The organism is Colwellia sp. E150_009, from assembly GCF_053543955.1.
In genome coordinates this window covers 1-57,671 of record NZ_JBHFOM010000025.1, presented here as the reverse complement: position 1 = coordinate 57,671, position 57,671 = coordinate 1, and the positions used below count along the sequence as shown (strand labels likewise).

The window sequence follows — 57,671 nt, the reverse complement described above, 5'->3', positions numbered from 1 at the left end:
CAATATGACGAATTAACACCTGCTTGCTCTGCTAAAATTAACGATAACTTGGCAAACTCACAAATACATGTTTTTAAAGAATCTTCCCATATGCCATTTTATGAACAACCAAGTTTATATTTTAGTGCCTTAACAAAATTTCTGAAACGCGTAGCAAATTGATAATAGCAAGAGCATCACCATTATGGTCACTGCTCTTTGGCCTACTTATGGAACATAGGCCAAATTTAACATGCTTATATTTCGTCAATCACGTTTCCGTCAATATACTGACTAAAAACCTCAATAGCTTTGCTGCAAATAACATTACCATCGTGAGCCGCACCAGGGACTACTTCCATATCGACGTTTAATCCATGCTTGGTAAAGTTTTCAAATAGTGACTTACATCGTTCAACGCGAGTGGCACCTGCGATATTTGCATCTTCCATCCAATATTTATCACCAGGAGCGTGTGTTATTTCATGAGTACTTAGATCTTCTTCACCAACCAGCAATTGTATTCTTGGTATTTTAAGTGACTCAATATTAAATACCATATCAAATTTTTCTTCTATATTTCGTAAACCAACCCACCAATCCTTGTCAGTGTCAATCAGTGTTACTGAGCCAGGCGAAGCAATAATTAAATAGGAGATTTTATCTGGGTGAAGATAAAAAAAGCGGTGTGCAAAATGAGCGCCTCCAGAAAAACCAAACATAAAATAGTTGTCTATTTTAAGGTGTAGTCTATCACTTATTTCATCAATCATGGCTAACAGCACTTGATCGTATTGTACTTTATCCGTCATAAAATATTTGTAGCTATCTCTGTCTTCACTATCTGTAATACCACAAGGAAATAATGGTGACAATAAAATGTAACCATAACGGTCGGCAAAAGAAATAAAGCGGTCTCTTATTAATTGGTTATTTCGGCCAGATCCATGAATCACTACCAGTAATTTATTACGCATGTTATTGGTGTGTGCAATATGGGCAGGTACATAAGTAGTATACGAAAAACGTTGGTCATATTGACAAGAAAAGTCGGCAGATTTTCCTATGTCATAAGGTGATATTAATTTATTGCTCATTCAATCTCTCCCAGAGTTAATTTTAAGCATTGTTATATTTAATTTTATAATGGTAGCCAATATACGCAATTATACTTGTATTTACGAATAGATTTACAAAATAAATAGGTTTTATTTTATTTTTAATCTTCTTTAAAGGTGGTTTAATGATGTTTTGTTTTTGTATTATGTAGATATGTTGCTGTTTTTTATATTAATTATTTATTTTTCTGTGGGTTTTATATACATGTTGATAATTAAGCTCAAATTGGCTACTATTAATGTGGTTAAAATAATGTGGTTAAAAATTATTATTAAAAATAAAACATTAAGGTGGATATATAAAATGAATATATATAAAACAATATCAGCTATCGTTGGTTTAACCTTTGCTGGGACTAGTACTTATGCTCAAGAGAGAGGGGTAAGCGAAGATGTAACCGTAAAGGAAAAAGAAACTGAAGTTATCAGAGTGACCTCTTCTAGACTGGCGTCAACATTATCTACAATGCCTGGTTCAGTAACAGTTGTTGATCAAGAAGAACTTCAAAAGCAGTTAGCTGTTACTAGTGATTTAGGCGCAATACTAGGTCAAATGGTTCCAGGAATGGGAACTTCTTCAGCTTCACCGTCAAATGTTGAAACGTCATTGCGTGGAAGAAAGCCCGTATTCTTTATAGATGGTGTTCCTATTACACCAACTTTAAATGAAGTTGGTAGGGAAATGAGAATGATTGACCCTGGCGCAATAGAAAGGATTGAAGTCGTTAGAGGATCTTCCGCTTTATATGGCAACAGTGCTGGTGCAGGCTTTATTAATTATATTACAGGAGCAGGACAGAAGGGAGCTACAGAAATTGCTGTTGAGATAGGCTCCCAATTTTCTGTCAGTGAGTTTGGTGATGGACAAAGACCATCTGTAAGATTATCTGCTACAGGTGGAGATGATGAAATTGACTATCGTACAGTCGTTTTTTATGAAGAAATAGGGGGCTTTTTTGATTCAGACGGAGATCGCATTGCACCAATTCCAAATGGTTTTAGTGGTTTAGCTGATTCTAAAATTTATAGTCTATATGGAAAGATCGGTATAGACATGGAAGAAGGACGCATTGAATTTAGTGCCAATACTTACAATCAGAAACAAGATACAAAATATACTCTTGAAAATGGTGATGTTTCAGAAGGCATAAAAGCAACAGCAGTACTCAAAGGCGATGATGCTTTTGAGGAAGCAGATCAGTTCCATGAAAATTCGGTATTCAACTTAAGTTATAGTCATCCTGATTTTTTAGGTAGTAGGCTAAACAGTCAGTTATATTATCAAAACTCAAAAAGTGTTTTTGATTATTCAGCTACAAAATTTCCTAAAGCAGAAAAGACATCAGGGCAATCTGATACAACTTCAGATAAGTTAGGAGTAAGAATTGATTTACGTACCCAATTACCGCAGCTAAATAATGGCGCCGAATTATTATGGGGAATAGACATATTAAAAGATAAAACTCGTGCTGATTTAGTTGATGGTCGTACATATGCACCACCTCAAGAGTTAAATAGTCAGGCGATTTTTGCTCAATTATTATTTGAACCGATTGAAAATTTAAACCTGACTATTGGCGTTAGACATGAGCGTTCTCAATTGGAATTAAAGGATTTTACATCCTTGTTAACATATGCCGAATCATCAATTGTAAAAGATGATGAAGGAAATATTACTTATGCTGAGCTGTCAAATGTTACAGGGGGAACACTTGACTACGATGCCACACCAATAAATATTGGGGTGACGTATGATTTGTCTTCAGATTTTAATGTCTTTGCTGGTTTTTCCCAAGGTTTTCAAATTACAGGGGTAGGTCGAGAATTACGCAGCTGGCCAGAACATGTCAATGTAGAGATATTAAACCCCGATCCTAATTTAATTGATAGCTATGAAATTGGCGCTAGAAAAAGTTGGGACTCTTTATCTGGTACATTTTCAGTATTCTATACTGATTCTTCAAACGGATTATCATATCGAGCTGATCCCACTAATCCTGATGCTGCTATAGTTGATAGAGCGGGAGATAAAGTCTATGGCTTTGAGCTAACATTTGATGCTGATTTAACAGAGAATTTATCTTTTGGTGGCACGTATGCATGGCTTGAAGGTAAAGCTGATAAAAATGGTGATGGTAGTTTTGATGATTATTTACAAAACCGTCGTATTCCACCACAAATGTTAAGTATATTTTTAGAATACGATAATGGAGGCGATTGGATAACACATTTACAAGGCTTATATTCAGGAAATCGTGACAGGTTTCCTGATAGTACAGCTTTTTGGGAAGGTAATATTAATAGTTTTACAACAGTTGATTTAAGTGTAAGTGGGAAAGTAGGACCTGGCACTCTGATTATTGGCTTAAGTAATATGTTAAATGAAGATTACTACACGCACGTTTCTGAATCAGCTCAACAAGATAGCCGATACTCAAAAGCTCCTGGAGCAACAGCTTCAATTCGTTATGAATTTAAGTTTTAGCAAAAAGTAATGATTAGATTCAGGGGAGCTAACCTGAATCTAATCAAGTCAAATACTTGAGGAGATCAAATGAGTATTAGAAAAATTATTTTATCTATGCACCGTTGGATGGGATTGATTTTGGGCATTTGGTTACTGCTACAAGTATTGACTGGTGCTGTTTTAAACTTTGAGGATAACATTATTTCAGATATTCCAAGTGGTGATTTAGTTAGATTAGATGAGAAACCTGTAGGTAGCATTCTTGCAATATTGGAAAGAGACTTCTCTGAGCATCAACTCCTCAGAATAGAGTATCCGCCAGTAGGTAAGTCTAGTTTTATTGTCAGAACACAACACAACACTAGTAAAAAGGAACATTATAATAAATACCTACCTTCATCTGATCAATTTATTGAGTTTGATTTATTTGAATATGCAACTATTTGGCTATTTAAGTTTCATGAAGAGTTACTTATTAAAAAAACTGGTCATTATATTGTCGGTTTATTAGGATTAGCATTGTTTTTGTGGGTTCTATCTGGTCTTTATCTTTGGTGGCCTTCGGGTAAAAAAAGAGCATTAAATATTTCTTGGCAAGGCTCTTATCGAATGCAGCTGTATGATTTACATCGTGTTATCGGGGTATTAGTTTCAATATTTTTGTTGATAATTTCCATAACAGGTATAGGTATGTCGTATCGAACGAAGCTACTTGAAGTGTTTGATAGTGCAAAAGCAATACCTGCAGCATCAATGAAAGAGCAGAGCTTGTTAAGCTGTGTACAACACAATGAAATCGATATCACTATTAATTGTCTCGCTAAAACAGCGGGTATTTCATCAGTAAAAGACATTCGCTTTAATGCTCACCAAGAGCAAATACAAATATTGCTTTATGCGAGTGATCATTCAAGAAGTCTTGCCGTTGATACGGTTGTTTTTTCAGCAAAAGAGGCTGAGAAAAACAGGGTGAATTTAGCAATAGAAGAAAATATTTCTGAAACCGTTTTAAATTGGATGTACCCATTACACACAGCAAAAGTAATGGGTACCTTTGGTAAGTTTATTATGTTTATCGTTAGCCTAATGACAAGTTTACTTATTGTTATAGGATGGTTAATTTGGTGGGATAAAAAAAGAGGACAAAAGCATGAAACTAAAATTCGCACATAGATATTTATTAGCGACAGTATTATTCAATGTAAGTTTTTTGATGTCATTAACTGTAAATGCTAATGAGTATGACAGCGAATATTTTAATTCGATAGAGCATCAACAATTAATGGAAGCTTCTGAGAAAGAATCTGATTTACTTATTTATTCAAATATTGCTGAATACAATTGGTCTAAAATCTTAGATGCTTTCAGTGCTAAATACCCATGGATGAGAGTGAACATTCAAACATTGGATATGGGGCCATCAGCGGTATTTGAACGTTATTATGCTGAACGTTCTGTGAATCAAAAAACGGCTGATCTCATTGTTACTGGTTCTCCTGACTCTTGGCTGAGATTTGTTAAAAAAGATGGTTTATTACCATATCAATCACCTTTGGCGGCAGAGTATCCGCAATGGAGTAAACCCAAAAAAGGGCTATATACCTTTTCTACTGATCCAATGATCATGATTTATAATAAAATATTATTACCTGAAAATGAAAGGCCTGCTAGCTTAGTTGACTTGATGTCTTGGTCAAGTAATCCAAAGCGAGTGAATAAAATTGCTACATACAATGCAGATAGCCATGCGTTTGGTCATGCAATTCATTGGTTTACAAATAAATTTTTTAAAGAAAAAAATAAAGATAATGTTTTGTACGAAACGCTTGGCAGTATAAGTCGTTTAGAAAATGGTGGTGCAATCATGGTAGATAAAGTGATAACTGGTGAGTACTTAGCGTGTTATTTTGTTTCTGGCATTACGGTGTTACCTAAAATGAAACAAAGAGGTAGAAATAAAATTTTAGGTTGGAATTTAATTAAAGATGGGACGCCTGTATTTTTAAGAGGAATGGGGGTGACTCAGCAAGCAAGGAATCCAGCCACTGCAAAGCTAATGCTTAATTATTTACTCACTCATGATGGGCAGGTCTCGGTTGGTAAAGGTGGGTTAACTCCCTACCGAGAAAGTGTTACTTCTGCAGAAGTACCGTATTTTACTTACACTGATATCGCTAATGAAATAGGTGAAGAAAATATAATACGTGTGCATTATGACTCTAGCGATGAAAGTGAAAAAGAAGCTTTTATAGATAGTTGGAAGCAAGACTACCGCATCAAAAATTAATAGAAACATAGGCTTATTTTTATGGGTAAATATATCAACTAGCCAATGTGACTTTCGAGCATAAAACTAACGAACTCATAACTCGCAATACTACTGTGGGTGATTGATCAATTTTAAATTAAAAACAAAGTTAATGCTATCTCGGTATCTATAGGGGTGGTTGCTACTTAATTAAGATATTGAAATTATGAAGATTATGAAATTTACGAATTCTTTAAATTATTTATCAACTAACTTAACTAGGGGGTAAAAATGAATGTATCAACAGATAATATAAATTCAGATAATCGTACAAAATTAAATCGAGCGGTATATATACAAAGTGGTGTAGCCATTTTGGCATTCATTTTAGTTATTGCGCCTTTGTCTCCAATCCTATTTCAATCATTTTTAGGTAATCCTATTTATGAAGAAATCAAAATTTTTACCTTTGCAAATTTTGAAAAGCTTTTAACCAATGCGAAGTTTTATAGTGCAATGTCAAATTCAGTTATTTTGGCATTAGGTACTACCTTCATTGCCTTGGTCATTGGTATAAGCACCGCTGTTTTACTAGGCCGAACAAATTTACCTATGCGTCGCTCTTTAGGAGAGGTTGTTTTGCTACCTATGTATGTATCTCACTTGGTACTAGCATTTGGTTGGTTTGTTATGTACGGCCCGTCTGGATACATCACGTTATTAGTCAAAGACTGGTTTGATGTGCAGGCTTGGGATCTATATACATTACTGGGCATGTCAGTGGTCGCTGGCGCCGCGCAAGCGCCTATGATTCACCTGTTATGTTCAAGCTCTGCAGCCGCCGCAGATGCTTCATTAGAAGATGCGGCAAGAGCCTCAGGCGCAGGGCCATTTACAGTGTTATGGCGAGTCACTATTCCTTTACTTCGACCAGCTATTATCTATAGTGGCACCTTGACATTTATCGGTTCATTAGAAATGTTATCAGTGCCGTTGATCTTCGGTTCGCCTGTAGGGCTCGATTTCTTTACCACCTTTTTATATATAGAAGGTTTGGGCAAGGCTGTACCTGATTACGGAATGATAGGTGCTGCTGCAGTATTATTGCTTGCACTAATCACTGTCTTGATAGCACTGCAAGGCTTATTATTAAGGAAAAGTGGTCGCTTTGTTTCTATTAAGGGGAAGGCTACACGAAGAAAGCTTTTTGATTTAGGGCCTTATCGTTGGCCTATAGCAATAGGGATATCAGCCTACTTTTTCTTTACTTTAATTGTTGTATTAGGTGGTGTGGTTTTACGAGCATTTACCTCATTTCTCACTCCTTTATTATCACCAGTGGAAACACTAACCTTCGATAATTTTGCACTAATTTTTGAGTACGATGCCTATACAAGATCTATCACCAACAGTTTGTTTATTGCTGGAGTCGGGGCTGCGATTGCCGTTGTAGTCGTTACATTAATTACGGTTGTAGTGCACCGATCACGATTTAAATTTAGAAAGCCATTAGAATTTATAGCACTTTATCCTAGAGCTGTACCAGGTATTGTTGCGGGCTTAGGTTTCTTTTGGGGCATGATGATATTCCCAATCTTAAGTCCATTATATGGCACGGTTTGGATCCTTATTTTAGCCTTTACAATGAGAACTATTCCAACAGCCTTTGGAGCTATTTCTCCTATGCTTTTACAGATAGGAAAAGATTTGGATCAAAGTGCAAGAAGTGTTGGAGCTGATTGGTGGACAACGACAAAAACTATTATTATCCCATTGTTAAAGCCTGCAATTTTTGGCGCTTATGTATTGTTGTTTCTATCTTTTTTAAAAGAGTATGCTTCCGCTGCATTTTTATTTTCGCCAGGAAGCGAAATCATAGGTACAACAATGTTGTCTTTTTGGGCTAATGGTGATTCAGGTCCGGTAGCTGCGCTTGCCGTTATACAAATAGCGATCACAATAGTGTTTGTTGCTATAGCCAAAAAATTTTTAGGAGTAAAGGTATATGAATAAGTTAGAAATTAATGATTTTTGTAAAGAGTTTAATGGTTCGCTAGTTGTTGATGATGTAAATATTACTGTTGAAGATGGTGAGTTTTTAACATTGCTTGGTCCATCAGGTTGTGGGAAATCAACAACTTTATTTGCGATTGCCGGATTAGATAAACCAACGTCGGGTAGTATTAGTTTAGGAGATACTATTTTTTCTGATGCAAATACAGATGTATTTGTTGAACCTGAAAATAGGAACTGTGGCCTAGTTTTTCAATCATATGCTTTGTGGCCACACATGACAGTCTGGCAAAACCTTTCTTTTCCTTTAGATATTAGAAAAATATCTAAAAGTGAAAAAGAGCGCCGAATTAATGAGGCTATTTCACTTGTTGAGCTTAATGGGTTAGAACAGCGTTATCCTCATGAATTATCTGGTGGTCAGCAACAGCGGGTTTCACTCGCGCGGACATTGGTTTATGAACCCAAGCTATTATTACTCGATGAACCGCTTTCTAATCTTGATGCAAAATTAAGAATACGGGCGAGAAAATGGCTTAAAGAGTTACAAACAAGGTTAGCGCTTACAACGGTTTACGTTACTCACGATCAAGCGGAAGCATTATCGTTGAGTGATCGAATTGCTATCATGGATAAAGGTAAATTAGTTCAACTTGATACACCTGCTAATATTTATCGCAAGCCTGCGAATGCATTTGTCGCTGATTTTATTGGTAACAGTAATTTTATTCCAGGTAAAGTTATTCAAGTTGATGTGGGTAGTTGCCAAGTTGATATAGGTAATACCATTATTAAATCCTCAATTGATAATCAATCTAAAATAGGGGATGAGGTGGTAGTTGCTGTTCGTCCAGAGTGTATTTTACCGATCAATGAACGTCAATCACCGACGACAAATATTATGGAAGGTAAGATCACATCCCGTGAGTATTTGGGATCTAAATTTCAATATTTTATTGATCTGGCCAATGGCGAATGCATCCGAATGGAATCTGAGCTTGATATCGCGAGGAATGAAGTTCAAATCACATTTGATGAAATTGACGCTATAGCATTTGCTGTTTGAGGTAATGATGAACTCTTTAAAAGTTGCATGTTTGCAAACCAATACTGGCCCAGATAGAAAAACTAACCTTGAGATGATTGAAAGCTTGATGCTAGAAGCTAGCATCAAAAAGTCTCAATTGGTCGCCTTACCTGAAGCATGTGATTTTTTACATGAAGACGCTGAAGTGATGAAGAACTATGCCAGCCCTGTTAACAATCACTTGGCATTAAAGCATATTTGCAAGTTGTCAAAAAAATTCAATTATTGGACACTTATTGGTTCATTAACCGTGCGCCAAGATAAAGGAAAGTTGGCAAACCGCTCGTTCTTGATTTCTCCTCAAGGGGAGGTTGTTGCTTGGTATAATAAAATACACATGTTTGATGCTAATATACCAGGCAGTGAAGATGCAAAAGAATCAGATATTTATTTACCAGGTAATAAGTTAGTCGTTGCTGAAACCCCTTGGGGTGAACTGGGCATGAGTATTTGCTACGATGTAAGATTTCCTCATCTTTATCGAGCATTAGCGCACCGTGGAGCCAATTTATTATCTGTACCTGCTGCGTTTGCAGAAATAACAGGTCAAGCTCATTGGCATACCCTGTTAAAAGCTCGAGCAATTGAAAATGCCTGCTTTGTTATTGCACCAGCGCAAACGGGTCATCATTATCAAAACAGATATAGTTATGGGCATTCACTGATTATTGACCCTTGGGGAGAGGTATTAGCAGATGGTGGTGTCGACGTTGGAATCATTATGGCTGATTTAGATCTAGATAAAATCAGTAAAGCGAAAGCGATAATTAATAGCATTGCTCATGATCGAGCATTTGCCTAACGAACGAAAATAGTAAAATAAATCGAGTTGTTGTTGAGGTAACAAGGAGGCGACAACTCGCTCATTTCTAATATGAAATATCCTTTTCTTATACACTCTTTAACCATTTTGACGTGAAGTAGTGTCACCAAGATATTACTGAGTAGCGTTCTTCCAAGATGTAATAGGTTTCAATTGTGAGCGATAGCAAAAGCAAGCCGATAAAGCTGAGTGCTTTAGCGACTTGTACAAGTTATTGACTAGCCACGTTTGTTGAGGAAAGCATTTAATCCAGCAGTAAGTATGGCCTGTTCGTGGGTAAACACCAATAAATAGGCGCCAATATTGTGTGCAAATTCTTGTTCTTGAGTACTCCAAGCTGGCATTATCCACGGCTTATTCGCATTTTTTGCGGCTAAGGCTATCTGTTTTATCATTTTTTTATCTATTTCATCAAAGGTATAAGCACCTCTTCCTTGAGAAAGCGACAAATCTGTAGGACCAATAAATATTCCATCAACAGTATCAAGTGCTAAAATCTTATCTACGTCTTGAAATGCTTCAGCGGTTTCTATCATGGGATAACAACGAGTGTCACTATTTTGATTTTGAAAATATTGGCTATCGGCATTGCCAAATTGTAATGTTCTACCGCCTGCACAACTTCGGTCTCCTAAAGGCGCAAATTTAGCGTAAGAACAGGATTTTTTTGCATGCTCCAAGCCGCCTATGTGCGGTATTATTACCGAGTTTACGCCAATGTCTAACATTTGCTGTATTGCCGACATTTCGGTAGATAAAACTTTAGCGTGAACAGTCAATCCCATTGATTTTGCTGTCAAGATGAAGCGATCAGCGCTAGTAATATCAAAAATACCGTGCTCAATATCAATCACTATATCAGTTATGTTGTTGTGATATACCGCTTCGAGTAAACCAATATTAGGGGTAGAGAACCATACAGCATGTTCATTTAAGGTATACATAAATTTCCTTTTTTTAAGGTAAATAACATTTCAAAATGATTTTAAAAATATAACTTTAAATTGTCAATTAAATTGGCTACTATTATGTTGTCAACATTACTTCTGAGTGAAAGCTTAATGGTTATGACGCAGCATTGATTAAACAGCCAGTAAAAGGTGGACCCTATGAGATCGATAACCAATACGTTTTATGATTTAACAGTTAGCACTATTGTGAAAGAAACTACGGAATCGGTTACTGCCTTTTTCAGACTTCCTAAGTTGTTAGTGAATGATTTTAAATGGCAACCGGGACAATACGTTAAAGTTGAGATTTGCCTAAACGGTGTTACTTATCTTCGAAATTATTCAATATCAGCACCTAAAAATGCTAATGAGCTAAGCATTACAATAAAACGATTACCTGGTGGGCTAGTATCGACTTATTTGACTACGCAATTGAAGCTTGGTGATGTTATTCGAATGACTTGTCCAATCGGAAACTTTACTCTAACACCTAAAAGTAATAATGCTAAAAGCTATGTCTTTGTTTGTGCGGGAAGCGGCATAACGCCTGTCTTTAGTATGATTAGCAGTGTTTTGGCAGAGGAAGAGAGTAGCTGTGTTTATTTGCTGTATGGAAACCGCAATGCCAAATCGAGCATATTTAGGAAAGCATTATTACACTTACAACAGAAATATAATGATAAAATTGTTGTCTGTCATTGTTACTCGACCCCAACTTGGTTCGGTATTTTTTCTACTGGACGTAAGGGCAGAATTAATGCCGAAACGATAAAGCATTTCTTAACGATGAATGCTGTTGCCCTCCAAAGTGCTGAATATTATGTTTGTGGGCCTGGAAGCTTTATTCCCATGGTCAAAACAACACTTAATTTGTTAGATATTAAAGAGTGTAATATTCATGTCGAAACCTTTGGTGCGAAAGAAAAATTATTAATATCACAAAAAAAACATGAAGTGGTTAAATTAACCGTGCAACTTACGGGAAAAACACATCAGGTAGTGACTAATGAAAGTGAGTACCTTCTGTCGTCTTTAAAAAGAAGTAGCATTAGCGCACCTTATTCTTGTGAAAATGGTACTTGCGGTACGTGTAAATGCCAACTTCTGGCCGGAGAAGTGGAGATGGAAGAAAACTATTACTTAACTCAGCAAGAGGTTCAGCAAGGTTTTATTTTAGCTTGTCAATCAATACCTAAAACTGATGAAGTCGCTATTAGTTTTCCTGATTAAGAAATAAGGGAAGAGCGAAATTTTTTAGGACAGCATTTATTTTAAAAAGGTAATTATGAATAATAATTTCGATTTCGATTTAAAATCACTACAAGTTTTCATTCATACGGTTGATTTAGGAAACATGACTGCTTCTGCAGAAACGCTAGGAACTACTCAGTCGGCAATTTCTCAAAATTTATCGAATTTAGAGCAATCATTAAATATTAAATTACTTGATCGTAGTGTTAGACCCTTAACAGTAACAACTGCAGGGCGCTATTTCTATGACAATGCGTTAAAAACTATTGCTCAAGCACGAAAAACTAATCGCGATATCAAGAGCTATAATTTTGTTGACCTGCAACACGTTAATGTCGCTATGGTTGACTCTTTAGCCATAGCCATAGGGCCTGCACTTATATCTGTATTGAAGAAACAGACATTGGCCTGGAAAATAAACACTGGCTTGTCACATTTACATGATGAGGCTTTATTATCGAGAAAAGTGGATATGTTGCTCTCTGATAATGCCATGGAGGAACATCATCATTTAAAGCGCCAAAGGGTGTTGCGAGAGCCGTTTATTTTAGTGCTCCCTAAAGACAATACTTGTATTAATAGATCACTTCAAGAGCAATTAACAAGGTTAGATTTTATTCGTTATACTGAAGATTCTCTGATAGGCATTAAGATTGAACGGTACTTAAAACGAACATCAATAATTCCAAAAATAACCATGCGATTTGATAATACATTTGCCATTTTATCTGCGGTAACGTTAGGGTTAGGTTGGACAATATCTACACCACTGTGCCTTTTTAATAATGGTATAGATCTAAGTAAACTGACTTGTTTTTCTTTGTATGAAGAGCCGCTTTATCGTAATTTGACTTTGGTTTGCAAAGAAAATAATCAATGGAAATTACCCACTATTGTGGCTGAGAGTTGTAAACAGGCGCTAAAAAAAGACTTTGCAGTTTATATTGATAATCACTTTCCTTGGCTAAAAAAAGAGATAAAAATTGGCTAGTTTAGGTGCAATAAAATCCCCTCAAGTCATTTAATTATTTCAGATTTAATCAATGAATTTTTAAAAGTCATCAGTCAACTATTAGCTGAGCTAATGACATTGAGATAAGTAAAAATGATTGTCATTGAAGTGTAAATTTTATGGTTTTAATATCTAATTAAATATTTTGTTGATATTTAATTAACCAACATAGTTAGGCAATTATTAATTATTGAAGTTTTATGTCTAGCTCAAAAAATTAAAAGGTGCAGTATGATAGCTCCAAGAGAAGTGAATTCCATTGACGATGCGATAAAAATCGTCGAAGAACGAGGGTTAAGTCATGTCAAAGTTGGCTTATTTGATATCGACGGGATCATGCGCGGTAAGTACATGAGTAAAGAGAAATTTATTTCTTCATTGCACTCTGGTTTTGCCTTTTGTGATGTTGTGCTTGGTTGGGATTCAAATGACCAATTATACGACAATGTTACCTATACCGGTTGGCATTCTGGTTATCCCGATGCACCAGTGCGAATAATTCCTGAAACTTGTCGTTCATTGCCCTTCGAAGGGGACATGTTGTTATTTATTGCTGAGTTTACTGACAAGCCGGCGGCACTATGCCCAAGAGGAACGTTAAATCGAATAATTGAACGAGCTAAAAATATGGGGCTAATTGCTAATGCAGCTTTTGAATATGAATTTTTTATGTTTAATGAAACGCCTGAGTCGGTACGTGAAAAATCATTTAAAAATTTATCGCCTATCTCCCCTGGTTCTTTTGGTTACTCGATGATCAGAAACTCAGTCTATGCTGATCTGTATCATCAAATTATGGCATTAAGCCAAGCAATGGATTTTCCTATTGAAGCGTTACATAACGAAACTGGACCTGGTGTATTAGAAGCCGCGATAGCACATGACACCGCTTTAAATTCTGCCGATAAAGCGGCTTTATTTAAAACCTTCATCAAAGTCTGGGCGCAGCGTAATCAAATGATGGCTACGTTTATGGCTAAGTGGTCAAGCGATTTACCAGGGCAAAGTGGTCATATTCATATTTCGCTGCAAGATACTCAAGGTAATTCTGTTTTTTTTGACGAGTCCAAGCAGCATAATATGAGTGATACTCAACGACATTTTCTTGCGGGTCAACAAAAATTTATGCCTGAATTTTTGGCTATGATCTCACCAACGATTAACAGTTATAGTCGAATGGTACCCGGACAATGGGCTCCACTAAATGCAACGTGGGGTGTTGAAAATCGCACCACTGCATTACGTATTATTCCTGGTACTAGTAAATCTCAACGCGTTGAGTATCGTTTAGGCGCAGCGGATGCGAATCCATACTTGGCGTTAGCAGCAGCTTTAGGCTCAGGGCTTAAAGGCATTGAACAAAAACTGGAACCTCAGTTGCAAGTAAAAGGCAATGCTTATGACCAAGAGCACAGTCAATCGTTAGTATTACCGCAAAGTTTATTAGAGGCAGCAGGAAAATTTAAACATTCAACCGTTGCTCAAGAGTTATTTGGTGAAGATTTTGTTGAGCATTTTGCCGCCACCAGAGAATGGGAAGAGAGGGAATACCGTAAACATGTTTCTGATTGGGAACTTTCTCGTTATTTCGAAATTATTTAAGGTTAATTATTATCATGAGTAAAATTCAAATTACGCGCTCACCAATTGATGATTCAATTTATGTTGAACGCGTGCTAGCAGATAAAAAGACTATAGAGAAAACACTTAAGCTTGCTAGCCAAGCGCAAAAGCAATGGGGTAGTTGTTCGGTCGCAGAACGCGCTGATTTTTGTCATAAAATGCTTGCTGCTTTTATTGCAAATGAAGATGAAATTGCCGAGCAATTGTCTTGGATGATGGGACGACCAATCCAGTATGCGAAGGGTGAATTGGCGGGCATGGTTGATCGTGCTCGCGTGATGATCGGCAAGGCTGAAACAGCCTTAGCGACCTTAGAACTGCCTGAAAAGTCTGGTTTTCGCCGTTATATTAAACGAGTACCTCTGGGAGTAGTCTTTGTCATTGCACCATGGAATTATCCGTATTTAACGGCTATCAATGTCGTTATACCTGCGATCATGGCAGGAAATAGTGTTATTTTGAAACATTCTGCTCAAACGCCATTGTGTGCGGAGCAGTTCGCTACAGCTTTCCAACAAGCAGAACTACCGAGTGGGGTCTTTCAATTTTTACACCTTAGCCATGCGGATACTGAAATGGTAATCAAGGATGAGCGTATTGCTCATGTTGCTTTTACTGGCTCTGTTGCAGGTGGAAAAATGGTCGAAAATGCTAGTAGTGGTCGATTTATTGGCGTTGGTTTAGAGCTCGGTGGTAAAGACCCAGCCTACGTGCGAGCCGATGCCGATATTGTTAATGCGGTGTCTACTTGCATTGATGGAGCCTTTTTCAATTCGGGTCAATCTTGTTGCGGTATCGAACGTATTTATGTACATAGTGAGGTTTATGATGAATTTGTTGAACAAGCCGTAAGCTTAGTAAATGCATATAAATTAGGCCGTTCAGATAATCCAGAAACCACCTTAGGGCCCGTTGTCAAAGCCTCGTCAGCTGAATTTGTTCGTGAACAAGTTAGGGATGCACTTACTAAAGGTGCCAAAGCGCATATTGATGCCAGTGATTTTCCTTTAGATCAATTAGGTAGCGCCTATCTTGCTCCGCAATTGTTAACTGCAGTTGATCATTCTATGCGGGTGATGACTGAAGAGAGTTTTGGCCCAGTTGTTGGCATTATGAAAGTTGATGATGACCAACAAGCTATTACACTGATGAATGATTCTGAATTTGGTTTAACGGCCTCCGTGTTTAGTGGCGATATTGATATTGCCATAGCCATTGGAGAGCAATTAGACACAGGTACCTTTTTCATTAATCAGTGTGATTTTCTTGACCCTGAACTAGCTTGGACAGGTATTAAAAATTCAGGTCGAGGTTGTACATTATCATCATTAGGTTACGAGGCTTTAACACGACCTAAATCATTCAACGTTAAAATAGGCCTATAGGAGGCTAATGATGGACAATAACTATTTTAATGCTAACTGGAATTACCCAACATCAATTCGTAATGGTAATGGTCGAATTAGTGAACTTACGAGTGCTTGTACCGAGCTTGGCATAACAGCACCATTGCTGATTACCGACCCTGGCTTAGCAAACATGGGTATAGTTCAAAACTGTATAACTGATTGTTTACAGGCAGGACTAAAAATTGGCTTATTCGATAAAGTAAAAAGTAACCCAACGGGACAAAATGTCAGTGACGGCGTTAAAGCATATCATTTAGGTGAACACGATGGGGTTATCGCCTTTGGTGGTGGCTCTGCTTTAGATGCAGCAAAAGCGGTAGCATTAATGATTGGGCAACAAGGCAGTTTATGGGATTATGAAGACGTTGGTGATAACTGGACTAAGGTCAATACTAGCGATATGGCGTCGATAATCGCCGTTCCTACAACATCAGGTACTGGCTCGGAAGTAGGTCGTGCTTCAGTCATCACAGATGAAGACAATCATATAAAACGCATCATCTTTCACCCTAAAATGCTGCCAGAAATTGTAATTTTGGATGCTGAACTCACCTTGGGTTTACCTAAGTTGTTAACAGCCTCAACCGGTATGGATGCATTATCACATGCGCTCGAAGCGTATTGTGCATCTGGTTATCACCCTATGGCAAAGGGCGTGGCAATAGAGGCGATTCGACTTATCAAAAATTACTTGCCTCGAGCATGTGCTAATGGCAAAGACAAAGAAGCACGAACGCAATTGATGGTGGCTTCAACCATGGGTTCTATGGCATTCCAGCGTGGGTTAGGTGCTATGCATGCATTAGCACATCCATTAGGGGCGTTTTATGACAGTCACCATGGTTTATTAAATGCGATTTTAATGCCTTATGTACTTGTCGCTAATCAATCAGCAATAACAGAAGATATTGGTCGCTTAAGTCGATATTTAGAGCTAGAAGACGCGAGTTTTAATGGTTTTCTTCAGTGGATAATTTCGCTGAGGACAGAGCTCGAAATTCCAAATAAGCTTAGTGATATAGGAATTAATACTGATAGAGCTGTGGAAATAGGTAAAATGGCATTCAGGGATCCATGTGCTAGTAGTAACCCTATTGCGATGAGTGAAAATATGTACCAGCAAATATTTATTGCTGCGGTTAACGGTGAACTTTAGTTATTCAAAGGCGATTAATAATGAAACTTGGTGTTCTACTTTGTGACCATGTACAACCGCACTTACAAGCCGACTTTGGTGATTATGCTGCGATGTTTGCAGCTATCATTTCAACATCAGGTATCGCGGTAGAGTTACAATTTTTTGATGTGGTTAATGGTGAATTTCCAGCGCACATCGATGTTTGTGATTGCTATATCACTACAGGTAGTAAGTATGGGGTGAATGATGACTTAGTGTGGTTGGCACAACTAACTGAATTTGTTCTTTGTTTACATCGTGCTAAAAAGGGCTTTGTTGGTATTTGTTTTGGTCATCAACTGATAGCACATGCATTAGGTGGCAGTGTAGAGAAATCAACTAAGGGTTGGGGCATTGGTATTGCTAAAGCTGATATTGTCAAAGATACCCAATGGATGGTGCCTAAAAGCCAATCAATAAATTTAGTGGTAAGTCATCAAGATCAAATTAGTACGTTACCTACAGATGCAGAGGTGCTGTTAACCAGTGATTTTTGCCCCTTTAGTATGTATAAAATTGGTGAGCATTTTTTAGGTATACAAGGTCATCCTGAATTTACCCGTATATATTCTTATGCGTTAATGGATAGTCGTCGCGACAGGATTCCTGCAGGAACCATTACTGCTGCAGTAGGCTCTTTATCTTGGAAAACTGACGATGTTTTGATGATGAAGTGGCTATTGCTGTTTTTACAGAAAACTGTTCAAGTTTGAATATAAACTGGTCTATTAATAAGGTAGGCTAATTCTTTGAATTTTAAGTGTTAAATATTGATTTTTAACGTAAAACGTAAGTGGTGCTAATGAAAAGTCGAATGATAAATCAACAACTTAGGAACAAATTGTGCGGTTGATTACTTCAATTTCAATTAACTTGATAGTTCCATCATCAATAAGTCATAGGAATTTCCCTTGTATAAAATAAATAAAATGCCCCCTAGAATTAACACAGAACTGTTAGAGTTGGCACAACAGGCTGAAACAGCGACTATTGGTCATTTCCTCCATATGGGATTTGCACATAGGTCGATTAAACATAACTCATCAATGAGCAAAACCGTTACCGGAACAGCAGTGACACTTGCGTTGCCATCAATAGATTCAACACTCTTACATCATATCGTAAGTCTTATACGACCTGGAGATATTTTGGTAATAGATAGACTTGGAGACGACAAATATGCTTGTTTGGGAGGAGGCGTAGCTCTCGCCTTGAAGCGATCTAACTTAACAGCAGTAATTATTGACGGTCCGATCACTGATCCGAAAGAGATAAAAGAAATTGGCTTACCTGTATGGTCCAAGGGGATAAGCAATATTACAACGCGATTGCAAAACATCTGGGGTGCTTTTAATGTTCCTATATCCTGTGGTGGGGCTGTAGTTATGCCAGGTGATCTTGTGATTGCAGATGATACTGGTGTTGTTTTTCTTTCTCCGAATGAAGCTCAGACTAGTGTTAGAAAAGCCATAAATATGCAAACTGCGGAAAAGAAAGTCCATCCTAAACTTGGAAAGGATTGCCTAATAGGCGACTTATATGGCGCGACAAAATTAGTAGAAGAATATTTGAACAAAACAATATAGAGCCTCGTCAAAGTAACATAATACAATTTTTACTAAGACTTTAATGAACAAAATCTTATTGATGTTGTTTGATTTTATTATCGTTTTTCGAAAAATAAAGTTTAAACAGAAGTTATTATATTGGCAGTAATATAATAATTCCTATTTTAAGCTATGTTTGACAAACATTTGTTATAGATGCGAAAAATAGATGAACATGTCAATCAAGTTGAATCACTTAAGGTGGCTCGCACTATTGGACCTAAGGGAAATAACCGTAAAAAAGCTACTGAGTTGATTAATGTCGATCGTTTTAGCTAATTGGCCGATCTTCCAAAGGGTTCATAATAGGCAGCAACGCAAGTTGTGGCCTACTTTTGTTTGCCCAGCAAGCTGACCAACAAAAAAGGACATAGATTTCGCTATGTCCTTCTGGCTAAAGTGCATTATAAGCTAGCTACTTTATTTCAATGCATCAGTATTCTTTTCATCAACATTATAGTCGATGATATCTAATAGAGCTGATTCATGACTACGACGAGGGAAGGTGAATTCCACTTCAGGGACTAAATCACCGCTTCGATCGTTTGGCGTGGTGAAAAACTTAACGGCTAGGGTATCCGCTTTATTATCCACTGTGATATGGGCAAACCCCCAAGCAAAACTCTTATTCCACAATAAATCAAATTGTGGATACGCTTTTTCTTGATAACGAGCTAAGCCACTGTGATGACCACGCATTTTAGACGCGGCACCAGTAATTATCAGTGGTAGTTTATTCACATTGTTTTTGCCAAAGTATTTTTCACAAGTATCAGTCATCAACTCTAAATCATGTTCATGTCCAGCAATATAACCATCAGAGTACTTACATAGCGCAGGCATGATCAAACGACGTAAAGCATGACCTTCATCGTATTTAGATCCACCAATTGACCAAAGAATGTGATGGCCATAAACTAACTTCCACTTAGCAGTAGAATTTTTAAGACCGTTTTTTAACCACTCAAGCTGTTTCATATCTTCGCCATTAAGTGGTGATTCATGAGGCTCAACTTCTTCTAACTCAGCCGTACCCGCATTGATAGCAACTTGATCGGGCTGCTCACTACCATCTTTTAATAACGGTACTTCATAAATAGTTTGGCCTGTTAACAATAAATTGGTATCTAAGACAAAGAACTCAATATCATTGCCTGGCTCACCAATAGTGTAGTTGTAATAACCTGGTTTTGGTAAAGTTAAACGCGGTTGTGCTTCCATCCAATCTAGTTGCAAAGCAACACCTTTACGTGAAGACTTCCAATCATGGTTACCCAAGGCAGAGTACACAATTAATTCGGGCTCTTCAGCTAATAACGGCTTGATAGGATCGAGTATTAAATCATTCATGCGTTGTTGGTCATCACGACCGTCTGAGTCATCAGCGCCATTAGGGTAAATATTATCACCCAATTGAATCGCAAATTCACAATCATCAGTTTTACAGTAAGCCGCCATAGCCTTACCGACGGGATGAGCGCCACTTGCTTCGGTTGCGATGTTGGTTCCAGGGAAATTAACTAAAGGCGAGTGAGAGAACTCGGCCTCAGGACGACCTTCTTCTAACCAATCTTTCAGCTCTGAGGCAATAAATTGCTCTTTGGTTAGAGCCTTTTTAAGGTGCTTTGTTTTTGGGTAAGTGTAATTATAGCCACCATCACCAAAAGCAATAAATTTAATCGTATTGCTTGCTGCTTTGCTGCTTTGTGACACAGTATCTACAACGATGGCTTCGTTACTTTTATTGTCGGCGCAAGCCGCTAATAAAGCCAATACAGAAGCACCATATAACATTTTTATATACCGCATTTTTATTCCTCTTTTATTTATGCCCGAAGGGCATATATTAATAATATTTCAAATATACCCAAACAACCTGAAACGAGCATCTTGAGGTGGTTTGGGTATAGTAGTTATAAATAACCTGATCGGCTTCATCAATATTGCTCTAGTGATAATCGTGAATCGAAACTGAAGAGGGGTTAACCATTCCCACAACATGCCTATTGTGGGAATAGCGATAACCTGCTACTTCATAGTTGGCATAGAAAAGGCGTTTGACGTGGTTTGTTCACCTTTAGGCCATCTTGCGGTGACTGTTTTCATTTTAGTATAGAAACGAACGCCATCATTGCCATGTACATTTAAAGGACCAAATACCGAGCGTTTCCAGCCACCAAAGCTATGAAATGCCATAGGAACAGGAATTGGGATATTAACACCAACCATACCTACCTGAATTTGTTCACAAAATTGTCTTGCGCTATCACCATCTTCGGTGAAAATTGATGTACCATTACCAAACTCATGGCTATTGATTAATGCAATGGCTTCTTGATAACTATTCACACGAACGATTGATAGCACTGGGCCAAATATTTCTTCATTGTAAATGCGCATACCAGGTTTAACATTGTCAAATAATGTTGGTCCAACAAAATAGCCATTGTCGTGGTCTTTAACTGAAAATTCACGTCCATCAATCAGTAAATCTGCACCTTCTTCAATTCCCGTATCAATATAGCCTCGTACTTTTTCAGCATGAACCTTACTAATTAAAGGGCCCATATGTGCTTCTTCAGCTAGACCTATGCCAGGTCCAACAAGCATGCTATTTACTTCGCTTTTTATTTGTTTTATCAAGTTGTCTGCAGTTTCATCGCCAACACAGACCGCAACAGAAATAGCCATACAACGTTCACCCGCTGAACCATAGGCAGCGCCAATTAAAGCGGAGGTAACTTGCTCAACTTTTGCGTCGGGCATTACCAACATATGGTTTTTTGCACCACCAAGTGCCTGTACACGTTTACCGTATTTACTGCCAGTGCTATAAATATACTCAGCAATTGGGGTTGAACCCACAAAACTTACTGCTTGAACTCTTTTGTCTTCAAGTAAAACATCAACAGCTTCTTTATCACCATTAACAATATTGAATACACCATCAGGTAATCCTGCTTCTTTCAGTAATTGTGCAATGCGCATGATTACAGAAGGGTCTTTCTCTGAAGGTTTCATAACAAATGTATTACCTGTTGCGATTGCAATAGGAAACATCCACATTGGCACCATAACAGGAAAGTTAAAAGGAGAAATTCCCGCGCACACACCCAAAGGTTGCATCAGAGAAAAACTATCTACACCGCTGCCAACATTAAGAGAATGCTCACCTTTAAGTAAATGAGGAATGCCACAAGCAAATTCTACCACTTCAATACCACGAGTAATTTCGCCTTTAGCATCAGAAAGCACTTTACCGTGTTCTAATGTTATCATGGTTGCTAATTCATCAATGTGATCTTCAACGAGTGCTTTAAACTTGAACATCACGCGAGCGCGTCTTAATGGTGTTACTTTACTCCAAGATTCAAATGCAGTTTGAGCGACATGAATAGCCGCTTTTGTTTCAGCAGCAGTCGATAATGATACATTTAACGTATGTGCACCAGTAGCGGGATTATAAACAGCACTTTGACGTTCGCTTTCACTGGCAAGCTGCTCACCGTTGATAAAATTTCCTAGCAAATTCATATGAATCCTTAGATTTTAAGTTAATTGTTCTGACTATTTTTGTCGAAAATTATGCAACATTCATTCAATGCCACACAGTAATGGAATATTTATTCTATTATACTATTCTTTTAGAATGAATAAATCAAGATGAAATGTTCATCAATGACAAAACAAATATTTAAGCTACTGAAATAATTAAAAAACACCGATAAAATACAATTTTATCGGTGTTTTTATTGATGGATTTTGGGAGGAAACCATTACATCAGGTTAGTTACGTTTAAATTCAGTATTAATGGGTAAATTTAATGTGGCAGCAATGTCTTTCCATGATACATATTTAAAGTTTGTGCTTTCCCTTTGAGCGCCTGCTTGTTTCGAAGCATTTTTCGGTGGTTTATTATCTCCATCTTGCATAACTAAAACACCTTGGCTAAATTTTTTGCCGAAATTAGCGTTTACTACCATCATGCCATCTGTTTCATCTACGCCATCAATAGTGCCATCACCAACAGTAAATGAATTAATGTATTGATAGGGTGCTGTACGATTAAACAATGCAATGGTATTATCGCCCTGGCTTGAGGCAAGTAAATAACCCTTACCATTGCCACCATCATAAAGCGTTAAACCTTCAGCATCGGCAATAAGGTGGTCATTACCGTAATCTTTATCTTTACTGGTATCAAGTTTACAAATATATTCATCTTCAGCGTCACTCCAAGTGCGACTGTAAGGCACACCATAGGCATTTACTTTAGAAATTAATTGCCATTTTTGGCTATTAGCGGCATCACTAAGACTAATTTTCCAAATTCCCACATCTTCTTGTGCTAGGAATAATGCATCATTGTCAATATCTGCAACCATACCTTCTAAATGCGGATGTTCTCCATCGTCATCTGAACAGGGAGTCCATAGGCTATTATCAGGTAAAAGAAATTTTTCAGGGAAATCTAAGTTAGCCGTGTTTTTATAACTGATAGTGCCGTCACCATTATCAAAAATTTCTAATTGGGCAATACGTGTTTCACTATTTTGGCTAACAAAAGCCATGGTTTTATCAGTTTTAGCCGTTGCTAAACCGTAAGCTGTATTACCATTATTTATTTCTTTTTGGTTTTTAGTGAAAATTAACGGTGCAGTTGGAGCAGTAACATATGTAAGTAACTTGTCAGCGTTAACATCAATAGTATAAATAGCCAGTTTGTCTAAACCACGATCAGAAAGTAAAACTAGATCGACATTTTTGCCATTTAAATTAAAGTCATAAACAATTTCAGCATTATTAAGTCGACCAGCTTTGTTTTTACATACTTTAACTGAGTTTTTACACGCAGGCGCAGGGGCCGGTGCAATAAATTGCAAAAGTTCGCCTTGCATGTTGTAAACATCAATCCCACCTTTTTTCAAAGCGGTAACAACTAGGCTTTTGCTTTTATCTGTTGGATGAACCCAAATTGCTGGATCATCAACGTCAGTATAGTTGCCTTGAGCATCACTGTAATGTGAACGTGTTTCTAATGTAGGTACAACAGTGGCAATATTTTTGGCTGTTTGTGCAATGCTAATAGTTGATGTTGCTAATAGGCTTAAAGCCATTGGAATTAACGTAATTGATTTCATTTTTATTCTCCTATGATTAACTGATGCTTAGTTTACCTAGTTGACTATAAAGTGAAGGTGAACCTAAGATTAACTTTTGTTAACAAATGATTTTTATATGAAATATTGTTTATTAATTTTAAAAGTTAGTTAGGGTAAGCTCAGCTTGTTGAGCAAATTTTTGAATATTATTAAACCCAAGTTTTGCATAAGTTAATGGTTCGGCAATCGCAGGATCTTGCTCTGCCTCAACGACCAACCAACCATTATAATTTGCTTCTTTTATGGCGCTAAATAAAGACAAGAAATCAATATTGCCATCTCCAGGAACAGTAAATACACCATTTAATACAGAGTCTAAAAAGCTCAAATTTCTATTGTGAGCATCTTTTAGCACCTTGTAACGTATGTCTTTTAAATGAACATGAACAATACGATTTTGGTATTTTTTAAATGTAATTACTGGGTCGCCACCAGCAAAAGTTAAATGTCCTGTGTCAAGCAACAAGCCTAGAGAGTCCGTAGTATTTTCCATGAGTAAATCGATTTCTGCAGGTGTTTCAACAATTGTGCCCATATGGTGGTGGTAAGCAAGTTGAACACCTCGGCTTAAACAATAATCAGCAACTTTTGATAGACGCTTACCATATTCTTGCCAATTTTCTGCTGCAATTGTTGGACGTTTAGATAAAGGTGTATTTTGTTCCCCATGTATACAACCAGTTACTTCACAATAAACCATTACTGTTGCACCGCATTTCTTTAGCAGTTGTAAATGATCTTCGATGGCATTGATTTCGTCTTCAACACTGTGTTCAAGAAGCTTTCCACTATACCAACCTGATACTAAGGCTAATTTATGTTCGGCCAATATTTGATTTAATTTGTCACTTTCACGTGGAAATTTATTGCCTAACTCAAAACCAGCATAGCCAGCAAGTTTTCCTTCACTAAGACATTGCTTTAATGGCGTACTTGCACCTAAAGATGGTAAGTCGTCATTTGTCCATGTTAGTGGGTTTATTCCAATGCGTATTGTCATAAGTTTTAATCTCAACTTTCATTTTAAATTTTTGTTTTAGTTAACAAGGAAAAGTTGTTTCCTCTTTATTTTTAGAGCCAACTATTAACACTAATAAGGTTGTTTTGTTTTATTATTTTTGTAGTTCTCTAGTGCTTTATTGATAGTGTTGCTATCAGATATTTCAGGAATAGCTACATCCCACCAAGCTTCACCATTGTCAGTAGTAACATAGGGATCAGTATCAATTGCAATAACATAAGTCGCAGCTGATGCTTTCGCGCGACTAAAGGCTTGTTCTAATTCAGCAATAGAACTAACAGATTCAGAGGTTGCACCCATAGCTTGTGCGTGTGCAGCAAAATCAATTTTAGGCGCCCCCTGCTCGATAGATTGACAATCTTCTAATAAGTTATTAAATGGTTCATTACCCGTAGCCATTTGCAAACGATTAATACAGCCATAACCACGATTATCAAGGGTTACTATAATCAGTTTTTGCCCCATCATTACTGAAGTTGCAATTTCTGAATTCATCATCATGTAAGAACCATCGCCGACAACAACAATAACATCGCGATCAGGTGAAGCCATTTTCACGCCTAAACCGCCAGCAATTTCATAACCCATGCAAGAGAAGCCATATTCAACATGATAGCTTTGACTATCATCACAGCGCCATAGTTTGTGTAAATCACCTGGTAATCCACCCGCAGCGCAAACAATGACATCAGTAGCATCTGAGTTTCGTTTTATTGCACCAAGTACTTGGGCGTCACTCGGTAAATTGGCCGCAGCATCACAAGTTACCTGTTCATAGATAGTATTCCATTCAGTTTTCTTTACTTGAATAAGTTGTTGCCAGTGTTTTGTTGATTGCCATTGTGATAAACCATGACTTAATTTTTCTAGCATCAACTTGCAATCACCTTGTAATGGTAAAGCACCATGTTTTTCTGCATCGAATGAAGCGACATTTACGTGAACCAATAATGTATTAGCATTGAATAAAGTACGTGATTCTGTTGTAAAGTCTTGCAATCTTGAACCTAGTGCAATAATAACATCAGCTTTATTAGCTAACTCATTAGCTGCTTTCGTTCCAGTAACACCTATTCCACCAACAGAAAGAGGGTGGTTCCAATTTATTGCGCCTTTACCTGCCTGCGTTTCTGCAACAGGAATTTGATGATTTTCAGCAAATTTCAGCAATGCGCTTACTGCTAATGAATAGTGTACGCCACCACCTGCAATAATGAGTGGACGTTCACTTTTCTTTAAAGCTTCAATGACTTGCTCAAATTCATGGTTATCACATTGCGGGCGGCGAATACGATGCACTTTTTTGTTAAATAAACTGGTTGGATAATCATAAGCTTGTGCTTGTACGTCTTGTGGTAATGCCAACGTAACAGGCCCACAAGTAACAGGGTCTAACAATGTACGCACAGCAACAGGTAGGCTATTAATTAATTGCTCTGGTCTGGTGATGCGATCAAAATAACGGCTAACTGGTTTGAAACAATCATTAGCGGTAATCGTTGGGTCGTTAAAATGTTCTAACTGTTGTAGTACGGGGTCAGGACATCGATTTGCAAATGTGTCACCCGGTAAGAATAATACAGGTAGTCTATTCACATGAGCTAATGCCGCTGCCGTAACCATGTTAGTAGCACCAGGGCCAATTGATGTTGTACAAAGCATCATTTTTCTGCGGTTATTTTGTTTAGCAAAAGCAATGGCAGCATGTGCCATGCCTTGTTCATTATGGGCTCTGTAGGTTGGTAATTTTTCTCGTTCTTGATAAAGAGCTTGACCAATAGCTGAAACATTACCATGACCAAAGATAGCAAAGGCGCCAGAAAATATAGCTTCTACTTTACCTTCAGTATCTAAGTACTGTTGAGTTAAATACTTGATTACTGCTTGAGCTGCAGTTAAACGAATTGTAGTCATAATTATTCCTAGTTGTTTCTGTTTTGCCATGCTTTTACGAGCAATAAATAATTGGCTGCCACCTGATCAAGAAAGCTTTGATCGTCTATTTCATTTGTTAACCAGGCTTTACTTGGTTGGGTAAATATAGACCGACCCACAGCAAAACCTTTACAACAATCGAATCCAGCACTGTTTTTAAAGCCCTGTGCTAACTCTTCTAATGGCGCGTCTAAACCCAGTAATATTACGCCTCGACAGTGGGGAGAGCGTTCTTTAATTAACGTTGATATTCCTTGCCATGCATGCTTACTTGGGCTTGGTAGTTTCCACCAATCAGGTTGTATGCCTAAATTATAGAAACGCTCCATAGATAAAATAACGGTGTTATCATCTTTTGGCATGTTTAACGGGGGTATTATTTCAAGTAATAATTCGTGCCCACTGGCACAACAAGATTCATAAAGCTCTTTTATCTGACGTTCTTGTTTGAGCCTTAATTCAATCTCATCATCAGGGTGGAAAAATACTAAACATTTAACAATGTGCTCTTTGGGCCAGCTTTTTAAACGCGAACCAATAGAGCCCAAACCTTCTAGCTCCAAAGGTCTAGAGCTTGGTAATTCAACAGGCCTTCCTATCCAGTAATTACTACCCGTTACTTCGTTAAGCGCATCTTGTCCATAGGTATCATCAATAAGAACACCCGCTTGATAGTTGAAGCTTGATGAGTTGCTAGCTTGATTTAATGCTTTTACTAACAGTAGCTTTAAGGCTGGAATTCTCTCAGGATCAGCATTCAGCTGGCGGGCCATATCATAGAATTGTTTACGGTGGTCAAAAGCTAATATACATAACTCGCCCCAAGATTCAGGTGTTCTGGTGGTTACTCTATGTAAATGATTTAATGTTTTATCTTTATCTGGTCGTGCAATGTCATGTTGACGAGCAATATAATTATCAAGTTCCTCCTCAGAAGGGATAGCAGGCGCACAACCATGACGCGAAACAACTAAAGCACCACAAGCATTTGCATAAGCACAACACTTTTCATAGCTTTCATCCTTTAACCAGCCTCTTAAAAAACCACTGATAAAGGCATCGCCAGCACCTAAAACGTTTAGTACGTCAACTTGTACACCATAGCTAGTAAAACCTTCATCTAGCGTGTCTGGTATTTCAGTATCAAATACAGAACAACCTAAAGCACCTCTTTTTACAACAATTTCGGCAGTTGATATTTGTCTTATTCTTTTTAAACATTCTATGGTATTAGTGCTTCCAGCAGCAATATGAATTTCTTCTTCAGTACCAACAATAAGATCACATAAGGGTAGAATTGATAACATATGATCAGTAACAGACTGATTAGAAACAAAGCGGTTATCACCTTCACCTAACCCTGTTAGCCCCCAAAGAACGGGGCGATAATCTATATCGAGAATAACCTTAGTACCTGCAGCCCTAGCAAACTCTATGGCTTTTCGACTTGTTTTATCGGTTTGCTCAGTAGAAAAATGTGTTCCTGTAATTAATAATGATTTACTTGAAGCGATGTAATCAGCATCAAAATCAGCGGTATCTACTGCCATATCGGCACAATCGTTGCGGTAAAATAATAATGGGAAACTATCACTATCTTTAATTGAAAGTAGAACTAAACCAGTTAAGCGCTCAGGATCTTTCACCACATGGCTGACATCACAACCAACTCGAACTAATTCTTCTATAATAAAATTGCCCATTTGTTCGTCACCAACACGTGTTAACATGGACGATCTAAGGCCTAATCTTGCAGTACCAAAAGCTATATTACATGAAGAACCACCTAACGTTTTACTAAATGATGTGACGTCTTCTAACCTGCTACCAATTTGTTCACCGTATAAGTCTACAGCGGCTCTTCCTAAACAGATCACATCAAAGGTGTGTTTGTTTTTCATTATATTATTCTCCATGATGGAATGGTTTACGTTTTTTTGTATATGTTGATTTCATTGTTTTTATATTTTCATTGTGCAATATCTATCCACTTACCTAGACGGTGTGATGTTTCAATTGAATCAATAACTAAATTTACTTGATAAGCTGCTCTAAAATTTGGCCACATATCACAATCATTAGCGATGCCTTCAATTAGATCTCGTACTTCAACAATTTTTTGATCGTTGTAGCCCAACCCATGACCTGCCGATACACAGAAATTTTTATAATCAGGATGTTCTGGGCCAATTAATATTGTTTTAAAGCCTTCTCTTGCGCTATTGCCATCTCGTGTATAAAGTTTTATTTCGGCTAATCGTTCTTGGTTAAATAAAATTGAGCCTTTAGTCCCCGTTATTTCATAAGACAATCCCATTTTTCTTCCACAGGCAACACGGCTAGTTTCTAAAGTACCAATGGCGCCATTTCTAAATCTAATCATTGCGTGAGCCTGATCTTCATTTTCTACTATGCCAACGTCAGCTGAATTATCTGGTAAAGGTCGCGTTGCGGTAACGGTTTGTACATCACCATTAACACTTGTAATATCACCAACTAAAAACTGCGCCATGTTAATAATATGTGAGCCAAGGTCTCCTAATGCACCTGAACCAGAAAATTCTCGTTTTAGTCGCCAGCTAAAAGGCGTTAACGGGTCAGATAAATAGTCTTCGTTGTGAATACCACGAAAATGCACAATGTCACCTATTTCACCTTGTTCTATAATTTCTTTAGCTAATTGACTAGCAGGGTTTTTTGCATAATTAAAACCCACCAGTGTTTTAACACCTGATTTTTCCGCAGCTAAAGTCATTTCTAACGCATCTTCGGCATTTAAAGCGAGTGGCTTCTCACAATACACATGTTTTCCTGCGGCAATGGCCGCTAACGCCATTTCTTTATGTAAGTAATTAGGAGAACAAATATCAACAACGTCTATATTTTTATCGTTAACAAGCGTTAACCATTTGCCCGTTGCACGATTAAATCCAAGTTCTTTTGCTTTTTCTTGGGCTAATTCTTCATTAACTTCAGCGATCATTTCACATTCTACTTTAGCGCTGAGGTTAAATACTGCGGGAACAGATCTTAAAGCGATAGCATGAGCTTTGCCCATATATCCTGAACCTATTAAGCCAACTTTAATCGTTTTCATGTTACTTTATCCTTTCATTCTTTACGTAGTCTTTGATTTTTCCAGCAGCAAATAAAGCATAAGCTCTCATATGCAATGACGTTATTTACTGTTTGTAACATGGTTAATACATCACTTTTATGAATGCTTGTTTGATAAAAATATTCAATCTTTTATGATTTAGCTTTCATGACTTAAATAGTGCAAAACTATCGATTAAGTTATTTAGTAACGGTGGATAAATGTTCACACCCCTCAGCTTTTATATCTATAATTTAGAATAAAAATTCCAATATTGCAACAAATGAAACAAATAATTTAAGTTGTTATTTTATTTTTAGTCCAATTCACTGAGTGGATTTAGATAAAAGTATAATTTAAACAGTGGTTTAGTTTGTGTTTTTGCCTTTAGAATATTTATTCTATCAAAAGATAAATGACTCGAAATTGATAGGTATTGATACGAATAGATTGATATTACTGATTTTATTTTTATTCGGCAGTTGTGGTGAGGCGCAAGTTTACACTTAAGCTACAGAGAATCTTATAAGTATAAGTTCGCTAAAAGTGCTGAATGCTGCAACTGAATAAATCAATTAAACACTTTCTTATATTGACAAGGGACAGAAATCTCGTTTATATTTCACCAAATGAAATATTTATTCCATAAATTATTTTTCGGAATCTTTGTTTTGTTGTGATTATAGCTCTTTATTGATAATGCTATCAGTTGAAATTTAGTTATCGCAAAAAGCTTTCTATTTTAGAACGTTTGTTTTATTTTAGCGCATAGAGTTTCAAATAATTGCATCACAAGGCAGGAATAAAGTAATGAACGATAAAGTAGCAACAGGGCTAGAAGAGCTTAATGCTGAAATTACTCAGCGATTTATTGAATTGAGCAAGCGATTACAACAAGTAGCAAAATACGTTTTGGATAGTCCAAACGAAATAGCTTTTGGTACGGTTGCGGTTATTGCAAAAGACGCTAATGTACATCCGTCAACCTTAATACGATTTTCTCATGCTTTTGGTTTTTCAGGGTTTAGTGATATGCAAAAACTGTTTCAAAATAAGTTATTGCAAGAGTCACCCAATTATGAAGAACGTATTAAATTAATTAAAGATGATAGTAGTTTAGATCAGGAAAATGTCAGCATACGGTTATTAGAGCAATTCAGTGATGCCAATAGTAAAGCATTAAATTATTTAAAAAATAATATTAGTCAAAGTGATCTTGAGCAAGCCAGAGATATTTTATCACAAGCAGATTCTATACATGTCAAGGCGGTGCGACGTTCATTTCCTATTGCTACTTATCTTGCCTATATATTGAATCATATCAATTTACGTTGTTTTTTATTAGATGGTGTTGGTGGAATGCATAAAGAACAAGAGCATATGATTAGAGAAAAAGATGCGCTGGTGGTTATTAGTTTTTATCCGTATGCAGAAGAAACGCAACAAACGGTTAATAACGCTGTTGAGCGTGGTGTACCAATAATAATGTTTACCGATAGCCCAATAAGTCCATTAGCACAAAAAGCTTCTGTTTGTTTTATGATTAAAGAAGCTGAAGTGCATTCATTTAGATCGTTAACGTCAACTATGTGTTTAGTGCAGTCGTTAGCGATAAGTTTAGTTCATCAGCTTGAGCCTAGTGCAGCAAGCGATACATGATTAATTTTACAGCAGTACAACCATAAGGTATTTAGACATGTCTCATCTACATAGTAAAGCGCATAACGCCGATAATGAACGGTGTATTCAAAAAATTACGCCAGCCTCAGCAAATTGGAACTATGTAGGTTTTGAAGTTTATAAATTATCGGCAGGAGAATCACAACGTTTTAGTTGTGAAAACCAAGAAATGTGCGCTGTTATTGTCAGCGGAAGGTTAGATGCTGCAACAAATGAATTGTCTTGGCAAAATATCGGTGAAAGAATGTCGGTGTTTGAGAAAAAAGCGCCTTTTAGTATTTATACACCCCCAGGTGATTATATTGAGGTCAAAGCACTAACTGATGTTGAAATTGCATTATGTAAAGCGCCTGCTATTGGCAAATACCCAACACGACTCATTACGCCTGAACAATGTAGCTATGAGTTACGAGGTCAGGGGACAAATCAACGGCATGTTTGTAATATTCTTTTTGGTAATCTTCCTGCTGAGAAGCTATTAGTGGTTGAAGTGATTACGCCTGATGGTAACTGGTCTAGTTACCCACCTCATAAACATGACAGTGATAATTTACCGCAAGAAAGCGCTTTAGAAGAAACCTATTTTCATAAACTAAATCCTGAACAGGGTTTTGCTTTTCAGCGCGTATATACAGACGATCGCAGCTTAGATGAAGCCATATGTGTAGAGCATAATAGCGTAGTGATGGTACCTGAAGGTTATCATCCTGTTGGTGCGCCTCATGGTTACGAGCTTTATTATTTAAATGTCATGGCAGGACCAACTCGTCAATGGGTGTTTAAAAATGATCCTGCTCACGAGTGGATTATTGAACAGGAGAAAAAATAATGATTAATATTGCCTTACTGGGTGCTGGCCGAATTGGACAAATGCATGCCAAAATTATTACTGATACAGCGAACTGTAAACTGAGCTATGTATTTGATGTTTATAAGCCATCGGCAGAAAAAGTTGCCGCGCAATTTAATGCCAGTGTCGCTGAAGATGTTGACGTTATTTTAAATGACGAAAAGGTTAATGCTGTACTCATTGCAACCACTACAGATACTCATGTTGATTTAATCATTAAAGCGGCGAAAGCGGGTAAAGCCATTTTGTGTGAAAAGCCTATTGATTTAAGTACTGAAAGAGTACAGCAATGCTGGCAAGAAATTCAATCTTGTAACGTGCCAATTCAAATTGGTTTTAATCGTCGCTTTGATCCAACCCATGCGAGCTTACAACAGCAATTAGCTGAAGGCGCTATTGGTGATCTACAGCAATTAATTATTACCAGTAGAGACCCTGATATTGCACCAACAGAATATTTACGGCATTCGGGGGGGATATTTCGTGACATGATCATTCACGACTTTGACATGTTACGCTTTATTACGGGTGAAGAAGCCACAGAAATTCATGCAATTGGCAATACATTGATAGATCCAAATCTGGCTGAATTTAATGATGTTGACAGTGTTATGATTACGATAAAAACACAGTCAGGAAGGTTATGTCATATTAATGGATCTCGTCGCTGTGTTTATGGCTATGATCAACGTATAGAGGCCTTTGGAGGAGAGGGTATGTTACAGTCAACAAATCCTTTGCCACACAATGTTGTTAAATCGACAGCAGCCAATACCGCGAGTGAAAGTGTTTTAAATCCATTTTTTATTGAACGTTATCAAAGTGCCTATCAAGCGCAGTTTGTCAGTTTTATTAACGCATTAACTAATGGAACAAAGCCAAGCCCTTCATTTGAAGACGGCCTTGTAGCACAAAAAATGGCTGATGCCGCTCAATCATCATTAGAAACTGGTCAAACGGTTATATTATAAATAGTTATACCCAACCTTTTCAGTGTCGCTAAGTGATCAATAAACCAGCCCGATTGCTATGAAATTTAATGGATTAATTACTTGTTGTGATTAATCCATTAATATTGTTACTGAGTTATTATCTTAAAAGTACAACCTATCCCCGTAATTAAGTCAACTTCCTATTTTCACTTATAAAATACTCACATAGAATAAAAATTCCAAAAAACAATAATCCCTTATTTAATTTTTATTTTTTGTATCATTTATTGGTATTACCACCTTATTAGAGTGCTTGTTTTGTGCACAAATAGTTTAATTTTCATTTGAAATGGTTTGTTTTTTGTTTTTATTAATTGATTAAATAACAATTAGTTAGTGTGTTTTTTCAAAAGATTCTTAAATTCATTGTGAAACATTCATTCTAATACTTGTGTTTATGGATTATTTATTCTATAGTTGTGTTGAGTTTAATACATAATTAATGAAAACGTTCAACATCAAGCAGTTTAAAAATATAAATGGTAAGTGAAGAATATGTCGGCAGTGAGTCATAACCTCGTCATATGAAGTGGTTAGAGTTTCTGTTTTGACCGTTAGTTATTTTTTACACAGTCATAATAAATACCAATAAAAGTTAACTGAGGGGAAAAGAGTGAAAAATATTAAAGTTAAAGGTAAAACACTAAATTTATCAAGTTTATATAGCGGTATTTCTATTGCTATATTATCAACTATTAGTACACCGTTATTAGCACAAGATGCTGTAAGCAATGCTGATAAAGAGGTTGAAAAAATAGTGGTGACAGGTTCGCCCGTTTTTCGCGATAGAACAGCTTCTGTCTCACCTCAGTTAGAGTATGGTGGCTTGTTTTTCGAACAATTCGAACCTACGTCAGTGGGAGATATGCTAAAACGTACACCAGGTATTTCGTTTAGTAGCGATGTAGGTGAGTATGATGCACCACAAATGCGTGGATTGGGTGATGGTTATACGCAAGTATTGATTAATGGTAAAAAAATTCCAGGAAGTGGAGCCGACAGAGCCGTATTTGTTGACCGTATTCCTGCTGAAATGGTTGACCGCATTCAAATTATTAGAAGCCCAAGTGCTGACCAAGACAGTCAAGGTGTTGGTGGTACTATTAACATTATTCTAAAAGATGGGGCAAGTTTTGATGGTGGTAGTGCCAAAATTGGCATGCTTAAAGCGGGCGATGGTACGGTACGACCTAATGCATCATTTGGTTATGGTGCTAACTCCAATGATATGTCATGGACAGTTTCAGCAAATTTTCAGCAACGATATGTTAATAAAACAAAAACAGAAAAACGATATACGCCTGAAGGCATACAAACTGAAGATGAATTAGAAGAAGATATTCGAGATAGCGATGATATATCACTTAGTGCTGGAATATCATATGATTTAAGCAGCAGTTCTGTACTCGACATACAAGCTAATTATTTGAACACAGATCGTACTCAGATGCAGACAGAACAAATGTGGAATGTAGAAGATGGTGTTAATGTTCTGGATGAATTACAAAGAGACGATGTTTACATTGATGAAAAGTCATCTAATGTATCGGCCACTTATAGTAAAGACTTAGAGAATGATAGTAATTTTGAATTGTTCGGTAGTTATGCCAAAACAACAGATGTAGAAGATGCAACAAAATTTGCACGTGGTGATTATGCAGACGATTGGGCATATGATAAGAAAGAACTCGAAGATACTGAAGACAGTGAAATATTAATAGCTGGCTTTTATGAGCATGTTTTTGAAAATGAGATTGAGTTTAAAACAGGTATAGATCTGTCTAAGAAAGATAGAGATGAATCATTAATCGAATATGGTGTTGATAGTTTAACTGGCCATATAGATGAAATTGATCTTGAACAAAGTTACACAGCTAAAGAAGATCGGTACGATGCCTTTGTTTTAGGACGAATGGAGTTATTTAATAATAGTACTCTAGAGCTAGGACTTAGAGTAGAGCATACATCTCGTAGTATTTCTGCTGAAGATACATCTACCGACACATCAGCGACAGAAATAAATCCCTCTGCACATTTCTCTACAGAATTTGATGAACAAAATACTTTTCGATTGAGTGTTGCTAAAACAGTGAAACGCCCAAGTTTTAATCAATTAGCACCGATAATGCAAGAAGATGAACCAGAGGATGGTGATGCTAAACGAGGTAACCCAGATCTTAAAGATGAAATATCGCTTGGTCTTGATATAGGCTATGAACATGCATTTACAAATAAAGGTATTATCGGATTTAATTTATTTTACCGTGATGTTACTGATGTCATTGAAGAAGGTAGCATTGGTATTGCTCCTGGAAATGGCACTTTATTCTCATATAACAATGCTGGTGATGGTAGTGTATGGGGATTAGAAATGGATTTTAATAAACCACTTAGTGATGATACTGGGTTGTTCGCTAACTTAACCTTACTCGATTCAAAAATTAACGACCAATTTACGGGTGAAGAAAGACGTTTTAGAAATCAGTCGGACTACATTTTTAATATTGGTGTAACACATAATATTCCAGACTGGGATACTAGCGTCGGTTTTAGTTATCAAAAACAAGGTGATAGTTTGTCAGTTGAACTTGATAGACGATATGTACAAAGCGTGGAAGGCAATTTAGAGCTTTTCATCGAAAAACGCTTTGGTGATGGCTATGTACTACGCTTAAGCGGTACTAATTTGTTAGATGCCCATAATGTCGAAAGTTATACAAAGTTTGATGGTGACTCAGCTGAGGAAATCATTGCTAATCATACTAATAAAATAGTTGATGAGCTTGAGGTTGAAGATGAAACCGCAGGACGTTTGGTTACCTTAACACTAAGAAAATCATTCTAAAAGCATACTAACTTGTTAACAAAGGAAAGTGAAAGTTTCACTTTCCTTATATTTTCAAAAAAATGGTGTTCACTGTTGCTGCATATTGTTATTTACATTTTTGAGTCGCAATAAGTAGCGACAGATGAAACCATCGCTAGTACAAGTTAAAATAGAGGTAAAATAATGAATAATTCTAATAAGCTTAAGGTTAAATGCAGTCATTGGTTAGTGCTTCCACTTCTCGCTATACTGCCACTTACTGGCTGTTTAAATTCAGAAGAAAATCAACAGCTAGAAGAAAATGTGGCCTCTATACCAAACTCTTCAAAGCCAACTCAAAGTAAAAATAGTGGTAACCAAGACGTTAATTTGGGATTTATTGCTTTCGGTGACAGTGGTTACCATATGGATTATTTACAAGAAAAACAATTTGTGCCATCGCGCAAAAATTTAGAGGCGTTTATCGCATTTGAGAAAAATGACTGGGTTGAAGATGGCCGCCCATTAAATGAATTTATTATTCCGCCTAATGAATATGTAGCAGCGGTTGGTAGTATGATTGAATCCAGTGGCATGTATCCTGTTGCTCAGGCAATGAAATCATTTTGTAAAACTGCGTCATGCCAGTTTTCAGTAATGCTTGGCGATAACATATATCCCAATGGCGCAACAACAGGCCTTGACGGTAAAGAAGATTCAGTCCGCTTTGACGATATTTTTGTTAAACCTTTTGGAAAAATGGGTCAAGGGCTTCCTGATTACAGAATTTATACAGCTTTAGGTAATCATGACTGGAGAACTTCTCGAGCAGGGGCAATGGCACAAGTTGAGTTTATGGAATCAACTAGTCCTTTTTATATGGATGGATTGTTTTACACAGTGAAGCCACCAGCGGGTAATGGTGATATAGAAATTTTTGTTGTAGATACTGAATTAATGCTTGCGGGTGCAACGGTAATGGACGCTGAATTGAATGCTGATGGTAGTGAGGCTAAATCAACGAAAGTAGATAAACCTAAAGCTCATACTATGCCTAAAACGGCCGCAGAAAAAGATATGATGAATTGGTTAGATGAGCAACTTAAAAACTCAACAGCCAAATGGAAGTTTGTTATTGGCCATCATCCTATTTGGTCTACTGGAGGTTCGAAATTTGAACAGGCGCGTACCTTACGAAAATTAATTTTACCTTCGTTATGTAAATACGCTGACATTTATTTTGCAGGACATGAACATTCGCTTGAGCTTCATGAAGACAGTTGTGAATCAGTTTTTGGAAAAAATAGCGGTAAACCATCATTATTGCAAGTGCTTTCTGGTGCAGCAGCAAAGCAACGCTCAGTGAATACTCAGTTTAAGGCATATCAAACTAAAACTTATCCAGATAATAAAACTATTTACACAAAAGGAATGGTATGGGGATTTTCACATATTCAGTTAGCTGCTGATAATGCCGAAATTACTATGTACATTACACCTAATAGTGGTACAGGTGAGGCTAATTTAGATTTTACCTATCAATATAAAAGGCGTTCTTCTTTGGTAGGCAATTCTGCAGAATCTAAGTAAGCATTAACATCTAAACGAGTGGGCAACTTAGTGTATTTCACTCGTTATAGGCTCTTAACAGGTTGTATATTATGATAAATAAATTCATTAGGTATTTTGCTACAGGTAAAAATCACCCATTAGTAACTGATAGCAATTATATTACTGAACAATTTAACTACCATCGCCGTAATGTAATCCTTTTAATAACACTTTGTTATGGCTTAGGTTATGTTTGTCGCCTTGCCTTTAATGTAGTGAAAAAACCCTTGATGGATGCTGGCGTATTTACACCAGAAGAAGTAGGTATTATCGGCGCAACCTTGTTATATGGTTATGCATTAGGTAAGTTCACCAATGGTTTTTTGGCGGATCATGCTCATGTGGGGCGATTTTTTGCCGCAGGCTTATTTTTATCTGCTATGGCAAATTTAGGCATGGGTTTTTCAGATCTTGCTTGGGTATCAGCATTACTTTGGGGAATTAATGGTTGGTTTCAAGGTTTTGGTGCACCAGCTAGTGTTGTTTCCCTTTCAAGTTGGTATAGCAATAGTGAGCGAGGGCGCTACTACGGTATTTGGAGTACTGCGCATTCTATTGGTGAAGGGTTAACCTATTTAGGTATTGCTTGGCTTATTGCCGCTGCGCCTAAGGGATTAGGTTTGGATTGGCAGTGGGGATTTTGGACACCCGCTATAATTTGTATTTTTGGTGCATTTTTAGTCTGGCGTTATTTACCCGATAAGCCTCTAACTTTAGGTTTACCAACCGTTGCTGATTGGAAAAGTGATCATGGTCAAATAGATAACGAGCATCAAAATGAATCTATTTGGAAAACCCAGCTTAGGGTGTTAACTATTCCTTCTATTTGGATATTAGCACTTGCAAGTTCAAGTATGTATGTTACTCGTTATGCTATTAATAGTTGGGGCAATGTTTACCTACAAGAGATTCGAGGTTTTGACTTATTTGATGCCAACCTATTTATTTTCTTTAACACGGCTGCTGGCATTTTAGGTTGTATAGCGTTTGGTTTAGTGTCGGATAAATTTTTCAGTGCTCGTCGACCACCAGCAAACTTAATATTCGCCTTATTAGAAATTGTACCGTTATTGGTTATTTTTTATGGCCCACATGACCCAATAATTCTAGGAATTGCTTTAGTGGTGTATGGTTTTGGTCTTAGCGGCATATTAGCGTCGTTAGGTGGTTTATTTGCCATAGATATTGCCCCTAAAAAAGTGGCGGGTGCGGCAATGGGGTTTATTGGAATATTTAGCTATATAGGTGCAGGTGCACAAGACTATATTAGCGGTAAGATGATTTATAGTAGTGAGATAATTTTTGCGTTTCCCAATGGCGAACAAAATTTCAATATATTCTTTTACAATTATGATAAGCCGATTATGTTTTGGGTAGGAGCATCAGTGCTTTCAATTGTACTAGCGTCTTCTTTATGGAAAGTTAAAGCGGCAGATTAACGTAGTTTTGGAGAATAAAATGTCAGTAAAAACAACAATACTTTCTGTAGGACTATGCTCGCTTTTACTTGGTTGTGGTGAGAAAGCAGCAGAATCATTTTGTAAAAGTCATGCTAAAGAACATGATTTACATCGAGGTGATATTACACAAGTTCATATCGACTACTCTGAACAAGGAAAAATCACTGCTCAAGTAAAAATTGCACAGCAATATACCCAATATGAAGCGTTAATAACTATGGTTGATATTATTGAGGTGAAAGCCGATAGAGTATGTACAGGCGATACTGTGGATATTAAAGAGCAGGGTAAATATTACCAAGCCAATTACTCCATAAATTGCGGTTTGGATAATAAATTAAGTAAGGTTTCTGTACCCATATTAGAAAACTTCAAAGCAATTGACGAAGTGGAAGTGGTTATTAATACACCGTCATCGAGCAAACATTTTGTCTTAAGCAGCCAATGCGATAGCCCCATTTTCAATGTAAATTAATTAGAGTAAAAATTATGAGTGATATGAATCAACGTTTAGTCTTCACAGAGAAACTTGCTAAAGAAGCGGGAAAATTGGCGTTAGGTTATTTTTCTAAGTTAAATACACTAACTATTGTTAGTAAAGGCGTGCAAGACATGGCTTCTGAAGCTGATGTGAACACGGAAAACCTGATAAGAGCAGCGATAGAGTCGCAATATCCAGAAGACGATTTTTTTGGTGAAGAAAGCTCAGACACCTATGTTGCTAAAGAAGGACAAGGTATTTGGGTAGTGGATCCAATCGATGGCACTCAGCCTTTTGTTAATGGCATACCTAGTTGGTGCATTTCAATTTCATATATTCAGCAAGATGAAATTGTTATTGGTGTAATTTATGATCCCTGTGCTGATGAAGTTTTTTCGGCACAAGTAGGCCAAGGTGCAAAATTGAATGGCAAGCCCATGAAGGTTTCTGATGTTAAGGGAGTTACTAATGGTTTAGTGAGTATTGGCTATTCAAATAGAGTAGAGCCTGAAGATACGTTAGGGCCGTTAGAACGTTTAATTAAAGCCCAGGGTATGTTTCACCGCAGTGGCAGTGGTGCTTTAAGTCTAGCCTATGTTGCTGCAGGGCGTTTAATTGGTTATTTTGAACCACATATGAATATTTGGGATTGTGCCGCAGGGTGCTTATTAGTTCAGGAAGCTGGCGGGAAAGCTAATAATATTCTAGCAGGTGATAATTATTTAATTCATGGTAACCCTGTTATTGCTGCCGCAGATGGGGTTTATGATGACTTAGTGGCTATCATTAACAATAATTAATGTTTCGTAAATATTGTCTTTAATAAGAAGAAGGTAAACTGGTATTATTCCAATCAGAGGACAATATTATGAAACGTTTAAACTCAATAATTTCAATCACTTTAGCTACTTTAATAACCGCTGGAACCGTGTCAACGAGTTGGGCGGGCTCAGATAAAGAAGAGTTAACTATTGCTAAATCGATCATTGCTAAATCAGGTGTTACTGCTCAGCAAGCCATTAGAAAAGTACAGCAAGAGTATAATGGCGTTATTTATAGCTATGATCTTGATGACGAAGACGATATTTATTATCACGAAATTAAGTTGATAGACATTGAGGCAGATAAAAAAATAAAATTGATAATTTCCATTCAAAACGGCGAAGTTGTTAAAAAAGAATGGCATAGATTATTCTCATGGTTTTTTGATGATGAACGCATTGTTACAGCACGAAAATTAGCAACAATGAAATATTCTATCTTAGATGCCATTGACGCTATAGCACTTGATGAATCATCATTACTACAAGAAATAGAAATTGAAGACAAACAAGGCGTATTATTTTTTGAACTGGAAACTATTGACGATAATGGCGAAAAAGATTGGCTTGTAGATGCCAATAACAATCAAATCATTCCTGTATTTAAAAAATAGGCTTAGTTAATGAAATTACTGGTTATTGAAGATGATAAAACAACCCTAGAATATATTAAAAAAGGTTTTGTTGAGCAGGGCAATGTCGTTGATGTAGCAGAAAATGGGCCAGACGGCTTATTTTTTGCCACCAGTAATAACTATGATCTCATTGTATTGGATCGTATGCTGCCCAAAATGGATGGTTTAGCATTGTTAGCAGCAATGCGTGCTGCAAATATAAATACCCCCGTAATTATTTTGAGCGCATTAGGGCATGTAGATGAAAGAATTAAAGGTTTACAGGCAGGAGGCGATGATTATTTAGCGAAGCCATTTTCCTTTCAAGAGCTATACATTAGAGCAAGTATTCTGGTTGAACGACATCATACATCGTCTCAAGCAAATGGTCTGGTAACAGAGCTGAGCATTGATAATTTAGTGATGGACTTAGTGGGTCATAAAGTACTGAGAGACGGCAAAGAGCTCACTATTCAGCCTAAAGAATTTCAATTGTTACGTTATTTATTAGAGCACCAAGGTCAGGTGATTTCTAGAACACTCTTGTTTGAATCGGTTTGGGATTATCATTTTGACCCAAAAACGAATGTAATTGATGTTCATGTGGCAAAATTAAGAAAAAAACTGGAAGAAAACGGTCAATCGCAACTTATTCATACTGTTCGAGGAGCTGGGTATGTGGTTAGAACGGTTTAGAGTTTTTACCCGCACCTCGATTTGGCGCTTCACCTTAATTTTTACCGTTATTGTATTACTTATTTGTTCAAGCATTTTGGCGCTTGTTTATCAATTCACTGTGGGTGAACAAAAGCGTCAAATCGCACGACAAGTTACCATTGCGGCACAGGGTTTTTCAGATCTTTCTAATAGTCCAAGTATGACTAAAACCGACTTTCAAACAGCAATACAGCAGCGTATCGACAGAAGTGGCGCTATTATTTTGGTACTAAGGAGTGATGATAACGTAATTGGTAACCTGAGCAGTTTACCAAAAAATTTAACACAATTTCCTTTGCTACAACATTTCCCTATTGCTGTTGTAAACCACTTAGGTGAAACAACCGTTGAAATAGTATTAGGTACCAATTTAGAAACTCGCTTTGGTAGTTTATCAATTGCATTGTTTGACAATAATTATCAAGTACTTGAAAGCAACTTTCTAACGGCAAGTATTGGTGCGTTATTATTTGCTTTGGTGATTACACTTATTTCAGGCTTTTTATTAAATCGACGAGTACTTTCAAGGGTGAAGCAAATTGGAGAACTGACCGCTAACGTAAAAGCAGGACGGTTAAAATCAAGGCTGCCTATTAGCGCTAAACAAGATGAATTTGACATGATTGCTGATCAAATTAATCAAATGCTAGATGAAATTGATGATTTAATGAACTCGGTTGCACAAGTAACCGACAATGTTGCCCATGACTTACGTACGCCTTTATCTCGCATTCGTATTTCTGTTGAAGACAGTTTAACCCAATTTGATGAGAACAGTGTTGATGCTCAATGGCGTATAGCATTACTAGAAGAGCTCGATGAGATAATAGACACCTTTAACGCGATGCTAGAATTATCTCGTTTAGAAAAAGGCGTGCAAAAAACTACTTTTAAAACGGTGAATATTGAAACACTTTGTCATGATGTTATCGATTTAGCGACACCTCTTGCGGAAGAAAAAAATCAAAAGCTGACATTGGATATTACAATAGATAATGAAGCATCTTTATCAATGATTAAAGGGGAACCAAACCTTTTATTTCGCGCTATTTATAATGTTGTTGATAATGCCATTAAATATACGCAAGTTGGAGGGGATATTTGGTTAAAATGCCATGTCTCATCACAAAAAACTGACCTTATTGTTTGCGATAATGGGCCAGGAATTGCTGAAGAATACTACGATACGGTATTTCAGCGACTTTATCAGTTGGATGCTAGTCGTCAAGGAGAGGGATTCGGTTTAGGGCTTCCTATTGTGAAAGCCATTGTTGAACTTCACGGAGGATCGATTTCTATGTCGCCATCACATCCAGGACTAACCGTTACCATTACACTCAAGTATTAGGTCATTATGGAATATACCGAAATAGCACCACATGGTATTCGCACCAACAAAGAAGTCATGCCCAATGGAGAACAAAGAACGAGGTTGATTTTTTCTGATGGCCGTACTTACATACGAACAGAAGCAAGCAAATTGGGAGCATGGCAAAATAGTCATTACCATACAGCACTTGAAGAAACATATTTAGTTCAAAAAGGCTGGATTGGTTTTGCCGAGTTAATTGATGGTAGTTTACATCTTAGCGTCGAAAAGGAAAACAACCAATGTTATGTTAAACCTATGGTTTCACATAACGTATATTTACCTGCTAACTCGATAATTTTTACTATTAAGCATGGAAAATCTGCTCAGGGAGATTGGCATGCAAGCCAAGTGCTTGACGATTTAACAAAACACTTATCTGAACAGCAGATTAAAAAAATAGTGGAAGATAGTTTTATTTGAGTAGAGTGCAATATATAGCATAGCACCATGATTTATATAATATAGCTTATAATTAATAAGTTAGACTATGACTTTTCCCCAGATGTCTTAGTTTTCATTACTTGGGGTAGAGGCAATTAGATGAGAAAGCTAGTATTATCGTTACTTATTTTTATGTTTGTATTACCTGTTCAGGCAATTAATGATTTAAAAGAAAAACCAGTTCAACATTTAAAAGTAGCTGACTTATCTTCTATGGAAGCGGCTAAAAATGTTTTTATTAATAGTACAGCTAAAATTAAAAGTAAGAATAAACTCAATGTATTAGAATTAGAACAAATACATATTATTACCTATTCTCTTGAGAAAAGTGTTGCGTACTTTGTTAAAAATTTACGTGGTGAAAGACAATCGCTTGCAAAAGAAATTGCGATCACCGTGGAAAATATTCATATTAACGCTGAAAATAACCGACCAAAAATAACAAAGGAACACATAGACAAGTATTTTAATTTAGCCGATAAGTTTATTGCTGATTTCTAGCCAACCATTACTGTACTTGTATGAAATCCTCAAAGAACCATGCTGCAAGCTCATGTCTTCCTTCCAGATTAGCTTTACTATAAATTGTAGATGCTTGCTGCCTTATTGTTTTTTCTTTGGTATTTCTTACCGCGCTCATTTCTTTAAAGCTTAATCCTTTTAAAAGAAGCATTGCCACTTCTTGCTCACTTGCAGTCAGTGACCACTGATCAAACTGAGTATGAATAACAGCGCTGTATTCATGACGAGAATTCTTCATTTCTTCAGATATATTTTTCAACTTATCATCAGAAAGGTTTAACTCTTTTTTTAGACTAATAATATTTGATGTTCGAATCTTCATATCTTTAATTAAAAAGATTGCTCCAATAGCTGAAATAAAAACAATCAGGCTTTCAGAAAAAATATGCCAACTTGGAACTCCTAATGAAAGATCAGTAAGCACATCAAAGAAATTCAATACCATTATGATTAATAGAATTGCTACTATTACACCATCTCTCATAAAACCCTCTACTTATCATACCATTAGGTAGTCAACCGACATATGTACCATACAATTTTAAAACACATATTTTGATAATAGTTGGCTTATGACCAATGATGATCTACCTAAAAAAAGCGACAATTAGATCACCAAACTTATTAATCAATCTTGTAATTATATGATGTTACCTTTTATGAAAAAAAATTTAAGCTACTTAGGTAGAAAATATACACTTTTTTGCCTTTCATGTATTGTTTTACTTCAAGCACCTTTAGCTTTTTCTTATGATGAAATAAAGAATGTAGAGCTATCAAAGTTTGGGGGCTTTGAAACTACATTTTCTGATATTAAGCGGGTTAGCTCTATAGAAAGGCAAAGTGTTATTGGTGAAGTGAGTGTAAAGCCGGGTGAAAATTACTCTGTGAGTTTCCCATTTGATGTGCAACGTATTCGTTACCACATAAAAAATGGAGACTTAATTAATAAAGGAGACGTTGTAGCAACGGTTGATGGTTATGGTGTACATCACTTTATTGAGGAATATAATTCTGCTCAAAAATTATTAGAAGCATTGGAGAATCATTTTCAAACCAATAGGGAGTACTTTGAAAATAAAACAATCAAAAATTCACAATGGATAGAAATTACCAAAAATTACTTTGAAGCTAAGCTAAATTTCGAACATATCCAACATCAAATGTCTTTTTTACACATTGATAAAAATGAGAAAGTTACGCTTATTAGTCCAAAAGCAGGAATAATAACAATAACCAACTTATTGAATAATAGGCTAGAAGGAGATCTTGCCTTTGATGTTATAGATCCTGATGCTATTCAAGTGAAAATATCGTTACCAATATCAAGTGCATTGAATATATCTCACTTAAAAGTCACTTCAACATGTTTATTAAAAGTTGAAAACTTAGAAGGTCTTGCTGATAAGTATCATCAAACACTGTGGGCTTCTCCAAGTAAAAATTCGGATTGTAACTTAACCCTTGGTCAAATCGTTAAAGCAACGCCTATACAAAATTTTGATGGGTACAAAATTAACAAAACAGCTATTTTTGAATTTGAAGATGTAAATTACATCGCAATAAAATCAGATAAAGAAGTAATGGTTATTCCTGTACACCTGTTTGGCTCTGTAGGCAGCGAGTATTATTTTACAGCCAATAAGAACATTGAGAATAAAAAAGGTTTAGTCACTTCAGTTAGTATTTTACAAGGTTATTTACTTAATCTAGGGGCTGAATAATGTTGAATGTATTGATCAAGTTCTCACTAACTCAGCGTCTGTTTGTTTGTGTATTTGTTATCATAGTTATGATTGCTGGAGCAAAGTCATGGGTGAGCATACCTATTGACGCATTCCCAGAAATTTCACCTGTACAAGTAAAAATAGTGCTTAAACTTCCAGGGATGAATGCTGTTGAAATTGAGTCTCAAGTGACAAGAGTGATTGAAACAGAATTGCTTGGTATACCGTCACAAGAAATGCTTCGCTCTACGACTAAGTACTCGATAACGGACATTACAATTGATTTTAAAGATGGAACCGATATTTATTGGGCGAGACAACAAGTCAATGAACGTTTGATGAACATACTTCCATCACTTCCCGAAAATATTAGTGGCGGTATGGCGCCGATGAGTACGCCACTAAGTGAAGTGTTCATGTTTACGGTTGATAATCCAACGTTATCGCTCACCGAGAAAAGAGAGCTACTTGACTGGCATATTCGTCCATTACTTCGAACTGTTTCAGGTGTTGCAGATGTTAACAGCTTAGGCGGTTTTGTAAAGACTTATGAAATAGTGCCAAATATTTTATTGATGCAGCAATACCATATTTCATTTAATGATATTGAATCCTCAATTTCATTGTTGAATCAAAATGGAGGGATTGGTCGTCTAATCAAAGGAAATGACGCTTTAATTCTAAGAACAGAGGGAAAGTTTGAAAACATAAACTCGATAAAAGAAACCGTTATACAAATAACAGATAATAAAGTTATCCGCCTCAGTGATATAGCAACTATCGATGGCGGTGCTCTAACACGTTATGGTGCAGTCACTAAAGATGGTGAAGAAGCCACTCAGGGCTTAATTATTGCCTTAAAAAATAGTAACACTGCTCAAGTTGTTGAAGATGTAAAAAATAAATTAGATGAAATAAAGGCATCTTTGCCTCAAGGCACCCAAATTAATATTTTCTATGATAGGTCAAACCTAATAAACACAGCAATAAGCACAATAACCAGCGCTTTAGGTCAGGCTGTGATACTTGTGATCATTTTACTGGCCATTTTTTTAGGTGATATTCGTTCATCGTTAGTTGTTTCTCTTTCGCTACCTATGGCTGCTTTGGTTACTTTCATTTTAATGAAACAATTTGAATTGTCTGCAAACTTAATGAGTTTAGGAGGACTTGTTATTGCGATTGGTATGTTAGTTGATTCATCAGTGGTCATTGTTGAGAATATAGTCAACCGACTATCAAATAATCAACATTTACCAAGGTTACATGTGATTTTTCGGGCCTGTAAAGAAGTGGCAACACCTGTATTTTCAGGCACAATAATTATTATAATTGTTTTCTCTCCTTTATTAATGCTGTCTGGCTTAGAGGGAAAACTATTTAAGCCAGTTGCCCTTACTATCGTTTTTGCCATGTTAAGTGCTTTAGTCTTATCACTTACAATTATCCCCATTTTGGCTTCGTTATTATTAAAAAATGGTGCAGCAACTCAACCTAAACTTGTTACAACACTACAACATTTTTATGTAAAAACATTATCTAAGGTGATTAATAAACCCATCGCTATGACTGTGATATCGATGAGTATTTTTGTTTTTAGTATCGTGCTTTTTCAAGGGCTAGGAAAGAGTTTTATGCCGACTTTAGATGAGGGGGATATTATTGTACAACTTGAAAAATCACCAAGTATTTCATTAGCTGCATCTATAAATATTGATGAGCAAGTTGAGAAAGCACTATTAGATAATATCCCTGAAATAGTACAAATCGTTGCTAGAACAGGATCGGATGAGCTTGGTTTAGATCCTATGGGACTCAATGAAACAGACGTTTTTATGGAGTTAGCACCCAAAGAGCAATGGCGATTTGCAACCAAAGCTGAGCTTATTGAAGATATAAGAGCAAAACTGAAGCATTATCCAGGTATGAATGTGGGGTTCACTCAACCAATACAAATGAGAGTTTCAGAAATGTTAACGGGTGGAACAGGAGACATTTCAATTAAAATTTTTGGTAATGACATTCATACTCTTTCTTCTTTAGCTGAAAAGATTGCAAATTTGTCAAAGGAGATAGATGGTGCCTCAGATGTTCAAATGGCACTTATTGAAGGTGGAAAATATGTAAACATCAAGCTTATTCCAGAAGTGGCTGGCCAGTTTGGCTTATCGACTCAAGGGTTAAGTGACTATTTAAAATCTCAACTTGAGGGATTACAGATCTCATCATTACTTGAAGGCAATCGCGCTATTCCAATCGTTTTTAATGGAGCAAAAGACAAAGAAACTAACCAAGGGCAGTTATCATCGATACAGTCGCTTAAGAAGCAGTTGATACTTATGCCTGATAATACGTTATTGCCGTTAGAACAAATAGCTGACATACGTTTTAAAACGGGTCCTTTGCTTATTGAAAGAGAAAAAGGAAATAGATTTGCCTCGGTAAGTATAAACATTTCAAACCGAGACGTGGTGAGTTATGTTACTGAATTAGAAGGAAGAATAAATAACAGCATTCAACTTCCAACAGGTTATACCTTGTCTTTTGGTGGTGAATTTGAGAGCCAACAAAGAGCAACCAATAATTTATTGTTATTAATTCCATTGGCACTTGTTTTAATTTTTATCATTTTGTTCACAACATTTAATTCATTTTCTAAATCAACCTTAATTATTGCTAATATTCCATTCGCATTAATGGGGGGGATCATATCGTTATATATCAGTAAGGAATACCTATCGGTTCCAGCTTCTGTTGGGTTTATTGCCTTGCTTGGTGTGGCGGTGTTAAATGGCATTGTGATGGTAAGCTACTTTGAGCAAACTAAGTTATTTTCAAAAAATTTAACAAAGCGCGTTATTGATGGTGCAAATCGTCGACTTAGACCTGTCTTAATGACGGCAACAACAGCTATGTTTGGCTTAATGCCTCTAGCCTTTGCAACGGGCCCTGGAGCTGAAATTCAAAAACCATTAGCTATAGTGGTTATTGGTGGGCTAATTACATCAACAATAACAACCCTTTATTTATTACCTATCTTTTACTGCTGGTTGGAGAAAAAAAATGCATGAGCAAGTTATATTTACATTAAATGTGCCAACAGAACTAAAAGATGAAGTGGTAGATATTCTAATTGGCTTGCCCAATATCACAGGGTTTAATTTAAAAACCATGCAGGGCTATAGTAAAGAACATAGCTTGTTTGATATTGCAGAGCAGGTTGAAGGATATAGGTCATATTTTCAATTTGAAGTATTGATTACTTTAACCGATGTTGAAAGATTAAAACAAAGCTTAAAACCTGCTTGTCAAAGTGCCAAGTTAAAGTATTGGCTCACTTCAGTTTTAGATAGTGGCCATTTTGAATGATCCGCATAAGGGAGATATGAATATAGAAAGAGAACAAATTTTCGTATGGAGGTACTTACTTTTTATTTAAAGGTGAGGTATCAATAATGGCGCACCATGCAGGAGTCGAACCTGCGGCCTTCGCCTCCGGAGGGCGACGCTCTATCCAGCTGAGCTAATGGTGCATATTACTAATTTTTGATTATTGCTCTTTCCGCCACCTTTTGTTCTGAGTGTAACATTCAAAGGACATCGCTCTACTCAGCTGAGTTACGGGTGGCTTAATATTAGCGCCGAAATACTATAGCTTATACAGGTATTTGTCTAGCGATGCGCACGAATATTTATGGATTAAAGCGAGGGATTGTATGTTTCAGAAAGGTAAGTCAGCAATAGTAATGTACTTTAGCTTAAAAAATGCCTAAAGTAGTGATTATATTCCCAATAGATTTTTCAATACATTCTTGAATAATTACGCTTTTATTATGATGACATTACATTTGCTTTACTTATTTCAACGCCGATTATTAACTTTTTGTAAAAATAAACACATTAGTTTGTTGTTATTTTTTTGCTGTATAATGTCAGTGCAAAGTGCTCCTAATGAAGGTTATCAAACCACACAAATTGAATCGGAGCTGTATACTCAAGTAATACAGCGTACAGGAAAAGTTGATTTTGCTCGTGTTGTAAACCTTTCTTTTAAAACAGCAGGTTTTTTGACAGAGCTTAATATTGACGAAGGTGACCTTTTTAAAGAAAACCAGCTGTTAGCTGCATTAGATATTTCTGAATTAGAAGCTGACAAAAATGCGACTTATTCACGTTTATTGCAGGCAAAGCGTAATATAGGGCGAGTTAAAACCTTAATGAAAAAAAAGCTAAGCTCACAGCGAGACTTAGATGATGCCATTACTTCTGTAGAAACAACGCGCGCTAACTATCGAGTAGCTAATTATAATTTAGAAAAAGCCCAATTATTTGCGCCTTTTGAAGGAGTAGTTGTAAAGCGATATACAGATCTAGGTGAGCTACAAACGCCAGGTGTTACAGCATTGCAGGTAGCTTCATTAGATAATAATTTGATTACTCGAGTGTCCTTAACAGGTGAAGAAATAGCCTTAGTGCACTTAAATCAAAAAGTAAAAATTCATTTAGCTTATTCAGGATTAGTTAATGGGGTTATTAGTAAAATTCCTGCCATAGCTGATAGCCAACATCATTTATTTAATATTGAGGTTTCCTTAGAAGAAAATCAGGAAACTAAACCACTTATTGTTGGTCAGTTAGCACGTGTTCTTATTTATGCGCCAACTGAACATTTTGTTTATCGCGTACCGATAGAAGCCTTAAATGCAATAAATGAGCAGGGGCAGGCGTTGATTACAATTGAAAATAACAACAATCCAGAACAGCAAGCGTTTACTATTTATAAATTAGATAATGATTTTATTTATTTAACAGCGCAAGAAAATTCAACATCTCTAGATGTTATTACTCAGGGGTGGAATAAGTTACCGCTTATTTCTACTAAGAAGTAACCAGAATGAAGTTACCTAGCTTAGCGATAAAAAATGCACAATTTACTTTCACTATTGTTGTGTTACTTGTGCTTGTTGGCATTGTGTCGTATTTCAACATGCCGCGTAGTGAAGATCCGCAATTTGACATTCCTATTACCCTAATTGAAGTGGTTTACCCTGGGGCATCGCCAACAGACATTGAAACGTTAGTGGTTGACCCACTTGAAGAAGAGTTTGCAGATATTGAGAATATCAAGAGAGTTGAGTCGCAAATAAAAAATGATGGTGCTCGTATTGAAATAAAATTTCATTATGGTTCAGATCCTGAGCTTGCGTTTAATAAAGTGCAACTTGCTGTTTCTTCAGTGAAACCATCATTACCTGCAGGTGTACAAGAGTTATTAGTATTAAAAGCCACGCCAACCTCGGTAGCAATAGTTCAACTTGCCTTATGGTCAGAGCCAACTGACTATAAGCAAATGGAGTTTTATGCAAAGCTTTTAGAAAAACGTTTGGAAACCATTGAAAGTGTTAAAAAAGCCGATGTATGGGGATATCCTCAACAAATTGTTGCTGTTGATCTCAATTTAGATTTGCTGTTACACCATAAAATTTCAACCAACCAAGTGATGCAAGTGCTCCAGGGCAGAGCGCTAAATATTACCCCAGGGTTTGTTGATACTAAAACTCGCCGGTTTAATGTGAAAACCAGTGGGAATTTTGAACAAATTGAAGCACTTGAAGATACTATTATTATTTCAAATAATGATTATGTGCTACGTCTAAAAGATATTGCGCAGGTTAGTTTTGGTAGTCAGGAAGCGAGTTATTTAGCTTATTATCATAAAAACCCTGTTATTTTTATTACTGTTGAGCAACGTATAGGCACCAATATTTTTTCTTTAACGAATGCTATTCAAAATGAAATAACCTCGTTTAAGCAAACAATACCCTCAACAATAAAAATGGATGTATTATTTGAACAAGCAAAAAGCGTAGAAAGTCGTGTAAACGGTTTTTTCAGTAACCTTTGGCAGGGTCTTGTATTGGTTGGGTTATTATCATTACTATTTTTAGGCTTGCGAGAAGCCATTGTTGTGATGATTGCTATCCCTCTTTCTTTTCTTGTTGCAATAGGCTGGTTAGATTTTGCTGGTTTTGGTTTACAACAAATGTCGATTGTTGGGCTTATTATCGCACTGGGACTACTGGTGGATAACGCTATTGTTGTCACAGAAAGTATTCATCGGGAAAGGCAAAACCATAAATCACTTGCCGAAGCGGCTGCTGCGGGTGCAAGCAAAGTGGGGTGGGCTATTGCCAGTGGTACTATTACCACCATGTTGGCATTCTTACCTATGTTAATGCTGTTAAGTGATACAGGTGATTTTATTCGGTCAATGCCTGTTACCGTTGTATTGGTACTACTTGCCTCATTACTGATTGCGTTAACACTTACGCCGTTGTTAGCGAGTAAGTTTCTTGCAACTAAATCGGTTGAATCAAGCGAGGTAGAAATAACGCAAACAAGAAAAGTGAAAACCTTGCAACATTATATAAACCACTTTGCAGAAAACAGTTACACACGTTGGTTGCAAAAGCTATTTAGGTTGAAAGTGGTGGTAATTACCATAGCCATAGTAAGTTTATTATTGATGTTGTCACTCTTTTCTCAAGTAGGATTAAGTTTATTTCCTAAAGCTGAAAAACCGATGGTGTTAATTGATGTTGAGGCTCCACCTAACTCTTCTCTGGATTATACCAATAGTATTATGCAGCAAATGACTCATTTTATTGAGCAACAGCCGCTTGTTGATAAAGTTGCTTTGAACGTTGGAAATTCTAATCCGCGTATTTATTATAATGAAATTCCGAAACGGGGTGTTGTTAAATATGGGCAAGTTTTGGTGGTGTTAGAAACGTTTGATCCTGATGAAATGGAACAATTAGTTGATACCCTAAGAAATGAGTTTGACTCATGGCCACAAGCTAAAATTACGGTAAAAGAATTCACTCAAGGCCCAGTAACAGACCAACCTATAGCAATACGTTTAATTTCTGAATCGTTAACTGATTTAGAACGTGTAGCCAATGACTTAGCTAGTAAAATGGCTGAAACAAAAGGGGTTATTAATATTGATAACCCAATAGGGGTTGCCAATACCGAGTTGAATTTGCAAATTGATTACGAGAAAGCAGGGTTATCAAACATTGATATTAATGCATTAGACAACACTTTACAGTCAATTTTAACGGGTACTTATGTTGGCCGATTTAATGACGATAATGGTGAAAATTATCCGATATTAGTTCGTCATAAAAACACAGACATAAACGCTTTGTCAGATGTCCACATTACTAGTTTAACAGGACAACAAATACCATTAATGCAAGTGGTGAATGCCCAGTTTACGAAAGGGCAAACAGATTATTTTCATTATCAAAAATTGCGTATGGCAAAAGTATCTGCTGATGCTGCATCAGGGTATTCAATTCAAATGCTTACTCAAGAATTTGTACAATACCTTGACGAGTATAATTTACCTATGGGAATGTATTACAGTTTAGGTGGTGAAGAAGAGTCTAGGCAAGAGTCTTTTGCGGGTTTAACACAAATTATGTTAATAACTGCTATTGGCATTTTTGCAATATTGGTGTTGCAGTTTAAGTCTTTTTTACAGCCATTAATTATTTTTAGTTCAATCCCGTTTGCGATGGCTGGGTCGGTTATCGGTTTGTATCTTACAGGCCTCTCTTTTTCTATGATGGCCTTTATTGGTCTTATTAGCTTGTTTGGTATTGTGGTCAATAATGCCATTATATTAATTGACAGTGCTAACAGAAATTTGGCAGAGGGATTAACGAAACAGGCGTCGGTACTTAAGGCAAGCGCAACACGCTTTACACCAATACTGTTAACAACGCTAACTACCATTGGTGGATTAATACCCCTAACTTTATATGGCGGTGGTTTATGGCAACCACTAGGCGTCGTGCTTATCTCAGGGCTTTGTGTTTCAGCTATTTCAAGCTTTTTGTTAGTGCCTGTGTTAACCGAGCTACTAACGCATATTGATAAAAAATCTCATTTTGAACAGAATATAAGCAATTAATTTATGGAAATGTACACTGTCGGTATTTGGGGTTACAGCTTAGCGAGTATCGCCTATATTCTTTTTTCGTTACTTGTTCTTGCTGCTCATAACGAGTCGAGTATTGCTAAATTAATGCTGTTTAGTGCCTTGATGGCTGTAGGTGCTAATGTTATTGCAGCATTACAGATTAGTCTTGGTTTTTCTTTGCAATGGGCAATGTTGGCAGATACGAGTAAAATAGCGGCATTTTCTGTATTAACACTCAGCTTTAATGTTGAAAAAAATACCATTACAGGTATTTTAAAGAATAAAACCGTTGGTAAATACTTACTTTTCTGGTTTGGATCTGTTGTGGCGTGTTGGGCGCTAAATTACACACTCAACTTTTCTTTTGAATATTTATTTCTACTTTTCGTTTTATTCAACTTGGTCAGTTTAGTTTTTCTTGAACAAATTTATCGTGGTAGTAACACTGAAGCAAGAAAATCCATAACCCCTTTAGTGATTGCTTTAGGCAGCATTGCTGTATTTGATTTTGTGCTTTATGCACAGGCAACCATGGTGGGGGGCATTGAATTTAACTTTTGGTATATCAGAGGTTATTTAGCTGCTATTGCTGTGCCGTTATTATTGATCAGCACTCGACGGTTTAAAGCGGGTGCTGTGCGAATATTTGTATCACGTAATGTCGTTTACTATAGCTCAATGCTAATGATTGCGGGTGTTTACTTATTATTAATGGCTATTGCAGGTTATCTGATTAACTATTTTGGTGGTAAGTGGGGCAATTTAGTTAGTTTTGGCTTTTTTATACTGGGCATAATAGTACTAGCTGTTTTGTTAATGACTGAAACCGTTCGTCGGCAAGTCAAAGTTTTTATTTCAAAACATTTTTTTGCGAATAAGTATGAATACCGTGAAGAATGGTTAGAGTTGATAGGCAAAATTGAAACCGCTAATGCAGATAATTATTGTCAAATGTCATTGCAAATTATGATGTCAAAAGTTGGTGCAACGGGTGGCATATTATTAAAAGCGGATGGTAATAATCGATTTTTGGTAAAGCATTCTGAAGGGGTAAAATTAGATGAATCATTCAACAAAGATCTTGTTTTACTAGAATATTTTACTAAAAACCAAGGATGGATTATTGATATTAATGATTATGATGAAGATCCTATCTCATATCCTGGGTTATTTATTAACCCTAAAATATGGCATGCAATAGGCGTGAATATTTTAGTACCAATTTTTATCGGTAAAGCATTCTATGGATTTTTTATACTGTCAAACAGTGATGAAGACTATAAACTTAACTGGGAAGATAGAGATTTATTGTTTGCTATATCCAAACAATTAGGCAACCTTATTTCTTTAAATGAGGTTAGTGATAAACTTGCTGAATCTAAACAATTTGATGCTTTTAATCAAATGTCCGCTTTTTTAGTGCATGATTTGAAAAATATTCAAGCACAATTAGCATTAATAACCTCAAATGCTACACAACATAGAGACAACCCAGAATTTATTGATGATGTGTTTGAAACAGTCGAGTCAGCCACAGAGCGGTTATCGAAAGTATTAACACAATTAAGAAATAAGCAAGTAGCGCAATCCACTAGTAAAAGCGTTGATCTTGGTGATATTATTGAACGAGTTACAGTACAGCGAAATATTATGTTACCTAAAGTGACCAGTATCAATAATGAAAAATGTTTGGCGACGCTAGATGAGGAACGTTTTTTTTCGGTGATGAACCATTTAATTCAAAATGCTCAAGAAGCAACATCTGATGATGGTTGGGTAAAAATAACAGTAGAGCAGCAATTAAACAACATCAATATTGTCGTTAGTGATAATGGTTGCGGTATGTCGGAGAGTTTTATTAAATATAGGCTTTTTAAACCATTTGATACAACAAAAGGCAACGCAGGTATGGGTATCGGTGTTTTTGAAGCAAAACAATTTTTTGAAAGCTTATCGGGTAATCTAACGGTTGATAGTGTTGAGGGACAAGGCACAAAAATGATAATTAGTTTGCCTGTGTAGGATAGATATGCGCTCGAACAAACCCTTACCTACAAGCAACATTATTTACTGTAGGTTAGAATTTATTCTGATCAATAGGTCAGTAATATAAATAATTAGGATAAGGAAGTAATGGAAAAAGTATTAATTGTTGATGACGATAAAGGCATTCAAAAACAACTGAAATGGAGCCTGTCTGATCATAGCCCAATACTTGCTGGCGATAGAGAATCAGCAATTGCGGCCGTAAGACGTCACGAGCCTAAGGTTGTTACTTTAGACTTAGGTTTGCCACCTGATGCAGCCAATGCCAGTGAAGGATTAAAAGCGTTAGAAGAAATTCTTGCGATAGCACCCCATACTAAAGTGATAGTGATTACGGGTAATGAAGATAGGACCAATGCATTGAAAGCAATTTCTGCGGGTGCTTATGATTTTTATCAAAAACCAATTGATGCTGAAGTGATTAATGTCATCATTTCGCGTGCGCTAACACTTGCCAATATAGAAAGCGAAAATCGTACAATGCGCGCCGTAACCGATAGCAATATTGGTATTATAGGCAATAGTGAATCTATTGAGCGTTTACGTACCATGGTAAAGCGTATTGCCCCTACTAATATAACAGCCTTATTGTTAGGTGAGAGTGGCACAGGTAAGGAAGTAACGGCTAAAGCTGTGCATTTAGCAAGTGATAGAGTTAATAAACCTTTTATTGCTATTAACTGTGCTTCTATTCCTGAAAACTTACTTGAAAGTGAACTTTTTGGTTTTGAAAAAGGTGCGTTTACTGGCGCGCATAAAACCACTAAAGGTAAAATAGAATGTGCAGAAGGTGGCACTTTGTTTCTAGATGAAATAGGTGATATGCCCTTTAATTTACAAGCTAAATTATTACGTTTTTTACAAGAAAAAGTGGTTGAACGGTTGGGTGGCAGAGAAGAAATTCCAGTCAATGTGCGAGTAGTGTGTGCAACTAATCAAAATTTAGAAGAAATGGTTGCTAACAAAGAGTTTAGAGAAGACTTATTTTATCGGGTGAGTGAAATTACACTTAACATTCCACCTCTACGTGATCGGGAGGAAGATGTACTCATTCTGGCTCAATATTTTCTACAACTTTATGCAACAGAATATAAAAGCAATGCTAAATCGTTTTCTGATGATGCTATTAGTGCAATTAAAGGGCATAAATGGCCAGGTAACATTCGTGAATTACAAAATAAAGTGAAATCGTCAGTAGTGATGTGTACTGGTGTGCAAGTCACGGCTTTTGACCTGGGATTTTTTGACCATTCTGATACTGATAGCAGCTATGAACTCTCATTAAATTTACGCGCAGTAAGAGAGCAGGCTGAGTCAATTGCTATTCAAAAAGCTTATGCATTATCAGAAGGAAATATGTCTAAAGCGGCCGAGTTACTAGGCATAACTCGACCAACTTTATACTCATTAATTGAAAAATATGAGCTCAATATTAATAGTTAGATTTCAGCCTTACAACGCGGAATGAATTCCGCCCTACAAGGGCACGGCTTAGTGTAGGTTAGGTTTCAGTCTGACAATGCGGAATGAATTCCGCCCTACAAGGGCACGGCTTAGT

The 57,671-nt window shown here is 36.7% G+C and carries 44 protein-coding genes and 1 tRNA gene (1 of these 45 running past the window's edge); 34 read left to right on the top strand and 11 right to left on the bottom strand.

The window, feature by feature from the left end; translation table 11 throughout:
• Window positions 1–162, top strand: partial view of a proline iminopeptidase-family hydrolase gene (locus ACE1OF_RS12145; RefSeq protein ID WP_448894786.1) — the 3' portion only. 723 nt of this gene lie to the left of the window's left edge; only the last 162 of its 885 coding nucleotides appear in the window; its start codon lies off the left edge, out of view; its stop codon occupies window positions 160–162.
• A 74-nt stretch (window positions 163–236) separates the two neighbouring features.
• Here the strand turns inward: ACE1OF_RS12145 and ACE1OF_RS12140 are convergent, their stop codons facing one another.
• Window positions 237–1,076, bottom strand: a complete 840-nt coding sequence (locus ACE1OF_RS12140) for a hypothetical protein (RefSeq protein ID WP_448894785.1) — start codon at window positions 1,074–1,076, stop codon at window positions 237–239.
• 325 nt (window positions 1,077–1,401) lie between these two features.
• On the opposite strand from ACE1OF_RS12140, the gene ACE1OF_RS12135 reads away from it, so the two are divergent.
• From ACE1OF_RS12135 to ACE1OF_RS12110, 6 genes are all read left to right on the top strand, one after another.
• Window positions 1,402–3,582: a TonB-dependent receptor gene (locus ACE1OF_RS12135; RefSeq protein WP_448894784.1), complete on the top strand. Its 2,181-nt coding sequence runs from the start codon at window positions 1,402–1,404 to the stop codon at window positions 3,580–3,582.
• Between the two features lie 69 nt (window positions 3,583–3,651).
• Window positions 3,652–4,737, top strand: a complete 1,086-nt coding sequence (locus tag ACE1OF_RS12130) for a PepSY-associated TM helix domain-containing protein (protein WP_448894783.1) — start codon at window positions 3,652–3,654, stop codon at window positions 4,735–4,737.
• Window positions 4,715–5,851 carry an ABC transporter substrate-binding protein gene (locus ACE1OF_RS12125; RefSeq protein ID WP_448894782.1) on the top strand — a complete coding sequence of 379 codons (1,137 nt, stop codon included), beginning with the start codon at window positions 4,715–4,717 and terminating at the stop codon, window positions 5,849–5,851. Before ACE1OF_RS12130 ends, ACE1OF_RS12125 begins: the two co-directional genes overlap by 23 nt.
• Window positions 5,852–6,103: 252 nt before the next feature.
• On the top strand, window positions 6,104–7,825 hold the full coding sequence (locus ACE1OF_RS12120; RefSeq protein WP_448894781.1) for an ABC transporter permease: 1,722 nt from the start codon (window positions 6,104–6,106) through the stop codon (window positions 7,823–7,825).
• Entirely contained in the window at window positions 7,818–8,891 is a 1,074-nt protein-coding gene (locus tag ACE1OF_RS12115; protein WP_448894779.1) for an ABC transporter ATP-binding protein, read from the top strand. The genes ACE1OF_RS12120 and ACE1OF_RS12115 overlap by 8 nt, the downstream gene beginning before the upstream one ends.
• 7 nt (window positions 8,892–8,898) lie before the next feature.
• Entirely contained in the window at window positions 8,899–9,714 is an 816-nt protein-coding gene (locus tag ACE1OF_RS12110; RefSeq protein WP_448894778.1) for a carbon-nitrogen hydrolase family protein, read from the top strand.
• Between the two features lie 239 nt (window positions 9,715–9,953).
• On the opposite strand, the gene ACE1OF_RS12105 is transcribed toward ACE1OF_RS12110, so the two are convergent.
• A complete protein-coding gene (locus tag ACE1OF_RS12105) occupies window positions 9,954–10,679 on the bottom strand; it encodes an HpcH/HpaI aldolase family protein (protein WP_448894777.1) in 726 nt (241 codons plus the stop codon).
• Window positions 10,680–10,844: 165 nt separating this feature from the next.
• On the opposite strand from ACE1OF_RS12105, the gene ACE1OF_RS12100 reads away from it, so the two are divergent.
• The 7 genes from ACE1OF_RS12100 (at window position 10,845) to ACE1OF_RS12070 (ending at window position 18,743) form a co-directional block, all read left to right on the top strand.
• Window positions 10,845–11,915 (top strand): 2Fe-2S iron-sulfur cluster-binding protein, encoded by a 1,071-nt coding sequence (locus ACE1OF_RS12100; protein ID WP_448894776.1) that lies wholly within the window; start codon window positions 10,845–10,847, stop codon window positions 11,913–11,915.
• A gap of 55 nt (window positions 11,916–11,970) precedes the next feature.
• Window positions 11,971–12,927: a LysR family transcriptional regulator gene (locus tag ACE1OF_RS12095; RefSeq protein ID WP_448894774.1), complete on the top strand. Its 957-nt coding sequence runs from the start codon at window positions 11,971–11,973 to the stop codon at window positions 12,925–12,927.
• Between the two features lie 252 nt (window positions 12,928–13,179).
• On the top strand, window positions 13,180–14,550 hold the full coding sequence (locus ACE1OF_RS12090) for a glutamine synthetase family protein (RefSeq protein WP_448894773.1): 1,371 nt from the start codon (window positions 13,180–13,182) through the stop codon (window positions 14,548–14,550).
• Window positions 14,551–14,564: 14 nt separating this feature from the next.
• Window positions 14,565–15,956, top strand: coding sequence for an aldehyde dehydrogenase family protein (locus ACE1OF_RS12085; protein ID WP_448894772.1), 1,392 nt, complete (start codon window positions 14,565–14,567; stop codon window positions 15,954–15,956).
• Window positions 15,957–15,963: 7 nt separating this feature from the next.
• On the top strand, window positions 15,964–17,136 hold the full coding sequence (locus ACE1OF_RS12080) for an iron-containing alcohol dehydrogenase (RefSeq protein ID WP_448894771.1): 1,173 nt from the start codon (window positions 15,964–15,966) through the stop codon (window positions 17,134–17,136).
• Between the two features lie 20 nt (window positions 17,137–17,156).
• Complete coding sequence (locus ACE1OF_RS12075) at window positions 17,157–17,870, top strand: glutamine amidotransferase-related protein (RefSeq protein ID WP_448894770.1); 714 nt, start codon at window positions 17,157–17,159, stop codon at window positions 17,868–17,870.
• A gap of 198 nt (window positions 17,871–18,068) precedes the next feature.
• Window positions 18,069–18,743 (top strand): RraA family protein, encoded by a 675-nt coding sequence (locus ACE1OF_RS12070; protein ID WP_448894768.1) that lies wholly within the window; start codon window positions 18,069–18,071, stop codon window positions 18,741–18,743.
• 441 nt (window positions 18,744–19,184) lie between these two features.
• Here ACE1OF_RS12070 and ACE1OF_RS12065 read toward each other — a convergent pair whose 3' ends face one another.
• The 7 genes from ACE1OF_RS12065 to ACE1OF_RS12035 all read right to left on the bottom strand — a co-directional run bounded on the left by ACE1OF_RS12065 (window position 19,185) and on the right by ACE1OF_RS12035 (window position 29,980).
• Window positions 19,185–20,573, bottom strand: a complete 1,389-nt coding sequence (locus ACE1OF_RS12065) for a metallophosphoesterase (protein WP_448894767.1) — start codon at window positions 20,571–20,573, stop codon at window positions 19,185–19,187.
• 219 nt (window positions 20,574–20,792) lie between these two features.
• Window positions 20,793–22,298 (bottom strand): CoA-acylating methylmalonate-semialdehyde dehydrogenase, encoded by a 1,506-nt coding sequence (locus ACE1OF_RS12060; RefSeq protein ID WP_448894765.1) that lies wholly within the window; start codon window positions 22,296–22,298, stop codon window positions 20,793–20,795.
• A gap of 252 nt (window positions 22,299–22,550) precedes the next feature.
• The gene (locus ACE1OF_RS12055; protein ID WP_448894763.1) at window positions 22,551–23,906 is read right to left on the bottom strand and encodes a phytase; all 1,356 of its coding nucleotides are present in this window, start codon (window positions 23,904–23,906) and stop codon (window positions 22,551–22,553) included.
• A 118-nt stretch (window positions 23,907–24,024) separates the two neighbouring features.
• Window positions 24,025–24,927, bottom strand: a complete 903-nt coding sequence (gene iolE, locus ACE1OF_RS12050) for a myo-inosose-2 dehydratase (protein WP_448894761.1) — start codon at window positions 24,925–24,927, stop codon at window positions 24,025–24,027.
• 90 nt (window positions 24,928–25,017) lie between these two features.
• On the bottom strand, window positions 25,018–26,862 hold the full coding sequence (iolD, locus tag ACE1OF_RS12045) for a 3D-(3,5/4)-trihydroxycyclohexane-1,2-dione acylhydrolase (decyclizing) (RefSeq protein ID WP_448894760.1): 1,845 nt from the start codon (window positions 26,860–26,862) through the stop codon (window positions 25,018–25,020).
• Window positions 26,863–26,870: 8 nt separating this feature from the next.
• The gene (locus ACE1OF_RS12040) at window positions 26,871–28,784 is read right to left on the bottom strand and encodes a bifunctional 5-dehydro-2-deoxygluconokinase/5-dehydro-2-deoxyphosphogluconate aldolase (RefSeq protein WP_448894758.1); all 1,914 of its coding nucleotides are present in this window, start codon (window positions 28,782–28,784) and stop codon (window positions 26,871–26,873) included.
• A 68-nt stretch (window positions 28,785–28,852) separates the two neighbouring features.
• Window positions 28,853–29,980: a Gfo/Idh/MocA family protein gene (locus tag ACE1OF_RS12035; protein WP_448894757.1), complete on the bottom strand. Its 1,128-nt coding sequence runs from the start codon at window positions 29,978–29,980 to the stop codon at window positions 28,853–28,855.
• A gap of 810 nt (window positions 29,981–30,790) precedes the next feature.
• Between ACE1OF_RS12035 and ACE1OF_RS12030 the strand changes: the two genes are divergently transcribed.
• The 13 genes from ACE1OF_RS12030 (at window position 30,791) to ACE1OF_RS11970 (ending at window position 44,326) form a co-directional block, all read left to right on the top strand.
• Window positions 30,791–31,639 carry a MurR/RpiR family transcriptional regulator gene (locus ACE1OF_RS12030; RefSeq protein ID WP_448894756.1) on the top strand — a complete coding sequence of 283 codons (849 nt, stop codon included), beginning with the start codon at window positions 30,791–30,793 and terminating at the stop codon, window positions 31,637–31,639.
• Between the two features lie 37 nt (window positions 31,640–31,676).
• Window positions 31,677–32,489 carry a 5-deoxy-glucuronate isomerase gene (gene iolB / locus ACE1OF_RS12025; RefSeq protein WP_448894754.1) on the top strand — a complete coding sequence of 271 codons (813 nt, stop codon included), beginning with the start codon at window positions 31,677–31,679 and terminating at the stop codon, window positions 32,487–32,489.
• Entirely contained in the window at window positions 32,489–33,481 is a 993-nt protein-coding gene (gene iolG / locus ACE1OF_RS12020; protein WP_448894752.1) for an inositol 2-dehydrogenase, read from the top strand. Before iolB ends, iolG begins: the two co-directional genes overlap by 1 nt.
• Window positions 33,482–34,115: 634 nt before the next feature.
• A complete protein-coding gene (locus ACE1OF_RS12015; RefSeq protein WP_448894750.1) occupies window positions 34,116–36,347 on the top strand; it encodes a TonB-dependent receptor plug domain-containing protein in 2,232 nt (743 codons plus the stop codon).
• Window positions 36,348–36,512: 165 nt separating this feature from the next.
• Window positions 36,513–37,898: a metallophosphoesterase gene (locus tag ACE1OF_RS12010; RefSeq protein WP_448894748.1), complete on the top strand. Its 1,386-nt coding sequence runs from the start codon at window positions 36,513–36,515 to the stop codon at window positions 37,896–37,898.
• 71 nt (window positions 37,899–37,969) lie between these two features.
• A complete protein-coding gene (locus ACE1OF_RS12005) occupies window positions 37,970–39,358 on the top strand; it encodes an MFS transporter (protein WP_448894746.1) in 1,389 nt (462 codons plus the stop codon).
• Between the two features lie 19 nt (window positions 39,359–39,377).
• Window positions 39,378–39,854: a hypothetical protein gene (locus tag ACE1OF_RS12000; protein ID WP_448894744.1), complete on the top strand. Its 477-nt coding sequence runs from the start codon at window positions 39,378–39,380 to the stop codon at window positions 39,852–39,854.
• Between the two features lie 14 nt (window positions 39,855–39,868).
• Window positions 39,869–40,660, top strand: coding sequence for an inositol monophosphatase family protein (locus tag ACE1OF_RS11995; RefSeq protein WP_448894742.1), 792 nt, complete (start codon window positions 39,869–39,871; stop codon window positions 40,658–40,660).
• Between the two features lie 68 nt (window positions 40,661–40,728).
• On the top strand, window positions 40,729–41,295 hold the full coding sequence (locus tag ACE1OF_RS11990) for a PepSY domain-containing protein (RefSeq protein ID WP_448894740.1): 567 nt from the start codon (window positions 40,729–40,731) through the stop codon (window positions 41,293–41,295).
• Window positions 41,296–41,304: 9 nt separating this feature from the next.
• Window positions 41,305–41,991: a winged helix-turn-helix domain-containing protein gene (locus ACE1OF_RS11985; RefSeq protein WP_448894738.1), complete on the top strand. Its 687-nt coding sequence runs from the start codon at window positions 41,305–41,307 to the stop codon at window positions 41,989–41,991.
• On the top strand, window positions 41,972–43,360 hold the full coding sequence (locus ACE1OF_RS11980; RefSeq protein ID WP_448894736.1) for a sensor histidine kinase: 1,389 nt from the start codon (window positions 41,972–41,974) through the stop codon (window positions 43,358–43,360). Before ACE1OF_RS11985 ends, ACE1OF_RS11980 begins: the two co-directional genes overlap by 20 nt.
• Before the next feature lie 6 nt (window positions 43,361–43,366).
• Entirely contained in the window at window positions 43,367–43,804 is a 438-nt protein-coding gene (locus ACE1OF_RS11975) for a hypothetical protein (protein WP_448894734.1), read from the top strand.
• Between the two features lie 120 nt (window positions 43,805–43,924).
• Window positions 43,925–44,326: a DUF6746 family protein gene (locus ACE1OF_RS11970; protein WP_448894732.1), complete on the top strand. Its 402-nt coding sequence runs from the start codon at window positions 43,925–43,927 to the stop codon at window positions 44,324–44,326.
• 7 nt (window positions 44,327–44,333) lie between these two features.
• Here ACE1OF_RS11970 and ACE1OF_RS11965 read toward each other — a convergent pair whose 3' ends face one another.
• Window positions 44,334–44,831 carry a helix-turn-helix transcriptional regulator gene (locus tag ACE1OF_RS11965; RefSeq protein ID WP_448894730.1) on the bottom strand — a complete coding sequence of 166 codons (498 nt, stop codon included), beginning with the start codon at window positions 44,829–44,831 and terminating at the stop codon, window positions 44,334–44,336.
• 175 nt (window positions 44,832–45,006) lie between these two features.
• On the opposite strand from ACE1OF_RS11965, the gene ACE1OF_RS11960 reads away from it, so the two are divergent.
• From ACE1OF_RS11960 to ACE1OF_RS11950, 3 genes are read left to right on the top strand one after another with little or no spacing between them, the layout of a single operon-like run.
• Window positions 45,007–46,071, top strand: coding sequence for a hypothetical protein (locus tag ACE1OF_RS11960; RefSeq protein ID WP_448894728.1), 1,065 nt, complete (start codon window positions 45,007–45,009; stop codon window positions 46,069–46,071).
• Window positions 46,071–49,145 carry an efflux RND transporter permease subunit gene (locus ACE1OF_RS11955; RefSeq protein WP_448894726.1) on the top strand — a complete coding sequence of 1,025 codons (3,075 nt, stop codon included), beginning with the start codon at window positions 46,071–46,073 and terminating at the stop codon, window positions 49,143–49,145. Before ACE1OF_RS11960 ends, ACE1OF_RS11955 begins: the two co-directional genes overlap by 1 nt.
• Window positions 49,138–49,443 carry a DUF3240 family protein gene (locus ACE1OF_RS11950; RefSeq protein WP_448894724.1) on the top strand — a complete coding sequence of 102 codons (306 nt, stop codon included), beginning with the start codon at window positions 49,138–49,140 and terminating at the stop codon, window positions 49,441–49,443. The genes ACE1OF_RS11955 and ACE1OF_RS11950 overlap by 8 nt, the downstream gene beginning before the upstream one ends.
• Window positions 49,444–49,530: 87 nt before the next feature.
• On the opposite strand, the gene ACE1OF_RS11945 is transcribed toward ACE1OF_RS11950, so the two are convergent.
• Window positions 49,531–49,607: transfer RNA gene (locus tag ACE1OF_RS11945), tRNA-Arg, on the bottom strand.
• A gap of 396 nt (window positions 49,608–50,003) precedes the next feature.
• Here ACE1OF_RS11945 and ACE1OF_RS11940 point away from each other — a divergent pair.
• The 4 genes from ACE1OF_RS11940 to prsR all read left to right on the top strand — a co-directional run bounded on the left by ACE1OF_RS11940 (window position 50,004) and on the right by prsR (window position 57,556).
• On the top strand, window positions 50,004–50,963 hold the full coding sequence (locus tag ACE1OF_RS11940) for an efflux RND transporter periplasmic adaptor subunit (protein ID WP_448894722.1): 960 nt from the start codon (window positions 50,004–50,006) through the stop codon (window positions 50,961–50,963).
• 5 nt (window positions 50,964–50,968) lie between these two features.
• Window positions 50,969–54,058, top strand: a complete 3,090-nt coding sequence (locus ACE1OF_RS11935; RefSeq protein WP_448894720.1) for an efflux RND transporter permease subunit — start codon at window positions 50,969–50,971, stop codon at window positions 54,056–54,058.
• A gap of 3 nt (window positions 54,059–54,061) precedes the next feature.
• Window positions 54,062–56,089: an XrtA/PEP-CTERM system histidine kinase PrsK gene (gene prsK, locus ACE1OF_RS11930; RefSeq protein ID WP_448894718.1), complete on the top strand. Its 2,028-nt coding sequence runs from the start codon at window positions 54,062–54,064 to the stop codon at window positions 56,087–56,089.
• 111 nt (window positions 56,090–56,200) lie between these two features.
• Entirely contained in the window at window positions 56,201–57,556 is a 1,356-nt protein-coding gene (gene prsR, locus ACE1OF_RS11925) for a PEP-CTERM-box response regulator transcription factor (RefSeq protein WP_448894716.1), read from the top strand.
• Window positions 57,557–57,671: the final 115 nt, after the last annotated feature.

Bases quoted from the DNA above. Each gene is read 5' to 3' on its own strand.
- ACE1OF_RS12105 (WP_448894777.1), bottom strand. From the start codon at position 10,679: ATGTATACCTTAAATGAACATGCTGTATGGTTCTCTACCCCTAATATT.
- ACE1OF_RS11940 (WP_448894722.1), top strand. From the start codon at position 50,004: ATGTCAGTGCAAAGTGCTCCTAATGAAGGTTATCAAACCACACAAATT.
- iolB (WP_448894754.1), top strand. From the start codon at position 31,677: ATGTCTCATCTACATAGTAAAGCGCATAACGCCGATAATGAACGGTGT.
- ACE1OF_RS11980 (WP_448894736.1), top strand. From the start codon at position 41,972: ATGTGGTTAGAACGGTTTAGAGTTTTTACCCGCACCTCGATTTGGCGC.
- ACE1OF_RS12075 (WP_448894770.1), top strand. From the start codon at position 17,157: ATGAAACTTGGTGTTCTACTTTGTGACCATGTACAACCGCACTTACAA.
- iolE (WP_448894761.1), bottom strand. From the start codon at position 24,927: ATGACAATACGCATTGGAATAAACCCACTAACATGGACAAATGACGAC.
- ACE1OF_RS12080 (WP_448894771.1), top strand. From the start codon at position 15,964: ATGATGGACAATAACTATTTTAATGCTAACTGGAATTACCCAACATCA.
- ACE1OF_RS12010 (WP_448894748.1), top strand. From the start codon at position 36,513: ATGAATAATTCTAATAAGCTTAAGGTTAAATGCAGTCATTGGTTAGTG.
- ACE1OF_RS12055 (WP_448894763.1), bottom strand. From the start codon at position 23,906: ATGAAATCAATTACGTTAATTCCAATGGCTTTAAGCCTATTAGCAACA.
- ACE1OF_RS12110 (WP_448894778.1), top strand. From the start codon at position 8,899: ATGAACTCTTTAAAAGTTGCATGTTTGCAAACCAATACTGGCCCAGAT.
- ACE1OF_RS12030 (WP_448894756.1), top strand. From the start codon at position 30,791: ATGAACGATAAAGTAGCAACAGGGCTAGAAGAGCTTAATGCTGAAATT.
- prsR (WP_448894716.1), top strand. From the start codon at position 56,201: ATGGAAAAAGTATTAATTGTTGATGACGATAAAGGCATTCAAAAACAA.
- ACE1OF_RS12135 (WP_448894784.1), top strand. From the start codon at position 1,402: ATGAATATATATAAAACAATATCAGCTATCGTTGGTTTAACCTTTGCT.
- ACE1OF_RS12085 (WP_448894772.1), top strand. From the start codon at position 14,565: ATGAGTAAAATTCAAATTACGCGCTCACCAATTGATGATTCAATTTAT.
- ACE1OF_RS11960 (WP_448894728.1), top strand. From the start codon at position 45,007: ATGAAAAAAAATTTAAGCTACTTAGGTAGAAAATATACACTTTTTTGC.
- ACE1OF_RS11990 (WP_448894740.1), top strand. From the start codon at position 40,729: ATGAAACGTTTAAACTCAATAATTTCAATCACTTTAGCTACTTTAATA.
- ACE1OF_RS12130 (WP_448894783.1), top strand. From the start codon at position 3,652: ATGAGTATTAGAAAAATTATTTTATCTATGCACCGTTGGATGGGATTG.
- ACE1OF_RS12090 (WP_448894773.1), top strand. From the start codon at position 13,180: ATGATAGCTCCAAGAGAAGTGAATTCCATTGACGATGCGATAAAAATC.
- ACE1OF_RS11985 (WP_448894738.1), top strand. From the start codon at position 41,305: ATGAAATTACTGGTTATTGAAGATGATAAAACAACCCTAGAATATATT.
- ACE1OF_RS12000 (WP_448894744.1), top strand. From the start codon at position 39,378: ATGTCAGTAAAAACAACAATACTTTCTGTAGGACTATGCTCGCTTTTA.
- ACE1OF_RS12035 (WP_448894757.1), bottom strand. From the start codon at position 29,980: ATGAAAACGATTAAAGTTGGCTTAATAGGTTCAGGATATATGGGCAAA.
- iolG (WP_448894752.1), top strand. From the start codon at position 32,489: ATGATTAATATTGCCTTACTGGGTGCTGGCCGAATTGGACAAATGCAT.
- ACE1OF_RS12140 (WP_448894785.1), bottom strand. From the start codon at position 1,076: ATGAGCAATAAATTAATATCACCTTATGACATAGGAAAATCTGCCGAC.
- ACE1OF_RS11955 (WP_448894726.1), top strand. From the start codon at position 46,071: ATGTTGAATGTATTGATCAAGTTCTCACTAACTCAGCGTCTGTTTGTT.
- ACE1OF_RS12065 (WP_448894767.1), bottom strand. From the start codon at position 20,573: ATGCGGTATATAAAAATGTTATATGGTGCTTCTGTATTGGCTTTATTA.
- ACE1OF_RS12100 (WP_448894776.1), top strand. From the start codon at position 10,845: ATGAGATCGATAACCAATACGTTTTATGATTTAACAGTTAGCACTATT.
- ACE1OF_RS11935 (WP_448894720.1), top strand. From the start codon at position 50,969: ATGAAGTTACCTAGCTTAGCGATAAAAAATGCACAATTTACTTTCACT.
- ACE1OF_RS11965 (WP_448894730.1), bottom strand. From the start codon at position 44,831: ATGAGAGATGGTGTAATAGTAGCAATTCTATTAATCATAATGGTATTG.
- prsK (WP_448894718.1), top strand. From the start codon at position 54,062: ATGGAAATGTACACTGTCGGTATTTGGGGTTACAGCTTAGCGAGTATC.
- ACE1OF_RS11950 (WP_448894724.1), top strand. From the start codon at position 49,138: ATGCATGAGCAAGTTATATTTACATTAAATGTGCCAACAGAACTAAAA.
- ACE1OF_RS12095 (WP_448894774.1), top strand. From the start codon at position 11,971: ATGAATAATAATTTCGATTTCGATTTAAAATCACTACAAGTTTTCATT.
- ACE1OF_RS11970 (WP_448894732.1), top strand. From the start codon at position 43,925: ATGAGAAAGCTAGTATTATCGTTACTTATTTTTATGTTTGTATTACCT.
- ACE1OF_RS11995 (WP_448894742.1), top strand. From the start codon at position 39,869: ATGAGTGATATGAATCAACGTTTAGTCTTCACAGAGAAACTTGCTAAA.
- ACE1OF_RS12005 (WP_448894746.1), top strand. From the start codon at position 37,970: ATGATAAATAAATTCATTAGGTATTTTGCTACAGGTAAAAATCACCCA.
- ACE1OF_RS12060 (WP_448894765.1), bottom strand. From the start codon at position 22,298: ATGAATTTGCTAGGAAATTTTATCAACGGTGAGCAGCTTGCCAGTGAA.
- ACE1OF_RS12115 (WP_448894779.1), top strand. From the start codon at position 7,818: ATGAATAAGTTAGAAATTAATGATTTTTGTAAAGAGTTTAATGGTTCG.
- ACE1OF_RS11975 (WP_448894734.1), top strand. From the start codon at position 43,367: ATGGAATATACCGAAATAGCACCACATGGTATTCGCACCAACAAAGAA.
- iolD (WP_448894760.1), bottom strand. From the start codon at position 26,862: ATGACTACAATTCGTTTAACTGCAGCTCAAGCAGTAATCAAGTATTTA.
- ACE1OF_RS12125 (WP_448894782.1), top strand. From the start codon at position 4,715: ATGAAACTAAAATTCGCACATAGATATTTATTAGCGACAGTATTATTC.
- ACE1OF_RS12040 (WP_448894758.1), bottom strand. From the start codon at position 28,784: ATGAAAAACAAACACACCTTTGATGTGATCTGTTTAGGAAGAGCCGCT.
- ACE1OF_RS12120 (WP_448894781.1), top strand. From the start codon at position 6,104: ATGAATGTATCAACAGATAATATAAATTCAGATAATCGTACAAAATTA.